This window comes from Dorea sp. 210702-DFI.3.125 (assembly GCF_020560945.1).
Classification (GTDB): Bacteria; Bacillota; Clostridia; order Lachnospirales; family Lachnospiraceae; genus Dorea; species Dorea formicigenerans.
Genome location: NZ_JAJCNF010000023.1, coordinates 1 through 56,358 on the forward strand (window position 1 = coordinate 1; position 56,358 = coordinate 56,358).

At 38.0% G+C, this 56,358-nt stretch carries 53 protein-coding genes; 1 reads left to right on the top strand and 52 read right to left on the bottom strand.

Going from position 1 to position 56,358, the window contains the following annotated elements:
• From LI164_RS11020 to LI164_RS11110, 19 genes are all read right to left on the bottom strand, one after another.
• Window positions 1–1,849 (bottom strand): AAA family ATPase (locus LI164_RS11020; protein ID WP_227087131.1); only part of this gene is annotated, 1,849 nt, incomplete at its 3' end.
• 11 nt (window positions 1,850–1,860) lie between these two features.
• Window positions 1,861–2,163 (bottom strand): hypothetical protein, encoded by a 303-nt coding sequence (locus tag LI164_RS11025; protein WP_024729653.1) that lies wholly within the window; start codon window positions 2,161–2,163, stop codon window positions 1,861–1,863.
• Entirely contained in the window at window positions 2,160–3,656 is a 1,497-nt protein-coding gene (gene mobQ / locus LI164_RS11030) for a MobQ family relaxase (RefSeq protein ID WP_060457860.1), read from the bottom strand. Before mobQ ends, LI164_RS11025 begins: the two co-directional genes overlap by 4 nt.
• Entirely contained in the window at window positions 3,622–3,981 is a 360-nt protein-coding gene (locus LI164_RS11035) for a DUF3847 domain-containing protein (RefSeq protein ID WP_055191773.1), read from the bottom strand. Before LI164_RS11035 ends, mobQ begins: the two co-directional genes overlap by 35 nt.
• A 127-nt stretch (window positions 3,982–4,108) precedes the next feature.
• Window positions 4,109–4,633: a hypothetical protein gene (locus LI164_RS11040; protein ID WP_015516227.1), complete on the bottom strand. Its 525-nt coding sequence runs from the start codon at window positions 4,631–4,633 to the stop codon at window positions 4,109–4,111.
• A gap of 300 nt (window positions 4,634–4,933) precedes the next feature.
• Window positions 4,934–5,764: a TraX family protein gene (locus tag LI164_RS11045; RefSeq protein ID WP_025483373.1), complete on the bottom strand. Its 831-nt coding sequence runs from the start codon at window positions 5,762–5,764 to the stop codon at window positions 4,934–4,936.
• A 135-nt stretch (window positions 5,765–5,899) separates the two neighbouring features.
• Entirely contained in the window at window positions 5,900–6,244 is a 345-nt protein-coding gene (locus tag LI164_RS11050; protein WP_227087132.1) for a TnpV protein, read from the bottom strand.
• Window positions 6,241–9,303 carry a DUF4368 domain-containing protein gene (locus tag LI164_RS11055; protein ID WP_227087133.1) on the bottom strand — a complete coding sequence of 1,021 codons (3,063 nt, stop codon included), beginning with the start codon at window positions 9,301–9,303 and terminating at the stop codon, window positions 6,241–6,243. Before LI164_RS11055 ends, LI164_RS11050 begins: the two co-directional genes overlap by 4 nt.
• The gene (locus LI164_RS11060; protein ID WP_227082701.1) at window positions 9,300–9,830 is read right to left on the bottom strand and encodes a PcfB family protein; all 531 of its coding nucleotides are present in this window, start codon (window positions 9,828–9,830) and stop codon (window positions 9,300–9,302) included. Before LI164_RS11060 ends, LI164_RS11055 begins: the two co-directional genes overlap by 4 nt.
• Window positions 9,820–10,209: a hypothetical protein gene (locus LI164_RS11065; protein WP_227082703.1), complete on the bottom strand. Its 390-nt coding sequence runs from the start codon at window positions 10,207–10,209 to the stop codon at window positions 9,820–9,822. The genes LI164_RS11060 and LI164_RS11065 overlap by 11 nt, the downstream gene beginning before the upstream one ends.
• A gap of 24 nt (window positions 10,210–10,233) precedes the next feature.
• On the bottom strand, window positions 10,234–11,154 hold the full coding sequence (locus LI164_RS16165) for a DUF6017 domain-containing protein (RefSeq protein ID WP_320054971.1): 921 nt from the start codon (window positions 11,152–11,154) through the stop codon (window positions 10,234–10,236).
• 95 nt (window positions 11,155–11,249) lie between these two features.
• Window positions 11,250–11,393: a hypothetical protein gene (locus LI164_RS11075; RefSeq protein WP_162840612.1), complete on the bottom strand. Its 144-nt coding sequence runs from the start codon at window positions 11,391–11,393 to the stop codon at window positions 11,250–11,252.
• A gap of 143 nt (window positions 11,394–11,536) precedes the next feature.
• Window positions 11,537–17,527 carry a SpaA isopeptide-forming pilin-related protein gene (locus LI164_RS11080; RefSeq protein ID WP_227082705.1) on the bottom strand — a complete coding sequence of 1,997 codons (5,991 nt, stop codon included), beginning with the start codon at window positions 17,525–17,527 and terminating at the stop codon, window positions 11,537–11,539.
• Between the two features lie 427 nt (window positions 17,528–17,954).
• Complete coding sequence (locus tag LI164_RS11085) at window positions 17,955–18,596, bottom strand: sigma-70 family RNA polymerase sigma factor (protein WP_227082706.1); 642 nt, start codon at window positions 18,594–18,596, stop codon at window positions 17,955–17,957.
• A 162-nt stretch (window positions 18,597–18,758) separates the two neighbouring features.
• Window positions 18,759–19,085 (bottom strand): hypothetical protein, encoded by a 327-nt coding sequence (locus LI164_RS11090; RefSeq protein ID WP_227087134.1) that lies wholly within the window; start codon window positions 19,083–19,085, stop codon window positions 18,759–18,761.
• A gap of 8 nt (window positions 19,086–19,093) precedes the next feature.
• Window positions 19,094–19,444 (bottom strand): helix-turn-helix domain-containing protein, encoded by a 351-nt coding sequence (locus LI164_RS11095; protein ID WP_069989234.1) that lies wholly within the window; start codon window positions 19,442–19,444, stop codon window positions 19,094–19,096.
• A 561-nt stretch (window positions 19,445–20,005) separates the two neighbouring features.
• Window positions 20,006–20,251 (bottom strand): hypothetical protein, encoded by a 246-nt coding sequence (locus tag LI164_RS11100; protein WP_069989235.1) that lies wholly within the window; start codon window positions 20,249–20,251, stop codon window positions 20,006–20,008.
• A 188-nt stretch (window positions 20,252–20,439) separates the two neighbouring features.
• Window positions 20,440–21,021 (bottom strand): transcriptional repressor LexA, encoded by a 582-nt coding sequence (gene lexA, locus LI164_RS11105; protein ID WP_330628978.1) that lies wholly within the window; start codon window positions 21,019–21,021, stop codon window positions 20,440–20,442.
• A gap of 135 nt (window positions 21,022–21,156) precedes the next feature.
• A complete protein-coding gene (locus LI164_RS11110) occupies window positions 21,157–21,399 on the bottom strand; it encodes a helix-turn-helix transcriptional regulator (RefSeq protein ID WP_022302714.1) in 243 nt (80 codons plus the stop codon).
• A 150-nt stretch (window positions 21,400–21,549) separates the two neighbouring features.
• On the opposite strand from LI164_RS11110, the gene LI164_RS11115 reads away from it, so the two are divergent.
• Complete coding sequence (locus LI164_RS11115) at window positions 21,550–21,906, top strand: hypothetical protein (protein WP_227082709.1); 357 nt, start codon at window positions 21,550–21,552, stop codon at window positions 21,904–21,906.
• 43 nt (window positions 21,907–21,949) lie between these two features.
• Here LI164_RS11115 and LI164_RS11120 read toward each other — a convergent pair whose 3' ends face one another.
• From LI164_RS11120 to LI164_RS11280, 33 genes are all read right to left on the bottom strand, one after another.
• Window positions 21,950–22,672: a hypothetical protein gene (locus LI164_RS11120; RefSeq protein ID WP_227087135.1), complete on the bottom strand. Its 723-nt coding sequence runs from the start codon at window positions 22,670–22,672 to the stop codon at window positions 21,950–21,952.
• Window positions 22,673–22,746: 74 nt separating this feature from the next.
• Window positions 22,747–23,394, bottom strand: coding sequence for a VanZ family protein (locus tag LI164_RS11125; RefSeq protein ID WP_227087136.1), 648 nt, complete (start codon window positions 23,392–23,394; stop codon window positions 22,747–22,749).
• A 54-nt stretch (window positions 23,395–23,448) separates the two neighbouring features.
• Complete coding sequence (galE, locus tag LI164_RS11130; RefSeq protein WP_227087137.1) at window positions 23,449–24,465, bottom strand: UDP-glucose 4-epimerase GalE; 1,017 nt, start codon at window positions 24,463–24,465, stop codon at window positions 23,449–23,451.
• A 25-nt stretch (window positions 24,466–24,490) separates the two neighbouring features.
• Window positions 24,491–26,329, bottom strand: a complete 1,839-nt coding sequence (glmS, locus tag LI164_RS11135) for a glutamine--fructose-6-phosphate transaminase (isomerizing) (protein ID WP_227087138.1) — start codon at window positions 26,327–26,329, stop codon at window positions 24,491–24,493.
• Window positions 26,330–26,351: 22 nt separating this feature from the next.
• Window positions 26,352–27,734 (bottom strand): phosphoglucosamine mutase, encoded by a 1,383-nt coding sequence (gene glmM, locus LI164_RS11140; RefSeq protein ID WP_227087139.1) that lies wholly within the window; start codon window positions 27,732–27,734, stop codon window positions 26,352–26,354.
• Window positions 27,735–27,758: 24 nt separating this feature from the next.
• The gene (gene murJ, locus LI164_RS11145) at window positions 27,759–29,273 is read right to left on the bottom strand and encodes a lipid II flippase MurJ (RefSeq protein ID WP_227087140.1); all 1,515 of its coding nucleotides are present in this window, start codon (window positions 29,271–29,273) and stop codon (window positions 27,759–27,761) included.
• Between the two features lie 10 nt (window positions 29,274–29,283).
• Window positions 29,284–30,411, bottom strand: a complete 1,128-nt coding sequence (locus LI164_RS11150) for a polysaccharide pyruvyl transferase family protein (protein ID WP_227087141.1) — start codon at window positions 30,409–30,411, stop codon at window positions 29,284–29,286.
• Between the two features lie 10 nt (window positions 30,412–30,421).
• Window positions 30,422–31,342 (bottom strand): beta-1,6-N-acetylglucosaminyltransferase, encoded by a 921-nt coding sequence (locus LI164_RS11155; protein ID WP_227087142.1) that lies wholly within the window; start codon window positions 31,340–31,342, stop codon window positions 30,422–30,424.
• A 4-nt stretch (window positions 31,343–31,346) separates the two neighbouring features.
• Window positions 31,347–31,769: a hypothetical protein gene (locus tag LI164_RS11160; RefSeq protein ID WP_227087143.1), complete on the bottom strand. Its 423-nt coding sequence runs from the start codon at window positions 31,767–31,769 to the stop codon at window positions 31,347–31,349.
• Window positions 31,770–31,843: 74 nt separating this feature from the next.
• The gene (locus tag LI164_RS11165) at window positions 31,844–32,326 is read right to left on the bottom strand and encodes an acyltransferase family protein (RefSeq protein ID WP_227087144.1); all 483 of its coding nucleotides are present in this window, start codon (window positions 32,324–32,326) and stop codon (window positions 31,844–31,846) included.
• Between the two features lie 37 nt (window positions 32,327–32,363).
• On the bottom strand, window positions 32,364–33,506 hold the full coding sequence (locus LI164_RS11170; RefSeq protein WP_227087145.1) for a hypothetical protein: 1,143 nt from the start codon (window positions 33,504–33,506) through the stop codon (window positions 32,364–32,366).
• A gap of 48 nt (window positions 33,507–33,554) precedes the next feature.
• Entirely contained in the window at window positions 33,555–34,712 is a 1,158-nt protein-coding gene (locus LI164_RS11175) for a hypothetical protein (RefSeq protein WP_227087146.1), read from the bottom strand.
• A gap of 3 nt (window positions 34,713–34,715) precedes the next feature.
• The gene (locus tag LI164_RS11180) at window positions 34,716–35,681 is read right to left on the bottom strand and encodes a glycosyltransferase family 2 protein (RefSeq protein ID WP_227087147.1); all 966 of its coding nucleotides are present in this window, start codon (window positions 35,679–35,681) and stop codon (window positions 34,716–34,718) included.
• A gap of 24 nt (window positions 35,682–35,705) precedes the next feature.
• Window positions 35,706–36,737, bottom strand: coding sequence for a glycosyltransferase family 2 protein (locus LI164_RS11185; RefSeq protein WP_227087148.1), 1,032 nt, complete (start codon window positions 36,735–36,737; stop codon window positions 35,706–35,708).
• A 24-nt stretch (window positions 36,738–36,761) separates the two neighbouring features.
• Complete coding sequence (locus LI164_RS11190) at window positions 36,762–37,796, bottom strand: glycosyltransferase (RefSeq protein ID WP_227087149.1); 1,035 nt, start codon at window positions 37,794–37,796, stop codon at window positions 36,762–36,764.
• 40 nt (window positions 37,797–37,836) lie between these two features.
• A complete protein-coding gene (locus LI164_RS11195; RefSeq protein ID WP_227087150.1) occupies window positions 37,837–38,937 on the bottom strand; it encodes a glycosyltransferase in 1,101 nt (366 codons plus the stop codon).
• A gap of 17 nt (window positions 38,938–38,954) precedes the next feature.
• Window positions 38,955–40,277, bottom strand: a complete 1,323-nt coding sequence (locus LI164_RS11200) for a hypothetical protein (RefSeq protein ID WP_227087151.1) — start codon at window positions 40,275–40,277, stop codon at window positions 38,955–38,957.
• 36 nt (window positions 40,278–40,313) lie between these two features.
• Complete coding sequence (locus LI164_RS11205; protein WP_227087152.1) at window positions 40,314–41,711, bottom strand: hypothetical protein; 1,398 nt, start codon at window positions 41,709–41,711, stop codon at window positions 40,314–40,316.
• 60 nt (window positions 41,712–41,771) lie between these two features.
• On the bottom strand, window positions 41,772–43,664 hold the full coding sequence (locus tag LI164_RS11210) for an alginate lyase family protein (RefSeq protein ID WP_227087153.1): 1,893 nt from the start codon (window positions 43,662–43,664) through the stop codon (window positions 41,772–41,774).
• Window positions 43,665–43,680: 16 nt separating this feature from the next.
• Window positions 43,681–44,778 carry a non-hydrolyzing UDP-N-acetylglucosamine 2-epimerase gene (gene wecB / locus LI164_RS11215; RefSeq protein WP_227087154.1) on the bottom strand — a complete coding sequence of 366 codons (1,098 nt, stop codon included), beginning with the start codon at window positions 44,776–44,778 and terminating at the stop codon, window positions 43,681–43,683.
• A 13-nt stretch (window positions 44,779–44,791) separates the two neighbouring features.
• Complete coding sequence (locus LI164_RS11220) at window positions 44,792–45,136, bottom strand: serine O-acetyltransferase (protein ID WP_227087155.1); 345 nt, start codon at window positions 45,134–45,136, stop codon at window positions 44,792–44,794.
• 88 nt (window positions 45,137–45,224) lie between these two features.
• Window positions 45,225–46,448, bottom strand: a complete 1,224-nt coding sequence (locus LI164_RS11225) for a nucleotide sugar dehydrogenase (RefSeq protein WP_227087156.1) — start codon at window positions 46,446–46,448, stop codon at window positions 45,225–45,227.
• Window positions 46,449–46,453: 5 nt separating this feature from the next.
• Window positions 46,454–47,224, bottom strand: a complete 771-nt coding sequence (locus LI164_RS11230) for a WecB/TagA/CpsF family glycosyltransferase (protein ID WP_227087157.1) — start codon at window positions 47,222–47,224, stop codon at window positions 46,454–46,456.
• A gap of 100 nt (window positions 47,225–47,324) precedes the next feature.
• Complete coding sequence (locus tag LI164_RS11235; protein WP_227087158.1) at window positions 47,325–48,776, bottom strand: sugar transferase; 1,452 nt, start codon at window positions 48,774–48,776, stop codon at window positions 47,325–47,327.
• 51 nt (window positions 48,777–48,827) lie between these two features.
• The gene (locus LI164_RS11240) at window positions 48,828–49,187 is read right to left on the bottom strand and encodes a hypothetical protein (RefSeq protein ID WP_069989256.1); all 360 of its coding nucleotides are present in this window, start codon (window positions 49,185–49,187) and stop codon (window positions 48,828–48,830) included.
• Between the two features lie 264 nt (window positions 49,188–49,451).
• Complete coding sequence (locus tag LI164_RS11245; protein ID WP_227087159.1) at window positions 49,452–50,573, bottom strand: sugar transferase; 1,122 nt, start codon at window positions 50,571–50,573, stop codon at window positions 49,452–49,454.
• Between the two features lie 177 nt (window positions 50,574–50,750).
• Window positions 50,751–51,416, bottom strand: coding sequence for an LPXTG cell wall anchor domain-containing protein (locus tag LI164_RS11250; RefSeq protein ID WP_005336067.1), 666 nt, complete (start codon window positions 51,414–51,416; stop codon window positions 50,751–50,753).
• A gap of 23 nt (window positions 51,417–51,439) precedes the next feature.
• A complete protein-coding gene (gene srtB, locus LI164_RS11255) occupies window positions 51,440–52,189 on the bottom strand; it encodes a class B sortase (protein ID WP_227087160.1) in 750 nt (249 codons plus the stop codon).
• A 48-nt stretch (window positions 52,190–52,237) separates the two neighbouring features.
• Complete coding sequence (locus LI164_RS11260; protein ID WP_227087164.1) at window positions 52,238–53,173, bottom strand: LCP family protein; 936 nt, start codon at window positions 53,171–53,173, stop codon at window positions 52,238–52,240.
• Between the two features lie 89 nt (window positions 53,174–53,262).
• Entirely contained in the window at window positions 53,263–53,562 is a 300-nt protein-coding gene (locus LI164_RS11265) for a hypothetical protein (RefSeq protein ID WP_227087161.1), read from the bottom strand.
• 21 nt (window positions 53,563–53,583) lie between these two features.
• Window positions 53,584–54,411 (bottom strand): CpsD/CapB family tyrosine-protein kinase, encoded by an 828-nt coding sequence (locus LI164_RS11270; protein ID WP_227087162.1) that lies wholly within the window; start codon window positions 54,409–54,411, stop codon window positions 53,584–53,586.
• A complete protein-coding gene (locus LI164_RS11275; RefSeq protein WP_227087163.1) occupies window positions 54,353–55,102 on the bottom strand; it encodes a YveK family protein in 750 nt (249 codons plus the stop codon). Before LI164_RS11275 ends, LI164_RS11270 begins: the two co-directional genes overlap by 59 nt.
• A 205-nt stretch (window positions 55,103–55,307) precedes the next feature.
• Window positions 55,308–56,048, bottom strand: a complete 741-nt coding sequence (locus tag LI164_RS11280; protein ID WP_005336076.1) for a CpsB/CapC family capsule biosynthesis tyrosine phosphatase — start codon at window positions 56,046–56,048, stop codon at window positions 55,308–55,310.
• Window positions 56,049–56,358 lie beyond the last annotated feature (310 nt).

Consider the following 56,358-nt stretch of genomic DNA (forward strand, 5'->3'; position numbering starts at 1 on the left):
ATGCTGTGCCGTCTTTCTCGGTCACAAGTCTGTCCCCGATACGGCTCTTTGCCGTCCTCATGGTGCGTGAGGAAATCCCACGCTCATTGACTGCCTTTTCCAGTTCTGCGCTCGGCATACGCTTTCCGTCCGCAAGCAGTTCCAGAATGAGCATTTGCGCCTGTGCGGTCTTGCTCTCGGTCTTGGCGGTGTCCGTCCCGGCAAGAAGCTCGTCAGCGGTAATGTCATAAGCTCCTATCCACGCAAACCCTTTCTCGTCTCCCAGAGAAAAGGCAATGGACTGTCCGGGCGGCGCAAGGGAGCTTTTCTCATGGATCAGCACCCTCGTTGTGGGGCTGTCCTTCAGCTTGCCGATAAAGAGCAGACTGCGGACTGCCGCCGTAATGTCGATAGACCCTAATCCCCGGTAGGTGCTTTGCGTTCCTGCGGCTTTGTTGAGGTGTCCGATCAGCACGATAGCGCACCCGGTAGCCTGTGCAATGTCTCCCAGACTGCGGAATATCGGGCGCACCTCGTTTGCTCTGTTCATGTCCACATCTGCACCCAGAAAAGCCTGTACCGGGTCAATGATAACCAGCCTTGCGCTGTTTTCCCGGATTGCCCTTGCTATGCGTTCATCGGCAAGGGTCAGCGGTGTGTCTCTATCGTCAATGACAAGCACTCGTTCAAGGTCTGCGTCTGCTTCTATCAGTCGGGGCTTGACGGTATCACCCAGACCGTCCTCGGCGGTCTGATAGATGATATTGAAAGGCTCAAGTGTCTCCATACCGGGCAAAGGCTTTCGATTGGTGCAAGCCGCCGCAAGGCGCATGGCAAAGTAGGTCTTGCCCTCGCCGGGATTGCCCTGGATAATTGTCAGCTTTCCAAAGGGGATATACGGAAACCATAGCCAATCCACGCTCGTCAGCTCCACATCTGCCATGCGGAGCATGGGGACAGGCTGGGCGGTGGGCAGCTCTCGCAGCGTGATTGTCTCGGCTATGAATTTGCGGCTGGGAATGTCCCCTTGCTGACGGAGAACATCGTTCCAGTCTTTCCTTACCGGGACAAGGCGAATGACGGCGATCTCGCCGGGAATGTCCTGTGCCAGCCGGGTGCAGGCTTCACTTCCTGCGGTGTCGCTGTCAAGGCAGAGGAACACTTTTCGGATGTCCTTGCGTTCAGAAAGAAAACGGTCAAGGGCTTTGCCTGAAACGCCGCCCAGGGCAAGGTAGCTCCTTGTCTGCCAGTCCTGCGGATAAAGGCAGATAAAGGACAAAAGGTCAATCGGTGCTTCAAAGACAAAGAGCTGGTTGCCGTTTCCCTCATAGTGGAACGGATAGGATTTGTCAGACCCGGCAATGTCCTGTCTGAATGGGTCTGCCGTTCCTCGCACATGGGCGTATCTCGGCGTACCGCTTCGGTCTCTGCCGACAAACACAACATTGTGCCGCTTTGCGTCCTCGTAAATATCCCCGGAAAGAAGAAAAGCCTCAACAAGCGTTTTGTTGAGACCTCGGCTTTCTGTGAGATATTGGATTGCTCTGTCGGCTGTCCTGTTGTGCAAGGGCAAGTGAAACGCTGTGGGCGGTGCTGTGCTGGCTTCGCTCTGTCCCTCGGCGCTTTCGCCGGTTAAGAGCTGGACTGCTTCGGGAAAGGACTTGCCGTAAAACTCCATGACAAAATCAATAGGATAGCCGCCCTTGCTCTGGCTGTGGCGAAACCATTTGTTTCCCCGGACGGTCAGGCTGTCATGTTCTTTCCAGCGGTATTCCCGTCCGCTTTTGATAAGTGTCTCTCCCTGTGTGCGGAGAAAATCTTCCAGACTGACGGCGTTTGCCCGGTCGATCTGTGCTTGGGTGTACTGCATGGGCGTCCTCCTTACTTCTTGAAAACAGCGCATCGTCTGCAAATGCCATGCTCACGCTCGTCCAGCGTGTAGGGGCAGTTCGCACATTCCTCGCCGTACTGTCTCATGATAACAGGCAGATAGCCCAGCTCCTGCAACATATCAATCTGGCGGTCGGTGAGGGTGGCTTCAAAGGCAAGGCATTTCCGGGTGTGTTCGTCCAGCTCGATCAGGTCGGAAAGCGGTCTGCCATCGGTCAAAGCTTCTCCGCTCAAAAGGCGTTTTGCCGTTCTGCGGATGGGGTTGTACTCGTTCTTCCAGTCGTATTTTTTCATCGTGTCATATCCTCCTTTTTCTGTCGTGTTTGGGGTCGATTTTGGAGCTTTTGTTCCTCTGTACGCTCGTTAAATCGGGCGGCAGTATCTACACATGACTTGACCTTCCAAAGGCGGTGTAAATCGTCTCTGACGGTCTTAAACTCGCCATAGGTGGTGTTGTGCGCCTGTTCCAGCTCGTCATACTCGTCGGACAGCTTTTTCATATCCACCTTGCCGTCTGGGAACTCCCCGGTCAGCTTTCGTCTGGCGGCGTAGAACTGTATCAGTTCCGCTTCATGCTCTGCCTTGTACTTGGCTCTGGGCTTCTCAAGCTTGATTTTCTGCAAGCCGTCATAGACAGGCTTCAAGTTCTGGAAAGCGGCGGAGCTGTCATAGAGCCGCTTAATCGCTTTCATTCGTGCCGTCTGCTCATCCAGCGTTTTCTTCAAGCTCTCTGTGGCAGCACTGTGTTCGCTGACACGGCTTTCCAAATCTTCAAGGGAGTAAATGCCATTCCTCCGAAGATAATTGAAAGTCTCGTTCATCTCCTTTAGATTGCTGATTTTACCTTTCTGGGAATACGCCCCGGCTCTGCGCTGGGTGTAATAGGCGTTCAGCAGAGAAACAAGGTCGGGTGCCTGCGGCTTGGCAAGCTCCACCTTTGCTTCGGCAATCCAATCAAACAGGAGAGCGATTTTCTTCTTAATGTCCCGGATAACGGCATTGGTGGCTTTGATCCAGCGGTTGAACTCGCCTTTCTCGGTGCGTATGCCCTTCTTCTCCATTGCCCGGACGGTTGCGCCCTCATGGACGGTGGGAAGAAGCTCCACGCCCTGACGCTCATAGCTTCGGTGGTCGATACTAACGTCAAGCCCCTTTTCAGCAAACTTGGCGTTGCATAGCTCCGCCCATGTCTGCCGCCAGTATTCCAGCGTTTCGGGACTGCCCCAGTCGGTAGTGGGAACGGCGTTAAACACAAAGTTTCCATCTGCGTCCCGGATACGGTTGCCGTCCTCGTCCAGCTCGTAAACTCGGTGCTGCTTACAGCCCCATTTGCCGTTCTGCTCGATGGGACGGATGGGGCAAAGCACATGAAAATGGGGATTGGGTATGCCGCCGTCCTCTCTGTCTGGCTGGTGTACAGCGAAGTCAACCACCATGCCACGGCTCACAAACTGCTCCAATAAAAATTGCCTTGCAAGAGCGATGTTTTCCTCAAGGGAAAATTCATTCTGCAAAGCAATGTCAAAGCTGTATGCAAGCTGTGCCGTCTTTCCACGCTCGGCTTTTTCCACGGCGTTCCATAGGGTCTGACGGTCTGCGTATTCTTTCGGTGCATGGGACGGCAGGAGAATGTCGGAGCATATCACGCCGCCCTTGCGGGTGTAGTCGCTGTATTCGCCATAATACTCGCTATACAATCGCTCCCCGGCACGGTAGGCGGCAGAAGCAATAGCGGACTGTCCTGCGCTTCGCTTAGTCTGCGTGACGCTCAGATGAAATAGTGCCATCGGCTTTCTGCTCCTTTCCTCTGCTCGCTTGGTTGATGTGGGTAATCGCCATGTGACGGACGGCTCGCTGGACTTCGGGCAGAGAAAAGATGTACTCCATCAGCTCCGTCATTTCGGTGCGTGTGAGATCTTTGAACTCCGGGGCAAGGCTCTCAATCGTGCCGCCCAGATTGCAAAGACGGTGGGTGCGCTTTTGTCTCTCGCCTTTCTCCAGATACTTCTTTCTGTTCTCCAGACGCTCCAGCTTGTGCTGTTCCTGTGCAAGCTGTGTCTCGACCTGTTCCTTTTCGGCTCGGAGCTGTTCAAGGTTTTTCGGTTTTGCCATTTTTCGTGACCTCCTTTTTTGAAAATGGGGATAAAAAAAGACCGTCAACTTTTCGCAGATTGCGACCAGTCAACGGTCAGTTTTTCGGTATTCAGTTGTTGTGTTCAGTTCGGTAAATTGAAGTTGGTCAAAGTTGTTGGCGAAGATATTCCACAACATTTCCATTCGTATCATAGAAACAGATGTTTCCTACATTGAGGGGCAGGACAATGGCGAAAGGCTTGCCACTATCAATATCAATCACCTGAATGCCGTTGCCATCATCTACTTCAAGTCGAACAATATTTTGGGTATTCATTGAGATAAATGCCCTTTCGTTATTTCCCTCAACAACAAACTCTGCAATGTAATCATCAACCTCAACTATATCTCCACCACCACGGAAGAAATATCCAAAAGACAAGCCAGGGCGATTTACATAGACAGAAAAAGTGTGGTCTGTCTTGTCCTGTGGGTAAGAAATAAATGCAGCCATTGTGTCGGAAATGCTTCCATCAACAATCCAATCATCCAAAATTTTTTGAGATTGGCGAATGTCTGCTTCTAAACTGTTTGCGGTTTTACCAATGTCATTGTTTGCATAAAGGAAACCGAAAACCAACACACAAGCCAAAATAACACCCAAGAGGATTATGGGTAATTTCTTTTTCATAGAATCACACTCCTTTATCAAATTAAGATTCTTGATTTTCAAACTTGCTGGCGGCGAACGGTTTGTCAAAACCGTTTGCGGACGGCAAGTCCACAGGGGATAGCCGCTTTAGCGGCGCAAGGGGGTGTAGCCACCTTGACGGAACGAAGTGACGCAACATTCTCGGTCATGCAGTTTTCTTCTGCTGACGGAGAATGAAGCTCCGCAGGGCGCACTACTCTCGACAGAGAGTATAGAAGTGCGCCCTTTAGTTCCTAAAGGGGTTTGCTCCGGCTTAATTTCTCGACAAACTGCAATTAGTCATTTCAGTAAGTATTTTCCGAGTCCTATCTGAATCAAATATAGGACAAGGATATGTGCTGGATAAAAAACATAGAAGAAGTATTTTAGCTTCAGTTTACCACGCTTTCCGTTGTATAGCAGAATAAGCAAGCAGGCAAGAAGCGTACATAAAGGCGGTTGATTCCCCGTTGTCCCCATGTAAGCCAAAAGGAACAGCAACACTTGATAGATTCGGTGATTACGGCAAATATAAAATGCTGATATGAATAAGATCCCCTGCATACCGTAGTCACAATGGATTCCTTCCGCAATGCCGGAAAAAAGCACTACACTGAGAACTTGCAGGACTGCTGATTTTATTCTATCCACCGGTAGGTCTGATTTACACGAAAATCTTTCAAGGCATACCAATGTCAATAAGCCTAAAAACAAGGTGAAAAATACATTTTGATACTTCAAGTAAAACGGAAATGTATCTTCCATTCGTGAATACGCACTAAAGAAACCTATGTCAAATGGAACTTCCGAAATAAGGGCAAATGCAAGCATCAACCCAATATAGCGTTTTTTACTTCTTGTGTGTTGGAATCCTTCTGCCAGCAAAAAACAGAATAGCGGAAAAGCAATCGTCCCAATGCTTTGCAAATCAAACCGTATGAAATAATCTATCTCTCGGAATCTCTCCCACGACATTTGCCCGTTATCTGCCATAGCCCCCCAGTAGTTTGATAGCAGCCATTGCAGCACAATTTTACATAGATGGTCAATAAGCATTGTCAGTACAGCAATAACCTTTAGCGAATTTCCTGAGAGAAATTGAATGCGATTTATTTTCCTATCAAGGCTCATAAAGCAACCTCCTACCAACTTCCAATTCTACGATTTTTCGCATTCAAATTATACCATAAAACTCGTGAACAATTCTATCGCAACTTTGGAATATATGAGAAAAGTCCGAACAGTTTTCTGCCCGGACTTCCTCACTCAATCATAAATCAATTCTGCTTTCACAATCTCCTCTGCCTGTGCCTTGCAAGCGTTCATCTGCCGCACCCATTCCATTTGGTTTTTGGCTTTTAGTTGCTCGGTCACGCCGTTTTGCTCTGCCAGTGACCGCACGATCAGCTCCATGCGGTTTCGTGCCGCTTCGTCAATCTCGGCACAATGTTCAAAGAGCTTGTCGGATAGCACCAGTTCATTGAACAGTATCGGGCGGTGCATTTCCAGATACGCCTTGCGAAGTCTGCCGTAGTGTCCGATGGGCTTGGTCTTGCGGATAACGATGTTCGGGATAAGATAATCGCCGTTCTGTGTGTAAGTGATATTCATGCTGATTGTACTCCTTTCATTGGCTCTCTCTGCGGTAAGCTGCTGACAGGGACGAACACGCCCTTTGCAATGTCCTCTGCACGAATGGCGGCTTTCTTGGCTTCGATTTCTGCCTTTTTCCGCTCCTTGATTTTATCCTCGTATCGCTTCTGCGCTCCGCTGGCTTTACGCTTCAAGTAGTTCTGATGAAGTCTGTCCTTGCGTTCCTCTCGCTTGCGGATTTCTTCTAATTCCTCCGGGGTCAGCTCCACTTCTCCAAACGCCGGGGGAACGAAACGCCCAACAAAATTGAAGTAAATCTCAACCTCCTGTGTGGTCTGTATACTTCCTTTGCGGTCACGCTCATGCACAAGAATTTTCTCGATAAACTCGTTGAGCATGGCAATGGTCAGCTTGTCGAAGTTCTCATACTTACCAATCAGAGCGATAAAACGGTCAGCGTCCTTTTCGTGCTTCTCATAGCTCTTGACAGCCTTTTCCAGAACAGAGATTTCAGCGGTAAGCTCGGACTGTTCCTTTTCGTATTGAGCGTCCAGAGTGGCGTATCTGCTGTCGGACAGCTTGCCTAAAATGTTGTCCTCATAGATTTTGCAGAGCAGGACTTCCAGCTCGGAAACTCTCTGCTTTGCTGTGGCAAGGCGTGTCCGCTGTTTCCTGACCTCTGCCGTCTGCTGGCTGGACTGTGCTTCCTGCACCACACGGACAAACTCGGCTCTGTCATGCTTGGCATATTCGGCAATAGCTTTGAGCATTTCGGAAACAAGGGACAGTACCACATCTTCATTGATACGGTGCTGTGTCGTGCAGAGCTTTCCAACTGGGACTTTGCTGTATTGGGAACAGGTATATTGAGAAATACGCTTGCCGTTGTTGGTACGGTGGACATACATCTTGCCGCCGCAATCGGCACAATAAAGCAAGCCTGTGAGGGGAGCTGCTTCGCCCCAGCCGTCCGGGTAGCGTCTGACATTCCCACGGATTTTCTGCACAAGGTCAAAGGTCTGCTGGTCAATAATGGCTTCGTGCGTATTCTCAAAAATCGTCCATTCGTCCTCCGGGACATAATGGCTTTTCTTGTCCTTGAAGTGCTTTCGGGTCTTGAAATTGATGGTGTGTCCCAGATATTCACGCTTTTCAAGAAGGTTGCAGATGGTGGAAGAACCCCAGCCGTACACATCTTTGAAAGTCTTATTCTTGTTCACGCCCTCGCCGTGCTGGGCAAGGTAAGCGGACGGAATGAGAATTTTTTCTTCTTTCAGCTTGCTGGCGATCTGATACGGACCGTAGCCCTCAATCGTCATGGCAAAGATGCGCTTGACCACCTCGGCGGCTTCGGGGTCAACCAACCATTGGTCTCTGGCTTCGTTCCAAAGATAGCCGTAAATGACCGTGCCTGTGAGGTGCTTGCCGGACTTGCCTTTGGACTGGAAAGTGGAACGGATTTTACGGCTGGTGTCTCTGGCGTAATACTCGTTCATAATGTTGCGGAAAGGGGTAAAATCATCGTCCCCTCTGGCACTGTCCACGCCGTCATTGATGGCGATAAGGCGAACGCCACGCTGACGCAGGATTTCCATAATCTGACCGACTTTCAGATAGTCACGACCCATGCGACTCATGTCCTTGATACACAGGTACTCCACATTCCCGGCTTCAACCTCTTTCATCATTGCCAAAAATCCGGGGCGGTCAAAGCAGGTGCCGCTAATGCCATCGTCTGTGAAATGGACAATGTTTGTAAAGCCCTGCCGTGCGGCGAACTCCTCCAACATAGCTTTTTGATTGGAAATGGAATTGCTCTCACGCTGTTGGTCATCATCTTTGCCAAAGTCATCACGGCTCAATCGCTCATAAAGAGCTGTGATTTTCTCGTTTTTTCTCATAACTTGCGCTCCTTTCTTCGGTTTTAGGTTGTGTGTTCTAAGAGACTTCCCAACCGCTTGATTAAGAAGTCTTTTAGAGCATACAACACCGGCGGCTAATTTATATTTTTTATACTGACGTACCGCAAAGTGTTCCGGCTCTGTTTTTTCCAGTTCTTCAAACAGCATATCCACTGCATTTTTAAAGGTTTCGTCATCTTCCCTTGTTTCACTGGCATTGATAAATTCAAGCAGTGTCGCAAAGTTCTGTTCTTCCTCCGGTGCTTCATACCAGATATAACCAATCAAAGCACAGTATAAAAGGCGTTCCGCTTTACTCCAGAAATCTTCACTGGACTTCTCGCCTTCCCCTTTCGTATTTACCATAATCGTATTCACCAATTTTAAAATATCCTTTTCTGACCGGATGTAATGGAAAGGATTGTAGTGCATACTCTTTGAAAAGTTGATGGTATTCAGCACTTTTATCTTATATCCATTCCTTACTAACATCATGCCGCACTCAATGATAATCGTTCCCTTGGGATCGGTCACGACATAACTGATGTATTTTCCCATCTGCATCAGATTCGGCTTTACATAGAATCTCGTCTTACCGGAACCGGAGCCACCGATTACAATCACGTTCTTGTTCCTTGCAAATTTCGGCAGCTTTGGTCTGCTGTTCATGGTCAGCCTTTCCGTCATAGTAAGAAGAATATTGTTTTCAAATATTGGGTCGATGAAGGGTGCAATGTCTTTTGCAGTTCCCCATCTTGCCGAACCATACTCTTCTCCCTGTCGGAACTTTTTGGCATTTTTCATCTTCATCATAACCAGAAATTTTACAGCCAATGCCCCGGTAAAACCTGCCAGTAGTGGCATCTTTTCTATGCTCGGCAGAACAGAAGTAAATGCCATTTGAAAATTCAAAAGCAGCACCATCAGCCGTTCCACCGATGAATCTCCCTGACAATACTGATACAGCCATGCTTCTTTATCTACCAGATAAAAGATTATGACATAAGGAGTATTCAATGCCAGTATCCGCAGGGAATTTCTTTTCAGATATTCCCCTAAATCTAAGATTTTTTCTCTCAGCCAGTCAGCTCCCCATTGAAAGCCTTGCATAAGCAGTGGCGGGATTCTCTCCAGATACCCCTTGCATACTTTACGCATCTTCTGAAATCGGTTCATAGTGTCGGCTCCTTTTCTTTCTGCTTCGTTTTCTCCCGTTCTCGGTTCTTATCCTTCGCCTGTGTGATCGCATCCTTCAGTTTTGTCCTTACAGACGGTTTCTTTGTCTTATTGAGAGATTTACCAGTGTATTCCTTAAATGCTGCGGTCATGACATCTGCATCCCTTGCTTTGAAGAAAACAAAATATCTCGGCGGTTTTGCTGTTGTATCTTTTTTCAGACTGAAATCAATACTATACTTTTTCGCCACCCGTTCAAAAGATTTGATATTCCCATCAGTAATTTCAATATTAGAAAGCTGTACATTCTGCCGCATCAGCTTCTCCATGGTTTGTTTTCCACGATAGGATTTATCTTTCGTCCTGTCATCCCGCTGTTTTTGTACTTTACTCTGCTGCTTCTGTTTAGCTTTCTCCTGTTCCATCTGAGCAAGAGCCTTCCGCATGGCAGCTTTTAACAACTGGGCAGTTATCTTTCCACCTCGGATGCACAGGGACACCGTTTTTTCATTTACTTCATCTTGCACCGTTGTCCTCCTCTTTCTTAATTTGTTCTTTCTTTGCCAGCTCTTTCAGATAAACCTGTACCTTCTCATAACAGTCATATCCCTGACTAATCAGGTTTTCACTGTATTCATACAATTCTTCAACCGTTTTGCCAATTCTATTTCTTGGAACATCGCTAACTTTTTTAATGATGTATCCATGGTCATTTGCCTCATCCATGCACCACAGATAAATCGTTGCTTTTTTGTGCTGTTTGGTTGTATGTACTCCACTGACTTCTACCTCAAAACGATTTCCAAAATTTCTGTAAATACAACGCTCCAGATCAATCATCATAATTTCATATTTTTCGCCCAGACCATCACATAACGCCTGAAGCACTTTATCCTTTTCTTTCATTTTCGTCTACTCCTTTACACAAAATTAATCTTCATTGCCATACAGATCATGCTGTACCAGTGCAGAATAATAATTGCTGATTGTAAGCGGTGCATTATACAGAACTGTGAGAAGATACTGCCGGATATTCACTACCTTACTGGTGTTTTCTCTCAGGCACTTCATCACAAACCGAATATGCTCCGCATTTAATTTTAAAAACTGGCTCTTTACCACATCAAATGGTTTCCTGTCCCTGCCAATCCAGATAAATTCCCGGTCTGAGCTGATAACATCCACCATCAATGCTACAATCTCATCCAGCATCTCCCTGTCACATTCTTCTGTCAGGTATTCATACCCGATGTTATGACAGATAATTTTGTAATACGCATCTCTTTCTATCTGTTTCCTGCGGCTTTCTTCACTCTCATCCGCAGAAAGAAAAGATAGATACTCAGTATCATTTATCTCAGTCTTATTCTTATCAGTATCATTACCCGGCACTTTGGACATATCTGTATCTGTCATTTTGATATATCCAGAAATGTCATTTTGACGTGTCTGGATATTCCCTTCTGATAAATCTACACAGATGCACCGTCGTACATAAATTCTGTCCGGTTTTCCCAAACCCTGCCGTATCCTCGTTATCAGTCCGATTCCCTTTCTGCTGTCAAGCTCCGCAAGCAGGCTTCCGACCTTTTTCAGCCCACAACCCATCATTTCCGCAATCTGTTCCTGGGAAAAATAGATATAAACCTTTCCATCTGCATCCAGCCATCGGTTCTTCACAGAAAGCTGCATCCGGTCAAGTAACAATCCATACAGCAGTTTTGCCTCACAGGACAACTTTCTGAACTTCGGACTGGTAAAAAGAACTTTAGGAATCCGGTAAAAAGTATATTGTTCTGCTTCCTCCCCATAATGGTAAGGAAATATGCAGTCTTTATCCGGTGTTCCGATGCTCCTTCACTTCTTTCAGTATTTTTGCAATACAATATCCAAGGCAGGGATGATATTTGCCATAAGGACAGCCCTTACATGGCTTCCAATGATTCTTAACCGCCATTTTCCTTTCCCTCACCTTTTGTCAGTCTGTCATAATCTTTCTCCGATTCTGCACCTACTTTGATACAGCAGTACATGACAAATCCATATACCAAAAACACTGCAACAGATGCAGCGATCAATACTGTTTTCATTTTATCTGTTCCTCCTGTTCTTCTTTTTCTGTGAATCTGCCACTACCAGCTTTTTCCACAGATATATCTGTTATGAAAAAGGGCATTTATGAACTGTTTTTGCCCATAAATGCCCCTATCCTGTTTCAAAACCTTACAGTTACTTATTTTTTCCTTTTTTTACGTAAATATACCGCAGATGTTCCAAATCCGATTATTCCTAATCCTGCAAGCAGAATCCAGAACATCACCTGGGTGTCATCCCCTGTTTTTGGTGCATCAGTGGATATTGTACTAGATGGAGTTTCCGTTGTTTCCGGTGTCTCAGAAGGAGTTTCTGTTGGTGTCTCCGTTGGCGTTTCCGTCGGTTTGGCTTCATCCTTCATCACAACTTTCTGAATTTCCCCGGTATCTTTTACAGTGAACTTCACATCCTCTGCCACCAGATAACCGTCCGGTGCTGTTTCTTCACGAAGTGTATATTCTCCGATCGGAAGCATCTCGATATAGTGTGCTTTCTCTTCAGAAGTCCAGCTTTCTACGACCTTTCCGTCTTTGTCAAGGATAGTCAGCTTCGCTCCCGGAAGTTCCTTCCCAGAAATATCCGTTTTGGAAATCTGCACTTTCGTCACATCATCCTTCATCTCGATTTTCTGTGCTTTAGAAGAATTTTCTACTGTAAAAGTAATACTCTCCGCAGTCACATAGCCATCTGCCGGTTTTGTCTCCGTCAGAGTGTACTTCTTTCCTGCAACAAGCTCTTTAATGATATGAGCCTCTTTCCCGGAAGTCCATGAATCTACCACCTTGCCATCTTCATCCGTCACTTCCAGTTTCGCCCCTTCCAGTTCCTTTCCATCAGTCAAAGAAGTTTTTGTAATCTCCACAACTGTTGGTTCATCTTCAAAGGTAAACTCATAAGACCGTGTTTCCTTATCTGCACCATCATATTCAAAAGTAAACTCCTGTACCTGATCCGTTGTTGCGAATCCCGGTGCCGGGGAAGTTTCTTTGACATAGTAAGTGTAACCAATCGGAAGATCTGCCGTAAATGTCAGTTTTCCCTCTTTGTCCGTAGCCTGCTCCTCAATAACGGTATCTGCTTTCAGAATGACATCACCATTTGCATTTACAATGTCCTCTTTATTGCAAAGAGCGAACACTGCACCTTCCAGTACCCTGTCAGAATCCTTTTCTTTTTTCAGCACCTTTACTTCCGCTTTCTGACGGTTATTCTGCCAGTCGGAAGAATAAGTTACCTCGGCAGTATCCTGATCCCGGTATGTCAGGTCAATCTCACGAGCTGTACCATCCAGTACATAGCCGTTTGCCGTTTCCTTTTCTTTGACATAATATTTGCCAAGTGGAAGATCTGTCAGTTTTGCTACTCCTGTTTCATCTGTCGTAATCGTTGCTATCAGATCATCTTTCTTGTAATAATCTTCACTCTCACCATCCGCAGCTTTAATATCTTCCAGTGCATAAACCTCAAAAGTAACTTCTTTCAGGGAACCGGAAATATATTCAAATAAATGGCTGAGCCATCCACCTACAGAATCAAGTGCAGATACTTTTTCCAGAAATTCACCCTTCTTATTGATAATCAGCGTTCCAGTCGGCACATCATCTTTCATTTCCACTTTCTGGATTTCAGCAGTATCCTCTACAGTAAAAGTAATCTCCTCCGCTTTCAGATAACCATAAGGAGCCATTTCTTCACGAAGAGTATATGTTTCACCCACAGTCAGACGCTCAATCAGATGTTCCTCACCCTTTACAGATTTCCATGTATCTATTACATTTTTATCCTTATCGAGAACTGTCAGTGTTGCTCCGGAAAGTTCAACTCCTGTTGTGATGTCAGATTTTTTCACTGTGATTTTGGTCGGCTGATTTTTAAATTCAGATGCAAGTTTTATTACTTTCACATCCTGTCCCTGATAAGCCGCAGTGACATCCAGTGTTTCATCCGAAGATACATAACCTGCCGGTGCTGCAAGTTCTCTGATATAATATTTGCCAAATGGCAGGTCAAGGTCAAAGACTGCATTGCCATCTTCATCGGTTACTGCTTTTCCAAGAAGTGTATCTGCTTTCACAAGCACATTTTCATGTACCAGAATATCCTCTTTCGCATACAGACCAAACTCTGCACCAGCAACAACCGCATCCGTTTCTGCATCTTTTTTTACAACAGATACTTCTACCTTCTGACGGTCATTGTCAAAGGCTGCTGTCTGCTCGATCACTGCTGTATTCTGATCTTTATAAGAGAAAGTAACTGTCTGTGCTTCCTCATTTAACACAAAACCATCTGGTGCTGTCTTTTCGACAACTTTATAAGTTCCAAGAGGAAGATCCGCAATCTGTGCCTTTCCATCTTTATCAGTTGTAACCGTTCCTACCAGTGTTGCGGCAGCATACTCTAAGATACGGTTTCCATTGTCATCTTTCTGGAAATCCGCAGTATAAATATCTTCTGCCGCATAAACCTCAAAGACTGCACCTTCCAGATTCTCACTCTGATAAGTAAAATCGTCTTTAAAACCATCAAGAACTTCACCTTTTTTCACAATATTCAATTCACCCTTTACCGGATGATTCTCATAGGAAACCTCGATGATCACATCCCCGGAAGTACCGTCCATCTGATATGCTGTATTGGAATCCACATCAACCTCATAGTAATTCTCATTGAGCGTATATCCATAAGGTGCATTTACTTCCTCAATGCGGTAATGCCCGATTTTCAGATTTTGTGGAAGGATCAAATATCCATCCTCATCTGTAAAATAAGACTTATGCTTCACAGTAGTCGGATAAGTCGTTACCTGCTCCACATATTTTCCAGTGTCCATGTTATAGATTTTGAACTCTGTATTTTTCTGGAGTACCGCTTTCTTTGTTTCATCATCCTTTTTGATAATTTTCAGTTTGGCTTCAAATTCATCATCTAAAAGCACACGCCATGTCTGCGGTGTGTTTGGATTATTTTCTGTAATGCTGACTGTAAAATCATCTACCGGAGTATAATTATGCGGTGTTGTTGTTTCACGCACTACATATGTTCCATATGGGATTGCAATACTGCAGGCATATCCTTTTTCATCTGTAAAGATTTCCGTTGCACCATTATCTCCGATCACTACTGGTTTTGCAGAATCAAAATCATAACTGCCATCTTCTTTCACCTTCAGAGAAGATACCAGATAAGCACTAAATCCTGCCCCTTTCAGTAAATCCGCATCGGTCTTTCCATTATTGGCTGCTTTGATGATCTGAAATGGCTGTTTCATTACCTGTTCCAGCGAAGTACACTCACGCTTCACCTCAGCAGTCATATCCCCCTCATAATCACAGGAAAGGTCATATTCATTCTCATCTGCCAGATAACCGGTTGGTGGTGTAATCTCTTTCACATAATAACTTCCAAGATACAGCCCGCTGACGGAAGCCTGTCCATTTTCATCCGTAGTAAGTGTTGCCACCTGATCTCCTGCTTTATACATCACACCGGTTGCACCATCCGGATGGACAATGTTCTCTCTGGCATACAGTCCATAAACTGCTTTTTCCAGAGTCGCATCTCCCTGCGGAACTGCTTTCTTTGTTTCTGCATCCAGCTTCTGTAAAGAGATCTTTGCTGTCACACGTTCATTTTTAAAAGTATGGTTAAATGTCACCTTTGCTTCCTTATCGTTTGTATATGAAAAAGCAAACTGGTAAACATCTTCCGTATTTCTCACATATCCTGTTGGAGCCTGTTCTTCCTTAACTTCATAGGAAAATCCAAGCGGAAGATCTGCATTGAATTTTGCCTTTCCATCTGTTCCAGTGGTTGCCTTTTCAATCAGTGTGCCTTTCTTTGCAACTACAGTACCGTCCACATTTGTAATGTCACTGGCAGCATAAATTCCAAAAATACCTCCGTTCAGAGGATTTTCTGTATCCTTATCCTGCTTTGTCACAATAACTTCTGCTTTCTGTCTGTCATTCGTAAAAGTTGTTTCAGAAAATACCACTTCTACATTCTGTCCTGCATAAGCAAGTTTTACTGTCTTTTCTTCCCCTGCATTATAAAAACCGGACGGAGCCTGTACTTCCTTTACAACATATGTACCAAGATGCAGATTTTTAAGAATCACAGCACCATTGGAATCTGTTGTCAGATTCTCCTTTACCAGATCACCTTTACTGTAAACTTTTGTACCATAAGCAGTTGTAATATCTGCTCCGGCATAAACATTATAAACAGCACCTTTCTGTCGGCGTTTTTCATATCGGAATGTTGTTCCGTTTTCTGTCACATCTGCACCTGTGAGAACTTCACCCTCTTTATATACAGTAAGCTGTCCAAGCTGTTCTTCATCCGGAACAGTTACCGTAGTCGTCTTGCTGACTTCCAGCTTCACATTGTAGGCTGTAGCATTAATACGATAACCGCTTGGTGCAGTAATCTCTTTCAAATAAACGGTATCCTGTGTCTTAACGATCTGTGCAGATGCTTCTCCATTCGCATCCGTTGCAGGCAGTTTTGTAATCAGATTCTTACAATCTGCATCACTGTATAATCCAAATACAGCTCCGGACAGTTTTGCATTTGCTTTGGAATCCTTTTTAATGACTTTCACACTGGCATACTGTACCCATGTCACTTTAAAATCCACATACTTTTCATCATCGACACCCTCACCAAACACCAATGCCAGATCCTGTGAACCAGAACCGGTACTGATCTTATAAGCAGAATAATCTTTTGTGATACTTCCTTTCATTGTGATAGACCAGCTTCCTGCTACATCACTTACCTGAGTAAGCGGTGCAGACAGATAGAACTTTGTTCCGCCACTGATCACTACGGATTCTCCTGCCTTGCTTGTCTTTCCTGTTGTCACATTATGAAGCTTTACTCCACTTGGAAGTTTCATTGTGATACTTTGCAGTTCATCTGCCTTAAAAGTAATCTCCTTTGTCCTCTGGCTGCTGCCATCCACATAGGCAGTCACATTCGCATCTGAAAAGCTCATCTCAACATCCGGAATATTTGGTTGCGAAATACAGTAATTGTACAGTTTCATAGCAAGTGTTTTTGCTTTACTGCTTGCACCGGAAAACGCAGAATCTCCGCTGTTAGCATAAGATGCTGCCAGATGCACCAGGATAAATCTTGCTCCTGTACTCAGATTTCCATAGCCATTCTCTTCTGTAAAAAATCCATCATCACCGGATGCCTTTGTTCCGTAATAGCAGACTTTCGCAAGTTTCTTACCATCACTCAGCTTGGTAATATCATAAGTTCCACTTCCTGGACTGGATTTTTCCGGCTGAATACAGTAAGCAGTAGCAGAAACACTTCCAAACTTTACAGTGTACTGATAAGTCAGATAACTTCCGTAACCATAATCAGAATACTGATAGCAGGCTCCTCTTGTCACTGTTACTTTCTTGGTGCTTGTCGTAGATGCTACCCTTGCCATAAAAGTAACTGATTCCCCTTCATCTAAGGAATAAAGGTCAATCCCTTCTTCGTCAGCCTGTTCCATCACATCAGAAACTGTCAGTCCAGTTTCTTCGTCTGTTGTTGTTTCTGATTCTTCTGTGAGATCAGTCACTACTTCTGTTTCTGTCTGCCTGTCCGTCTCTTCATCATCTGCAGTTCCAATATCCTCCGTTTCTCCGGCATTACCTTCACCCGTAGTATTCTCAGAAGTATTTGACATTGTTACGGCTTCCGTTTCCGCTTCCCTTACTGTCACATTTCTGCTGACACGATAAGACGGATTTCCACTAACTGGCTCTACTTTATAAACTGCTTTATAAGTATCTGCCCTGCCTGTATCAAAATCTTCACCTGCTTCATTCTTCGCTTCATAAAGTTCTATCTTTACCTTAGCATCATTAATTCCCTCTATACCGGAAAAATCAACTTTGATGTCAAAATCAGAACCATATTCCACCGTATAATCATTGGCTGTCACAATCTCATCCTCTGCCAGTTTATCCTTCACCGTTTCCAGTTCCGGATACTGAGATTCAAAAGAAGAAGCCGTATTATCCGGTTCCGCTGCATAAGTTGTAATCGGCTGAAATACTGTGGTTGCAATCGTAAGAACAGACAGCACACCAGACATTACTCTTTTCCAAGATCCTTTCATTTCTCAATACCTCACTTTGTTTTATTTTTCTGTTACTGATTTACAGGTTTTCACCTGTCTGATACAATCATAAGCATCACTCCGTTTTAAATTATTTGTGCGAACATCACTTCTGATAACAGCACAGTCATACGCCGGAGCCTGCATCATGCACAAGTTCCGGCGCATAGTCTACTGTCATCGCCCGGCGAACCGGGCATAACAAAAATAAGGATTGAGCATTTTCCGATCAGAAGAAAACTTTTGCTGGTCGCAGAATGCGTAACTGAGCATCCGCTCCCTTCTGACCTTTTATTCAATTATCAAGGTTCGCCGGATTGGGATTATCTTAAAGATTTTCTTTCAGATGTTTACCTCTCCACTAATTGCAAGTTTCAGAGGGTGTTTGGACGGCAAAAATTGAAATTTTTTTATTTTTTTCTCAAAATCATCTCGGTTCTCCATTTTCATCAAAACTCCTGGATATTTTCATTAATGCTTTATGCACTGCATCAGACACGCTGCTTCTGCTCATTCCATACATACTCGCAATCTGCTTATGCGTTTTCTGTTCCCAGTAAACCTTTTTCAATATCTCCTTTTGTTTTTCCGTCAATACACTCATCAGCAGTTCAACCATCTGCTCCTGACTGACCTGTTCCTCTATTTTTGTAAGTTTGTCTTCCAGCTCCCCATAATCTTCTGCAATCGCATGATAAGAAAAACATTTATGGTTACGGTCACGACTTAAACTATTGCTGACAATACGGTCCTCCCCGATCATTAACAGACTCAGATACCATTCCTTTTCATCAAAGAAACTTTCTTCCATCCGGACTGTTTTTCCGTTCATTACCGATTCATACTCATATCGACAGCTACTCACCGGAAAAACCGTTACTCTTCCTGCTGTCTGATACATCGCATACCCATTTTGGAACACAGTTACCAGTGCCATGCCCTCTCCATTTCCAATCTTCTTAGAAACAACTACAGGAATCTTTTTCTCCTTCAGTAGCCTATCCGTAGGTATCTTTTCGTTCTTCTCCGGTGTCTGGATCATTTTCTTTAAATCTCTTAATGTCAGCATAATTTGCCACCTTTCCTGCTGAATCGGTGGCAAAAAGAAAGGCAGCTAAGCTAAATAGACCCCGATTCCGCTAATTTTTTTTATTAGCGGAACCGAAGTTCCAGCCTGCTGCCTTCTCTATGGAAACCTATGACATAAGTGTTACACCATATTTATCCAGTCTTATTTATTTCTATTTGTTACTGATACGGTATCCGTCTTTTTCTCCTTCTCTTTCTGACGAATTTCCTTCAATACATCCGAGTAATCTCCAAAAGCATCATAGGGACACATCCGGCGAAATCTCAGTTCTTCTTCCAGTGTCATCTTCTGTCCTCCTGTTCTTATCAGCCTGTCTGCTGTTGATGAAATGATTATAAAATAAACATTTTTGCTATACCTCATCAGATGTGGGGAATCTTTATGCTTTCCACCACACATCTGTGGAACCTGTAAAAAACAAAAAAATACCGCTGCAAACTCTTCATAAAAAAGAATCTGCAACGGCATAAAATTTTCTATTCCATTGAGGACAGACTGTTTATCATCGCTTTCATTGTTTCCAGTACCACTTTCTGTTTCTTATGTTCCAGCCTCCCCAGTTCAAAGATCAGAGATACGACTTCTGGATTTCTCTCCGGTTCTTCCAATTCTAATAACAACTCATACGGGCTTATTTTCAAGGCATTCACTGTCTTTGCAAAAGTATGTACATCCATAGTGTTCTCTGCATTCTCATATCGGGATATTGCATTAGAACTTTTGCCAATGATCTGTCCCAGTTCTTCCTGAGAAAGACCACTTTCTCTACGCTTCTCGCTCAGCGAATTTCCAAAGGCAATCCGTTCTTCTGATCGTATCTCTTTCAAATCGTGCAATACCCCCTTTCTGACATAATCTTCTGAGAACAAAAAAACCGGAATAAACAGCAAAGATTTTACATTCCATGCATCATAGGCTTGATTAGGCACAACTTCTGTCATCCTCTGCCTATGATGTCTGTGTAAAATACATTTACCGTTTATTCCGGCAGGACACTACACCTGTATCAAACGAAATAAACCAAAAGTATCGAACCTCTAAATGTCTGTGAAGTCAAATAATTGTTACGATTAATGCAAATGAATTTTAACACATTTGAAATCTTTTTGTCCACAAATACACAGTTTTTTCACATAAATTTCCATTTTTAAACATAAAAAAACGGCAAAACATCATGCTTCTTCTGTATAAAGACAATATTCCTGTCTTTTTACAGATAGCTGCATATGTTTTGCCGGGTTCCTGATGATTCTGTGCCATCTCCAACACGTTCAGCAAACTCTTGAATATCTACGCTGCATCTGAGGATTCTGCTGTCCAATCTTACAGTTCATAAATATTCTCATTCTTTGCATCCAATATTCTCTTCTGACCATCCATGCTGTCATTCAATCAGAACTCTTACAGTTCCGAATCACACCTACCAGATGTGTCATATAACGCTCCAGACGGTCTACATCTTCCTTAGAACGCTTCTTATTCATATCAATGCCAACTACAACACCAAGGTCTGCAAATGCCGTCAGATCTCTGTGGCATCGCTGACATCTCACTTCTGAATAGGTAAAAATACTTTTCTGAGTTACTTTGCCACATACCGGGCAGGTTACAACTAATACATCTTCTTCGCTCATCAATCAATCCTCCAAGTAATATCTACACATACTATCACTCAAACGGATAAGGGAAATTGAAAACCGTTGATGAGTAAATAACAGGTGATTCCGCAGCATCGAGCCATGCCACCTGTTATATCCTGTTTTCACTGGGATCTGCTCTGACAATCTCATCGCAACTTACACCTGCTGCTGTCACTCTGTCATCACTTTTGCAATGACTTAATCACATGAACAGCAACACCTTGAATACTGCAATTCTGCGTGTAAATTTCCGGATACTTCGGATTCTCCGGATGTAAATGTACACACCTTCTTTCCGTATCAAGAAAAAACCGCTTCAATGTCGATTCATTCTCCACCAGGGCAACAACGATATCACCATCTGAAGCTGTATTCTGCTTCCGGATAACAACCATGTCTCCACTATGGATACCTGCTCCAGTCATAGAATCTCCATTCGCCCGCAAGATAAAGAACTCTCCATCTCCAAATAGTGAAACCGGCAGAGAAACATATTCTTCTACATATTCCTCCTCAAGCTGCGGCATACCACAGGACACTGATCCAAGCACCGCCGCCGGTTTTGTATCCGGAGATAACTTCTCCGTCCTCTCAGTAACAATCTCCCCGTTATGGTAGCTCAACATTCCTCTTTCGTTCATCTCAACGAGGTATCTGTATACTGTACTCTTGACTATACCGAGCGCATCTGCAATTTCGCTGGTATAAGGTGAACGATGATTCAGCAATAAAAACTTCTCAGCGTAATTCAATATCTGCTGCATTAACTTTTCGCTCTTATGCCGCATCTTTTCACCTTACCTTTCTATCGGAAACGATACGTTTCTGATAGCTGTATTATACCGAACATATATACGTAAGTCAATACATTTTCCAAATTTTATCGAACATATTTTCTTTCATTCATCTTCGAACTCCATTTCATTCATTTCTGGAAAATCCAGCAATTCAGAAACAGTCATATTTAAGCCCATGGCAATCTTACGCAAAGTTTTCAGTTTAGGATTCTTTGTTTCTCCATTCATCATGCTGTTGATTGTTGATTGTGTAATCCCCGATAATGTTGCAAGTCTGTTTATTGTTATCCCTCTGTCAGCACACAAGTCACTTAATCTCTTTATTATGGCATCTGAATACGTCATGTAAATTCTCCTTAAATCACAATATATATTCAGTATAAAGGATTTCCCTTTCGTTTATTAACGGTGTGCCGTTGACATTTCCGCAAACTGATGATAAATTAACGTTATACCGTTATTTACTTGCACAACCTTAAGGGAGGAATTTATCTAATGAGCAAAAAAGAACAGAAACTAAAAAAGAATCTCTATAAAGCACTCACAGAATATTTCATTCATAATGCTAAAAACACTCTGTCATCATCAGAAAGTATTCTCGATCAGCTTGCCTCTTTTCGCATGGAAACAGGATTACCTGACGCACTCAGACAAGATAAAAAATATCAAAAAGCTCAGAAAAACTGTAATAAAGCCAATGAAAAAATGCAAGATCTAAATCTAACTCCCCAACAATGGGATGCGGTTGATGCCGCTATCACAGCAGAAAACATTGCATCTATAGAATATATACGGATTGCCTACAAACAAGGAATCATTGATGCATTTTCTATTTTGCAAGAAGCCCTGTAATATCCATGTTAATCTAATCACTCGCAGGAAATAAAGCAGGGATTCATCTCTGCTTTCCCATTTTCTTCTCTATTGCTTCCGGCACTCTGATCAAGCCAAATCGCCATAGTATCGAATAAATATATGAAACTCCTCTAATATCTCCAAGTGCTTTCGGTTTCTTCACTTCTTCTGAAATCCTCTTACTATTTTCAAATGCCAGCACCACACTACTCCAGGAAAGACTCTTACTTTTCTCTCTACGATCTATCATCAGCTCTCTGTTATACTCTCCGTTTTTACCAACCTTTAATTTATACCGAAACGGTAATCCTGTTGCCGTTTTAAATGGATAATCCTGAAATGCAATCACAGCCTGCCACAGATTTTCCTCTGATGGTATTTCCTGTAGAAGCCGAACCTGCTCTTGTCTATTCTTATATGTCCGGCATCGCTCCGCATTTAGACTTATCTCTGCTGCATTATAAAGTCCCTTAGTGTAGGGCAGATAGGAATGAACCGATGCTCTGGAAAGACCTGTGAGTTTCATAATCTCCGGAATCTTTTTTCCTGACTGATGTAGAGCATTGATTTCTGTACATATATCTGATGTGAACACATCGGCAGTAATAAGTAGCTTACGGAGTTTAAGCAGACTAATATTTAGCTCATCTGCCAGCGATCTTAAAGAATCTGCTTCTTCATAGGCAGCTCTTAACTCTTGAAGAAAATGATTAAATTGAAGTTCTGGATTATATTCTGGTTTCTTTTTTGGTCTTCCTGCCATTTTCAACTCCTATTTCCATGTGAATCCAATCATCTTGTACCTAAAACAGAGGATTCCCTGCTATCCCTCTAATGCTACGATAGCCTTTCTCTGTTTTTTGTTTTATTTTTTTGCTTTCGATAATATCCCAAATAATAGATGACACCGCCTACTGCTCCACCAAGTGTATTATAGGTTAGATCTGATATTTGAAATGTTCCAAGATGGAATAATAGCTGAGTAAATTCTATCAGAAAAGAAAATACTGCTACAACTTTTGTGGCTTCCCAAACGGTCTTTCCAAATCTAATATTCTCAGATTCATCAAGTAATTCTTTTTGAAATGCCCACAATAGTAAAATAGAAAATGGAACAAATAACATGAAATTTTCTATAGATTCTGTTGTAAACTGTCCATCTTCGTATAGTCCCCATCCACCAAAAAGCTTTCCAAGTGGATCAAACCATATCTCACGATTTAAAACTGTTCGGAGTAATATCATTGCTGTATAAAAAGCTAATAAAAATGTCCGGCGAAAATTTGAAGAACTTCTAAATGCTCTCCACCATGTTGCAAACATATTTCTAACAAAATCGTTCTTCTTCCATTCATGTTCTTTTGCATACAAATACAGGAACATTGCTAGAAACGCAAGAAGAATCGCTGCCCAGAAAGGCTGGTACAATGCAGATAGTACATTTTTTATAATGCTGTTCAATATCTCAATCGCTTTGGTTACCATTGTACCATTTCCTTCCTATAATATACAGCGAAAAATCATTTTTCAAGTTAATTTTTAATTCTCATATCCATTTGGATTATTCTTTTGCCATCTCCAAGAATCTTCACACATTTCCTTGATACCATTTTCTGCTTTCCAGCCCAATTCTTTTGCCGCTTTTCCTGGATTACAATAACAAGTAGCAATATCGCCCGGACGACGCTTTTTAATTGCATATGGAACTTTCATTCCAGTTGCTTCTTCAAAATTCTTTACGATATCTAATACACTGTAACCTTTTCCAGTTCCAAGATTGTAAATTTTAAGTCCACAGTTTTCATCAATTTTCTGAAGTGCCTTTACATGTCCCTTAGCCAAGTCAACTACATGAATATAGTCACGAACCCCGGTTCCATCAGGTGTATCGTAATCATTTCCAAACACGCCGAGTTCTTTCAATTTTCCCACTGCAACCTGCGTTACATACGGCATTAAATTATTAGGGATTCCATTTGGATTTTCTCCCATAAGTCCACTTTTATGTGCCCCTATCGGGTTAAAATACCGAAGTAAAATAACATTCCATGTTGAATCTGCTTTATGTAAATCCATAAGAATTTGCTCTAACATAGATTTTGACCAACCATAAGGATTCGTACATTGCCCTTTAGGACAATCCTCTGTAATTGGAACAAATGCAGGATCACCATATACTGTTGCAGACGAGGAAAATATAATATTCTTTACATCATATTGTCTCATCTTCTGTAAAAGGGTTAATGTTCCAGCAATATTATTCTGATAATATTCTAATGGCTTTGCAACCGATTCTCCTACAGACTTTAAACCTGCAAAGTGAATGCAGGACTTAATATTTTCATTCTGAAATATTGTATCTAAAATAGAAGTATCTGAGATATCGCCTTTGTAAAATTTTACTTCTTTACCAGTAATCTTTTTTACTCTGTTCAATGATTCTTCACTGGAATTGCTTAAATTATCAAGCACTACAACTTCTTTCCCATTTTCCAACAACTCTACACATGTATGGCTTCCTATATATCCTGCACCACCTGTTACTAATATTGCCATGATGCCTCTCCTCTCCGAGTAATGCTTACTCTACTGTCACGCTCTTAGCCAGATTTCTTGGTTTATCTACATCTAATCCTTTAGCCACACTGATGTAGTATCCCAGTAACTGTAATGGAATTACTGCAAGTGATGTTGCAAAAAGTGGATCTGTTTTTGGAATGTAAACTGTAAAATCTGCTGTATCTTCAATATTATATTTTCCAAAAGTAGTCAATCCCATCAAATATGCTCCTCGGCTCTTACATTCTAACATATTGGAAATAGTTTTTTCATACAGTTCTGGCTGAGTCAATACCCCGACTACTAAAATATCATCTTCAATTAAAGAAATCGTTCCATGTTTTAATTCTCCGGCAGCATACGCTTCCGAATGAATATAGCTGATTTCTTTCATCTTTAAGCTACCTTCCATACAAATTGCATAGTCAATGCCTCTTCCGACAAAGAATACATCATGAGCATTTACCTGTTTTGATGCAAACCATTGAATACGTTCTTTATCTTCTAAAATCTTTGCAATTTTTTCTGGCAAAGTCTTTACTTCTTCAATAAGTTCAACATATCTTTCTTCTGAAATTTCTCCACGAACTTTTGCAAATTGGATTGCCAAAGCGTAAGTTGCAACAAGCTGTGTACTATAAGCCTTTGTTGTAGCGACAGCAATTTCAGGTCCTGCCAAAGTATAAAATACTGAATCAGCTTCTCTGGCAATAGATGATCCAACTACATTTACAATTCCTAATGTTCGTACTCCTTTTTCCTTTGCTTCCCGAAGTGCTGCTAAACTATCTGCTGTTTCTCCAGATTGACTTATAACTACTACCAGACCATTCTTATCAAGCAATGGATTTCTATAACGGAACTCAGAACCAAGTTCTACACGAACTGGAATTTTTGCTAAGTCTTCAATTACATACTGTGCTGCAATACCAACATGATAAGCTGATCCACACGCAACAATATAAATCTGACTGATTTCTTTTATATCTTCTTCAGAAAGCCCCACATTTGATAAATCAATAAAATCCTCTTTCACAACAGAATTAATTGTATCACCTACAACCTTTGGCTGTTCATGGATTTCTTTCATCATAAAATGCTCATATCCAGCTTTTTCTGCTGCTTCTGCATTCCAATCAATAGTTTTTAATTCTTTCTCAATTTCATCTCCATCAAGATTATAGAAAGTAATTTCGCCTTTTCTTACACGAGCCATCTCCATGTTACCAATATAATACACATTTCTTGTATATTTTAAGATAGCAGGTACATCAGACGCAATATAAGATTTCCCATCTTCTACTCCGAGAATCATCGGACTATCTTTTCTTGCAACATATATTTCTTCTGGATATTCATTAAACATTACTGCCAAAGCATAAGAACCACGAATACGAACCATAGCATGATTAATTGCATCTACTGGAGTTCCTTCATATTTTGTATAATAATAATCAATAAGTTTGACTGCAACTTCTGTATCTGTATCGGAATAAAATGTATACCCTTTTCTCACAAGCTTTTCTTTTAATTCCTGATAATTTTCAATAATGCCATTATGTACTGCTACAATATTTCCATTATCACTTCTATGAGGATGAGCATTATTTTCCGATGGTTCTCCATGAGTTGCCCATCTGGTGTGACCAATTCCACATGAACCAATTACTGCCTTACCATCATTTGTTTTCTCAGCAAGGATCTTAAGTCTCCCCTTTGCTTTCACAATATCAACTGGATTCTCACCATCACGAACAGCAATTCCTGCCGAATCATATCCTCGATACTCTAACTTGGACAGTCCATCTAATAAAATAGGTGCTGCCTGTTCTCTTCCTGTAAATCCAACAATTCCACACATAATTATTTACTCCCTTTTTCGCTTAGCGTGTCTCTTTTTCTTTAATTACAGATACAACATTATCAACATGTTTTCTACATATCTCCTCAGTTTCAGCTTCTACCATTACACGAATTAAAGGCTCTGTACCTGATTCTCTAACAAGAATACGTCCAGTATCTCCTAATGCATCAACAACTTTCTTTACAGCATCCTGAACGTCTTTATCAGCCTGTGTAACTGCTTTATCTTTTACTTTAACGTTTACAAGAACCTGTGGATAGATATGTAAATCCTCTGTGAGCTGACTCATTTTCATTTTCTTTGCCATCATAACTTCCATCATTTTAAGGCTGGTAAGAATACCATCCCCTGTTGAAGCATATTTTGAGAAAATAATATGCCCCGACTGCTCCCCTCCAAGTCGGCAACCATTTTTCTGCATATACTCGTAAACATATTTATCGCCAACAGCCGTTTTGGCATAACCAATTCCCAACTCGTCAAAAGCTTTATAAAGTCCAAAATTGGACATCACTGTTGTAACAACAGTATTTGTAATCAATTTCTCACGTTCCTTCATGTATCTTCCATAGACATAAAGAATTGCGTCTCCATCGACTACATTTCCCTTTTCATCTACGCAAAGACAACGATCTGCATCTCCATCATAGGCAAAACCAACATCCAGTCCTTTCTCGACTACAAACTTCTGCAATCCCTCAATATGAGTGGAACCGGCATCTGTATTAATATTGGTGCCATTTGGATCTGCATTAATTACATATGTTTTTGCTCCCAATGCATCGAATACTGCTTTGGCAATATTCCATGAACTACCATTGGCACAATCAAGTCCCACTTTCATACCCTTAAATGAATAAACACCAAGAGAAATCAGATAACCCACATATCTGTTTCTTCCAGAAACATAATCTACTGTACATCCAATTCTGTCCCGATGAGCGTATGGAATCTCTACATAATCTTTGCCAAATACATTCAAATTGCCATCAAGGTATGCTTCTACCAAAGAAATTGTATCTTCATCCATCTTTTCACCATTGCCATTAATTAACTTGATTCCATTATCATAGTATGGATTATGGCTTGCTGAAATCATAATACCGCAATCAAATTCATCTACTCGTGCAACATAGGCAACAGATGGTGTTGTTGTCACATGGAGGAGATAGGCATCTGCCCCAGATGCCACCAGACCTCCGACTAAAGAATATTCAAACATATAGCTTGAACGGCGAGTATCTTTTCCAATTACAATACGAGCCGGTGTATCATCACCTGATTGCTTCTTTAATTCACCATAATACCAACCTAAAAAACGCCCGATTTTATACGCATGATCTGCTGTTAAATTCTTATTGGCTTCTCCTCGAAAGCCATCTGTTCCAAAATATTTTCCCATTTTTCTTTCCTTTTTATAAAATATTTATTCTTCCCTCAGTCTTCCTAAAATTTCTTTTTTATGAAATATTAAAATGCCTCCACTATATACTAAAACACTCATTATTCCATATATCAAAAAACTAACAATATATGAAAAATCAGGCATTATATGTTTAACACTAATAACTATAATAATTGTTAATATCACCACACATTCTGTTTTTCCAAATTTCATTAATACAGTTCGTATATCTACTTCAAAACCATATCTTTTTTTCATTCTAAATATAATAGAAATCAGTGAAACCACACCCGCTACATATGTTCCTAATATAATTCCATATACTCCCCAAAAATATGACAGTATAAAACTAAATATTATATTTGTAACACTTGTTACAATTCCATTCTTTACAGTTATTTTGGTGTCTCCATATGCGAAAAAATACCTGTATATCAAATCTCTTACAATATTATTCTGCTGATCAAACATATAAATACTCATACATAAATAAACCGCTGTCGCTGCTGATGCAGAAAATTCTCCATGCTCATATAAAAGTCCAATAAATTCTCTGCCAACAGAAATAAATCCTACCAAGACCAGACACACTACTATATGAAATACAATAGTGTAGTTCCATAGTGTTCTTTGTCCTTTTTCTTTTTTATTTGAAACTGCTTCTACAATTTTAGGGTAAACATATGTAATCAAGTTTCCTATAATTAATACATTAACCATTCCTACAATTGTATTTGAATAAGACAATATTGTTAATTGTCCCGTTCCAACATTTGATGATATTAATGAGTCAATCATTGTGTTTATTTTGTATATTCCTGTACTAAAAAGTGTCGGTAAAAATATATGCATCATAGATTTATATGTACTATTTTTGAATTGAAATTCTAATTTAAATCTAAAGCCTAAATGTATTGCACATATTAAATCTACCACAAATTGAAAAACAGCTCCACCTAAAAGAATATATAAATATTGATACAAATCAAATTCTTTTAAAAATATAAGTAACGCAGTTGTTCCTACATTAGAAATCAACAAAATAATTTTGGGCAAATTAAACCTTCCTATACACTGATAAAAAGCTGCAGTCACTCCTAATATAGCAGGTAAAGCCTGTATCCAAATAGTTAATAACATGGTTGAGCATACATACGTTCTGAATGTTGAATCCCTAGATGTTAACCAATCAACTAAGTTCCCCCTCAATAAATAAGTAATCACCAGAAGAAGTCCTGTTACACCAAATACCACTGTTAAAAATGTGTCTACTGCTTTTTTATCTAACTTTTTAACATATGCTGGAAGGACGACAGTTGTAATTCCTGTACTCACAAACGTAAGAAAAAAAGTAGACAAATTATTGGCAAAATTATATGCATCCAGTTCTACACATGCTCCAAAATTAGCAGCTATAATTGCAGATTTATATACTGAAATGAACTGTGTAATAATTGTTATAATCATCATCCATGATAATTCTTTTGCTGCTGTTGCTGATTTCATACTTTTTATTCTATATTGTAATTTTTTCACTAGCTCTCTCCTAGCATCCCATAAAAGAATCAATATATTCAAAGGAAATTTTTCTAAACTCTTCAATCCTCTTATTTACCGGTTCATAATCAATTTTTTCCATAATATCCAGTTTTAACAAATCATCTACCATTTGATAGCGTTCTTTTAATCCTAATTGATCTAATATCGCAATAGCTCGATCATCTTCTGGATTGTGCTGTCCTTCACAGTCATAAGACCAAAAATTCCTATTGAATAATGCTGAGAATAATGTTCCATGAAATGACTGAGTCATTACTAATGAAGCATTTTTCATCAATCCTAAAAAAGCCAATGGACCAGACATTTCGTATTTTTTTATTCCATATTTTGATAATTTATAATAATCGTATGATTTATAATCCATTACATAAATAGGCATATTGGTTTTTTCTGATATTTTTTGCAATATTTCATTTGTTTCTGATCTATTGTGATAAAAAGCGTAATTAAAAATATATTTTTCTTTTATTTCCGGAACCGGAAGCCATGTTATCCATTCTTTTTCTGTCAATAACATTGTTGGATCGCAAATAATCGGCACTTCTCTATTTGTTAATTTCTCCAGCCATTTCTTTCCATTTGGTTCCCTGACCGAAATCTTTTCAAAATCTAATAAATAATTTTTATATGCCTCCAAATCATCAGCATACTTTAAAATATTGGAACCACCTAAACTAGGAGAATATGCAACTTTCCTAATGTTTTTTGCAAAATTTAAATAGAATTCTTTTCCTGCATCTTGGCATCGTACATTCCATACTTGATCTCCACCTGCTATTAATAAATCATATTGTTTCGCTATTTTTTTCAAATCTTCTGGCGTTTTACAATATTTATCACTTTTAACTAAATATTTATTTGAAAAATCATTATACCACTTTCTGCTTTCGCCAACAGCTTTCAAATGTGTAAATGTTTCAATATTTCTTTGAATAGAACTTTTTTTTAGCCTTGTATCAATATATCCATACATACATCTTGATACATAATTAGAATAATTAATTAATTCTACATCGGCTTTATATTTTCTTGCAAGAACTTCTCGCAATGCATATGCTTGTAACATTGAACCACAATTATGTGATGCTTGAAATGTCAGAATTCCTATTTTCATTTTTATACCTCTACTTTCTTAATTTACGTAAACATTTAATTGCATCTAGTCCTGTTTCTCCAACAAATTTAAACCCAAACAACATATTGCTCTTTAAACATTTTTCTATATCATCTGAACAAATTCCTGTTTCAAATTGATTAGCTTGTTTAATTGAAGATCCACTAAATTGCGGACTCCATGATTGAGCTGGTTTCGCATATCTCATGCAACTTCTGTACTCATCTTTATAATCATATATTTTTTCTTTAAATTCAGAATTATAAATAATAGTTTGCATAAATAGCTCATCACCACAAAAAGAATGCTTAAATACTTTTCTTACCCATTTATATTTCTCTAATGCATATTTAATAGCATCTTCTGTTAATGACCAGTATACAAATCCTTTTTTAAATTCTATGCCTCTTGCTGGTCTATACACAAAACCAACTTTTCCCTGAAAGCCTCTAAATTTATTACGACAAAAAGCTTTTAATTGATCTATTTTTGTCGTTGCTTTTCCTATTTCATTGAAAATATTATATTTTTTTACTCTACCACTATAGTCATCAGAATTATCATAACCAATGAATTCATAGCCTGCATGTTCATCAAAGAATTCTAATATTTCTTTTTGACTTTTAAGTGGAAATATCGCTCCCGTTGTCATATGATAATAAGCATAATTTCCTTTATTGGCTGCATATTGCATCAATCTATATTCACATTCAATTTGAGAATACCCACCCCAAAAGACGCTCATTCGAGGAACTAAAAAAAGTCTTCCCTTTTTTACAGCATTCTTTATTTTTTGTTCTGGAAATTCTAATGTTTTTTTGTCAATATGTAAAAATATATCATTTCTTTCATGATCTAATTCTTTTAATATTTCAATCAAAATTTGAAAATCATTATGTGCCATTATTAAATATGCGTGTTTTTTATTCATTAAATCAACTCCTTCCACCTATCATTATTTTCCATATTTCAGGTATAAATTTTCGTACAATCATTGCTATAACTGCCAACAATGTGATACAAATAGCTGGCACTATAATATGAGCTAGAAATAATGCAATTATATTTTGACCCAAAAATAATTTATAAGTCTTAGCTACCGGCGAAATAACCAAAATATGCATTCCATAATAAAAGACTGTACATTTTATCCACCATCTCGGACTTGGAAATTTTTTAAAGAAATCAAAAATATACCACATTAATATGGGGGATACAAGTCTATAAAAATAGAAAATCACATCTGATTCTTTGGCTAAAAAAATCAATATAAAAAAAACAATTACAGAAATTAATGTTTTTATTTTTTTCGATATACAGAATTGGTTTTCATAGTTTTTTCCAAATGTAGCTCCCATAAGGTATAGAGGCATCCAATATTGTACTGTACTATACCCAACATTTACACCAATTAACAAATGCAATATAACTGTTAATATAATGCCCCCCCCGCTAAAATTTCATTATTTAATATCATTCTTATAATCGGATAAATTATAACAAATTCTATCAACACTCTCATAAACCAAAGCGGAGGATTAGCTGTCGAAAGTAATATCTTATAGAATAATTCCTTAACATCATATTGTGATAACGAATGGTACAAAACTAATTCTCTTAAAACATCTTTATATAAAAAAGCAATAATATTAAATATTAAATAAGGTATCAGTAATGAATATATTTTTCTTTTCAATAATTCCGTATATTTATGCTCTTTTCTAAATAGTAAAAAAGCTGAAAAAAAGAAAAAAGAACCTGTAGCTGCATCATAAAAAACTCTCACATAACTATTAAAATCTTTGGAAATTCCAAAGAATCCCAATGAATTAACACTAACGCTATGCAAACCAATAACCATTGCTGTCATTAAAAAATATAAATATGATAATTTTTTTGATACTTCTCTACTCATTTCTTCTCTCCATCTTGTACAAATTAAGACTTAATTTTTAACTTTTAAGAGTACTTTTTATCTTCTGACCCCATCTGCTATGAACAGCTACAATCAATGGAAAAATACAGGTAAAACTTAATATATTAGATTCCGCCAATCCATATCCTAAATATACTAATATAATCACTATTTCTTTTATTTCCAGTGTTTGTGCCGTTAAAAATAAAATCACTCCTAAAAATACCAAATATATAATTCCTGCATTTATTAACATATAAACATATGCATTATCCGCATATACATATATATCTTCACCTCTGATTTGAAGATGTCCAAATTCAGTATTCGCACCTAAGAAAGTTAATGGATACCTATTCATTGCCTCAATACTCAATCCAAATCGTCCGCTAGATACATTATTCATCCATTCAGCTACATTACTTAGCCCTGGAATATAAGAACTCCACATCAAAATTAAACTAACTGCTAAAATAATTGGAATTCCATATTTCACAATTTTTCTTAAAACAGTCATTACAGTTTTATTGTCTTTAAAATTCCATATAATTGGTAAAAGAAATATCACAAACAATGCCTCAGAGCCGATTATTATGTACATAATTATTGTCATTAATATAAGTCCGATAAAGTATCTCTTTTTCAATTCCTCAATATGTAAATAAAAGAAAATACATGTTATAAACACAAATAAACATGCAGCATGATTAGGATGCCCACCACATGATAAATCAAGTTGTGGACGGGGTTCTAAAATTGATGTACGTATATATAATTTTGATCTATCAAAAATCCAAAAATATACCGTACAAATTATGTTAAAGCTAAATATTCCTGATAAAATACGCAACATTATTCTTCCTGTTTTTTCAATATCCTTATCAGCACAGAAAAACAAAATATTAATTAAATATAAGAAAAACATTCTTCCTAGTTTCAAATAAATTAAAACTCCAAACATTTCCATAATCATCAATAGTACAAACTGTACTTTTTTCATTCTAGCTGTACATATAACTCCAAGCATCAGTACTACAATAAGAATTATTACTGCTTGTTCAAACATCTGATATATAGGGTATAGTACTTGCGAATTACGTATTGCACTATCTATTGTTAAAAGTGCTAATAATGTATAATATGCTATATTATGGTTTCTTAATTTTAATGTATCCATCATTATACATACCTCCCTAATATGCCAATGATGGACTACCACCAATATATGTCAGGAGTGTATTATAAGACTTCTGCCCCCCCCCCCGATGATTTCTTTTGTCCTACACAAACATGAATTTGCTGCAACTATTAATGCAAAATATGCTTCAATACCTAATACTCTGTTTTCAAATAATGAAAAAACAATAAACATACATAAATACTCCTTTCCAGCTAAATCCATTTTTTTTGCCCCGAAATAAAAAAGTATACATACAATCACAATATAGCAAATCCCCATGCATGTCATACAATAAACGGTAAAATTATCTGCATAAATACCATTATAACCGCCAACTATTTGATAACTTCCAAAAAGTGCTTTCTGTCCAAACAAAGTAAGCCCGTACTTTTGTACTGCATAAAATAAATTTGAAAATCGCCCTGATCCCATGCCATCTAATAACAAAAGTAATTTTGAAATTACAGGAATTGTAATTAGCATTGCACAACTTGCACTTATAATTGCATTAATTGCCATGCCATACCTTGCAACAAATTCTATAATATTTTTCCCATATAAAGTATTCTTTCCATAACTCATTACAAACAAAATAATCGTCACAAATACCGCTTCTGAATGAGTAAAATAATATATAATTCCCATTGATATCATTAAGCAAAACCATTGTTTTAATTTAATTTTATCTGCATATGCATACTCTATTAAAACACATATAAAAACGAAGTATTTTGCCGCATTATTTGGATGATCAAAATACATATTATATCTTTGTAAACCATTCCACTCTAAATAACTTAAACTACTTCTTGAAAAAGAATAGTTCACTAAAAACATCAGCATATGTAATACAAATATTCCACCAATTATCCATAATACTGCTCTTGCTACTTTTTTCAAATTTTTTCCATCTGATAAAAAACACAATATTGCAATATATAATACTACATTAGTAGAAAGAATTTTCGCTGTGTTAAGTCCAAGTACAAATAATATTATAAAACATCCCCATGCTGCGGCTTTATATTTCACTTTAAAAGCCAAATATAGCATTGTGGCTATAATCATACCTAATAATGGATATTTAATAATATCAAATATTGGTTTTAATAATTCTGATGCATTCATTGCATCTTGTAAAGCGATCATTCCGATTAAACCAACATATATCTCTTCTGTCCCTAGAAATATGCTTTTATTATTCATTCATCATCCCTCCCTTCGAATTACTCTACGGGCACACCGTTTACATAATAAATATATATACAAAAATTTCCATTTTCTTTTTATCAACATACTGCGCAACAATTTATTTTTACTCTTTTTAGGGCAAAATTCAGACAATAACATTTTATAGTCGGAATCATCCAACAAATAATGCATTGCTCCATAGAAGTCTTTATAATTGTGTACGCTTCCAAGAACACCTTCTGTTCTTTGGTAAAATTTATCGGACACAATTTCCCTATCAAATCCAATTGAACTCACAAAATCTAAAAGTACTTTCATATCTTCTGTAATAGAATCCAAAACCATATCTAGGTGTTTTGTAAGTGAGCCAGTTGAATCTATATTATAGATATACAATTCATCTGAAATAGCTTTACATGTTTTAATTGTTTTCAAATATTGGCAACAAAATTCCAGATCTTCTCCCATACTTTTTCGTTCATTAAAAGTATGATGAATTAGATTTCTTTTAAATAGTTTGTTCCATGGAGAATTTAGATTTCCACCGTAAACCAACATATCTTTATACATTTCTTTTACATTTTCAGTAATAATCGGGTTAGATGCTAATACTTGTTCTCCATTAATAACACCTGAATATCCAAATGTAATAACATCAAATTTTTTTTCCATTAGAGGAAATAATACTTGCATATATTTTTCAGACACTCCATCATCTGCATCTACAAACCCAACATACTCTCCATTTGCGATATTTAAGCCATAATTTCTCGCACTTGATACTCCTCCATTTTCTTTTCTATAAGTCTTAACCCTAGCGTCTTTTGCTGCATATTCATTACAGATATTAAAAGTGTTGTCCTTAGAACCATCATCAATAATAATTAATTCAAAATCACTTTTATCCGATATAATACTTTCAATTGCCTTCATACATGTTTTTTCTGCATTATATGCTGGCATAATTAAACTCAACTTTGGCATAAATTTGTTCCTTTATTTTGTCTATTATCGCTTTACCATTTTATACAGTATACACATTAACCAAGCTTGTTTTGTACGCATTAGCCAATATATCACTTTTCCCTTAATTTTCATATTTTGTACGTTACATCTTTTAAGCGCAAACTGGCATTCCGGAATTTTTAAAATATCTTTGACTCTATCTTTATCACTTTTTTCACTATTAGCATTCCATTGCCCACATTCATTTGTTATGCAGGCATAATAGCCATCTACACATTGTGAATAATAAGCATCTTCATATTTTTCAAATAAACCACATTTTTGTAACTCCTTTTTATAAACCTGTAATAGATTTTGCTTTCTTTCAATCATATTAACAATATATCTTTTCGTTAATGATCCTTCACGAAAATCATACATATACAAAACTTTATGACTAATTTCTACTTTTCCTGCCCTTAATAAAACTTTATAATTAAAAAGGTGATCTTCACTTAATATTTCTCTTTCAGACTGAAATCTTATATTATTACCATTTAAAAATGCAACTGAATATGCACATACACATGCTGACATCAATGCACTTTGAGAATAATCAAATAAACATATAGGTCCAATTGTTCCCGGTAATATATCTGTTTCAATTCTCACTCTATCATATATTCCTTCTTTAAAATATGGTATCGTCATAGACTTCAACTTATTATTTTGTACCCGCTGATAACCAAACTTTAAAATGTCGCTTTCGTTTTTTTTCAAATGTTCATCAATAAATGTCAGATAGTCATTAGTTACCCAATCATCAGAATCCACAAAAGTTACATATTTTCCCTGCACATACTCTAGCCCATAATTTCTTGCACTTGCCAAACCACCATTTTTTTTATGTACAGCCATAACATTTAGGTTTTTCTTTGCAATTAAATCACACAATTCACCTGATCCATCTGTAGATCCATCATCTACTAAAATAATTTCATAATCATTATATTTTTGATTTAGTAATGAATCTACACATCGTTTTATATAATCTCTTACATTATAAACGGGAACAACTACTGAAATAAATGGCATAATAAATCTCCTTCTGCCTAATTCTTATAATTTTTCAATCATATCTTCGTATTCTTCCAGAGTATATCTTTTTCGTGACTGATATGATCCTATTTTCATTCGATTTAATAAATCTCTGTCTTTATAACATCGCTCTATAATGTTTAACATTTCCTGTGGATACTCTTTTTCAAGAATAAATCCTTCATTCATATTTTCACAGACAATTTCTTTATTAAAATTCATAGGACTTGCTATCACTGCAACTCCAGCCATTTTTGCTTCAACTAAGATTCCTGGTACTCCTTCACCTTTCCATCTAGTAGGAAATAATAATATATCGTATTCATTCAATTTTTTATAGACACTTGATTTTGTTGAATCAAATATTCCACAATAACTGACATTCAAAGAATTATTGATAAATTCATCAAATTTATCTTTGACTTCCGGAACAATATGTCCATAAAAATCCAATTTATATGATATTTCTGTCTTATTGCTTAACAATCCAACCAATTTTATGATTTCTTCCACACCTTTTTCTCTACTAATCTGTGAAAAATATACCAGCTTTAATTCTTTATTTTTTTTTGCATTTTGCGGATAGCAATTGCCTATTTGGGATTTTGGATTCGGAAATACTTCAACATTATCAAATCCTCTTTTCAACAGATTTTCTTTCATTCCTTCCGTTTCTACCCAAATTCCGTTCACTCTTTTCATGCACTTTTCAAAAGCCGGATGTTCCGCTACCGTTTCATGAAAAATTCCACCAATAACTAATACCGTTGTATTAGTAAATGACTTTTTAAACATTTTTTGTAAAAATATCATGATTCTTAAGCGTTTAGAATCTAAGCAATACACTACTGGATTGTTTGATTTGTATGCTTTAATACACGTTTTTAAAATACCAATGATCTTCGTTTTATTTCTATTGGCTTCATAAATGTCAATTTTATTTGCTATAATACCTACATTTTTAAGCATTTTACAGAATAATTCACATTTTACCGTTGCACCACCATATGGTGGTGGATAGACACCTATTACATAAACTTCTTTATTAATCTTCATTATACATTCTCCCTCTTCCCCAACTATAATTATTCGTGATTCACATGGAAAAAGCGGGAGATCTATTCGATAAAATATTGTTATATTTTATTTCATACTTGTGCCCCCCCCCAAATAATTTTTGAATCATATCCTTATATTCCTCCAATGCATATCTTTTTCGTGATTGTGATGATCCTTCTTTTATCTTTTGCAAATATTCTCTGTCAAAATACATCTGTTTTATATATTTGTACATTTCCGAGAAATAAGGTTGATGTATTACAACCCCTTCATTCTTATCTACCTGTATTAGTTCACTGTTGTAACTTCTATCACTTGCAATAACAGCAACTCCAGCCATTTTAGCTTCTACTAAGATTCCAGGAACTCCTTCTGTATTCCAATGAGTAGGAAATAATAATATATCATATTCATTTATTTTTTGATATACATTTGATTTTGTAGAATCAAAAACACCACAATAACGAACTTTTTTTGATTTTTCAATAAACTCATCAAACGTTTCTTCAAAATCGGTTACTATATGACCATAAAAATCTAACTGATATGGAATATTTCCATCTCTATCTAATAATTCGACCAATTTTATAATGTCCTCCACGCCTTTTTCCTCACTAATCTGAGAAAAATATAAAAGCCGCAATGGTTCATTTGTATTAGATGTTGTAGGGATGCACCAACCTTTTTCTAATTTTGGATTTGGAAAAACTTTTATATTTTTAAACCCACGTTCTAAAAGTTTCAATTTCATCCCCTCGGTTTCAACCCATATTCCATCAGCTTTTTTTAAATGTTTCTTTAAAAAAGGAGACTCATCTATAGTTTCGTGAAACACTCCTCCTATTGCCAAAATCGTAGTTTTCTTATATGATTTTGGAAATAAACTTTGCAACATAATTGAAATTTTTAAGCGTTTAGAATCTAAACAATAAACTATTGTATCATCTGATTTAAATGCTGAAATATATTTTTGTAATGTCTTAAAAATTTTATTTTTATGTCTTTTAGGTTCATATGCATCTATTTTTTCAACACTAATCTGAGTATCTTCTAATGTATCACAAAACAACTCACATTTTACTGTTGCCCCACCATATGGTGGAGGATAAACTCCTATGACATAGCATTTTTTCTCCATTATAAATCTCCTCGTAATTATTGCTCAATATTACATATAGCCCATATATATTTTCCACGAGGCGTATATTGTACCTCACGAACAATTTTTATCTCTACATCAAGCAACCCTTCGCAGCGTTGACTAATATAGTTCTCAATATTTTTTAACTCCTTATTTGTAAGTTCTTCTTCCTGTACAATATGCAGTTCCGCTTTTCCTATTACATTCTGTACATACTGATATGTACGAACTTTTTGAGTCTCCGACATATGTAAAGTCATAGCTCCCTTAAAAATTGGAACTCCATTTTTTCCAATAAGTTTTACCTCTGATTTTCTGTGCCCTATTAATTTAAAACTTCCATCTTCCTGTATTTGAACAACATCATCTGTCACATAACGAATTAATGGCATTTTGTGAGATATAAATCCTGTACATACAATCTGGTATTCGTCCTTAACGTCTGTTGGAAGTAATTCTGTATATCCGTACAGTTTATCAAAAGTACATTTTCCATTTACTATATATCCAAAAACGGCTCTTTCTGTATGTCCATAGGTAGATACTACTTTACATTTGAATGTACTCTGCACAATCTCTATATCTTCCTGCGTCCAGTTTTCTGATGTAAAAACAACACCTTTTAATTGAAGACTTTTATTGTATTTTCTACACAATTTTGCAAAGTATGAAATCGCAGATGCGTAGCAAGTTATGAAATCTGGTTTAAAATTTATAATTAATTTATATATATCTTCAAAATTTTCTTCATTAAAAAGTCTGAACGGTGAGATTACAATATCCGCTTTTATCGGAGAAAAATAGTACTCCTTACCTTTATTATGTCCGTAAAATGATACTGTCCTTGATTTTTTAGGATCATATCCCAAAGGTGCCAGAAAATGCGAAAAAAATGCTCTTTCTTTATAATAAGAGTCTTTATCTAAAAGACATTTCAATGCTTTTCCACTACTTCCTCCGGTATAAGACGTATAATATGGTATATCTTCCGTCGAATAAATTTTTTCACCAATATCGAATATATCTTTCTTAGTCAATACAGGAATTTTTTTTATATCATCAAAAGAATCCATTTTTTCTGGATTAAAATTTATTTTTGTGAATAGCTCTTGATAATATGGAACATTATTCTTAGCATAAATTAAAGTTTTCTTCAGTATCTCTAATTGCTCTTTCCTCTGTTCCATTTCATCCAGTTTTTCATACTCATTCAATTTAAAATATGTTTTTTTAAAAACCGGATTATCTGCGATTACACGCACGAACATTGGTAACAACAAAAATTTTATTTTCATTGGTGTTTTTTCGTATATTTTTTTTACAATATCAAATTTCATTTTTTTCCCTCACTAACTAATCTATTCTTACATTAACTACGCAGCTATTTGTAAATCAATTTCGTCCTTTGTGAGAGATTGATGTAATTTGAAATCTATTCTATATTTCGCTCTGCCCCCCCCAATTGTTTTTTTATAATTCTGTATTATCATTTTATATTTACCTCTCTTTGTTTTTTCTAACTCATCAACTACAACCAGATTCAACTCAAAATATGGAAGCTTTTCCTTTACACGATTATATATTTTTTTCATTTCAATATCAGATAATTTCACATCTGTTTTTAATCTCATTTCCACCTTACCAATCTCATTCTGCTCAAATTGATAAGAGTCTATTTTTTCAAAACAGTCCTCATGGGTAAATTCTATTGTCGTTGCTGATATTGTATAATCATTTTTTCCGTATAAAACCTCATTTTCTCTATGTCCTACAATTTTATATCCGTCTTTATAAGGAATGGCTTTATCGTCTACTTTATAACGAATTAATGGCATTTTCCTATTTATAAATCCGGTGCAAACAATGTTATCTTCTGCATCATTTAATATCTCTGTATATCCATAAAATGGATTAAAAATATATTTATCTCCATATTTTTCTGCAAAAACGGCTTTTTCTGTATGACCATAAAACATTGCTATCGGACAATTAAATACTTCTTGAATTCTATTTTTCTGATCTGGATACAAATTTTCCGAAATAAGAAAAATCGCTTTTACAGAAGTTTTTAATTTAATTTTATTTTTTGAAAGCAACCTACAAAATGCAGCAATTAACGATGGATATCCATATATAAAATTGCCTTTAAATTTCTCTATTTTGTCAACAATTTTTTTAATATTATCTGAATCTAACATAAACGGATTAATTAAAAGCTCATTGTACATTGTATTCTTTTTTGTCAATTTACCATTAAACTCAAGTTCCCGAAAAGTTATTAATTTACTTTTTTTATAGTTATATCCAAATGCACTCCAATAATGGTATACAAAAGCTCTTTCTTTATATAATGATGGATAATCAAATGCTATTTTTATTGGCTTCCCGGATGTTCCACCAGAGGTAGCATAATAAAAATTCTTAATACTATTATCTTTAAATTTTTCCTCATTTTCTCTAATAATTTGTTTCGTTAGATAAGGAATTTTTTTTAATTCTTCCAAATTATCAAATTCATCTACATTAAAATGAATTTCATCAAACAATTCCTGATAATATTGAATATGTTGATATGCATATTTAAGCGTTTCTTTTAACAAGATTATCTGGTACTTATCTATCATCTCTGAATTAGCTATATAATTATGGTTTTCTAACAAATTATATTGTTTTCTAAAGCTGGAACTGTAAATAATCTTGTATCTACCAACTTGACCTACTATTTCTTTTATCCATTCTGGCATAGATCCATATATTTTTTTTATATTCATAAATTATTTCTCCATAACTTTATCGCAAGCGAACATTTCTATCTTTGTATATGTAGCACATCAAAGCTCTTTTATCAATAATGTCGTATTAACAATACTTTTTTGTTTTGTAGAATTTAAAGGAGAATACACAATCTTATTCACTGTTTCCACCTTATTATAATCAGATGCGTAAGCTGCTGTTTCTAAATTAGCCTGCGATTTTGACTGCAATTCAATCCTATGATTTCCTGCCTTTATTTCACATCCATTCAATGTACAATCTGATCCTATGACAAAAACCTGCTTTATGTTTTCCAAATTCGCAGCTTGTATTTCATCATTAATCTGTATCTTTATTTCATTTAATCCACTAATTACTATATTTCTTGTATGAATAATATCACTATACTTAATGGACATCTTTAAATATATGATATTTTCTACATTATCTAGCTTCGCTACGTTGCATTGATATTTCTTTCCCCATAAAAATGGTCCTAATATTTCTGCCTGATTTTGGTCATTTACACACACTGTATTATGATTCTTAGTTGCTCTAAATTCATCTCTTGTCTTTTTAGGCACATGATAATTATATGTTCCAGGATCAACAAATACCGGCACTCCTTCTATGAACAACTGGAAACTTAGTGCATCAGCATGTCCATGAGCTGCTAAAGAACCAAATCCTAAATCTGCATGATCAATCCCTATCAAAACTTTGTTATTTTTGCTTCTCCAAAGTGTATAGCCGCCCTCTTTATAGCATTTTACTTCTGGACTATAATAACAATGCTTTTGTAAAACACTATCCTGAGAATCTTCCTCTAAAATCCAACACAAATTTTCATGGATATTTTCCATTTTTGAATATCTTTTTGGTAACACACTTCCCATCAAATCTAATACATAACGATAATGATCAAAATGTTCTCCAGATAAATCTAATATCTTTCCTTCATCGTTATCACCAAAAACTACAGTTTCTCCATACTCTCCGCAACAATCACACATAAATTCACTCATATTCAAAAGATATTCTTCCCATATTTGAGGGATTTTGATATGATTATGCTTCATTTCTAGCATCAATAATCCATAGGCTTCCATTACAAAACTCTGGTAATGCAATGACATTTCCTTATTTACGCCGTCTGCATAGTTCTGTCTTGGCAATTCTTCCGTTAATATATTAAACGCAAGTTTTTCCCAAGGTTTATAATCAAAAAACATTCCCGACATTCCCACCGCATACATTTCTATAATCAAATGATTATTTGCAGATGAATACTTTGCTCTATGTTTTACAATATAGTCTGCCATTACAATTATGCCACGAGATATATCTTTTAATATTTTATTGTTTTCCAAATTATATTTTTCAAATGCTTTATTCAAAAAGCAATATGTATATATCCATGAATTGACTCTAATTGCAATTTCCATTGCACTCGTCCATTCAACACCACACAAAAAATGATTTTTATTATTCCAATCATAAAAAAGTTCTTGTAACTCTTCTAAAATGCTGAAATCACCAGTTACATAGAACGATTTTGCCATTCCTGCAAACTGATAGTGTCTATTTAGTTCCCAGTTTGTCCTTATATCTCCAATATCCTCTCTCTGAGAAATCGAAATATCATACGAGCATTGGTCTGTCGGCCAAACATTTTCTGTTTGAAAACCGGCATCCCATGCTCTTTTATACTTATTATAAGAATATACTCCGAAAAGATTCTGCTCTTTAAACACAGTGAATTTTTCATTATTCCAATTGATGCTTATTCGATCCACTTGAGCATTTAAATTTTTCAATTCATCCGGCAATTCAAATTCATATACAGGCAGGTTTTCTTTATAATATTTCCTTCTTTCCTGCTTCTGCAAATTTTTCTGCTGAAAACGCCAGCAGATTTCGCCCATATTCATAGCTTTCAATCTATTTAAATACCAAGTTATCTTTTTCATCAATCATCACCATATTTTATAATTTTTCTTCAAGAATATCTGCAATTCGCTTACAAGCAAAACCATCTCCATAAGGGTTGCTTGCTTTGCTCATCTTCTCATATTCATCTTTGTTTTCAAGCAAACTCTTGAAGTTCTGATAAATAGTTTCTTCTTCTGTTCCAACCAATTTCAACGTTCCTGCTGCAATTCCCTCTGGACGCTCTGTAGTATCTCTCATAACCAGCACTGGCTTTCCAAGAGAAGGAGCTTCTTCCTGGATTCCACCAGAATCCGTTAAAATCATGTAACTTCTATTCAGGAAATTATGAAAATCAAGTACTTCTAGTGGTTCAATAATACGGATTCTTTCATCATCTCCCAGAATACTATCCGCAATTTCTCTTACTACCGGATTCATATGAATTGGGTAAATAGCCTTTACATCTGGATGTTCATCCATTACTCGGCGGATCGCTCTAAACATATGTTTCATAGGCTCTCCAAGATTTTCTCTTCGATGAGCGGTTATCATAATCAAACGGCTATCAGATGCCCATTCCAAATCTGGATGCGTATAATCTTCTCGCACAGTAGTTTTCAATGCATCAATCGCAGTATTACCAGTCACGAAAATTGTTTCTTCTTTTTTTCCTTCTTTAAGAAGATTATTCTTAGAAAGTTCAGTTGGTGCAAAATTAAACTGACTAATAATGCTTACTGCCTGACGGTTAAACTCTTCTGGATATGGGCTGTAGATATTATATGTACGCAATCCTGCTTCTACGTGCCCCACTGGAATCTGTAAATAGAAACATGCCAGTGCAGTTACAAATGTTGTACTCGTATCTCCATGTACTAAAACTACATTTGGTTTTTCTTTTTCCAATACTTCTTTTATATTATTTAAAATATTTGTAGTTACATCAAATAAAGTCTGTCTTTCTTTCATAATAGACAAATCATAATCTGGCTCTACCTGAAATGCTTCTAACACCTGATCCAGCATTTGTCTATGCTGTCCAGTTACGCATACTACTGTTTCTAACTGTTTTCTTGTTTTCAGCTCATTGACCAGCGGACACATTTTTATGGCTTCTGGGCGTGTACCAAAAACTAACATTACTTTTTTCATCTATTTACTCCATTTAATCTATTATCTTTACCACTTTTGCGGGTACTCCTACCGCAACTGCATTATCTGGAATATCCGACACAACAACTGCTCCAGCACCTATAACTGCATTATTTCCCACATGAACCGGACCTATGATATTAGCTCCAGCTCCTACGGTCACGTTGTCACCAAGGACTGGAACTTCATATATTTCAGAAGTTCCACCCATGGTAACATTTTGAGATATGTGACAGTTTTTCCCTATTACACATCTTTTATGTATGACTATTCCCAATGCCTGATAACCTAATATTGTTCCTTCACCAATTTCAGCCTGATATGGTATTACCCCCCCCCCACAATACTCTGATAGCACCTTTTATCAGCATTGGGAGTAAAGGTATATGGTGAAGATATAATTTGCGTTCAACCTTATACCATTTATATACGTTCATAACATTCCTCTACAGTCTGTAAGTTCCTTCTAAATCACAGATTTTTCTAGTATCTAAAATAACCTTACCTTTTAATTTATCCATATTCTGCTTGATTTCATCATGACCAACTAAAAGAACCACAAGTTCCACATCACTGATAAACTTGTCAAGATCATGATACTGATTTGGCACAATATCTTTAGTGATGAATGGATCATATACTTTAACAAGGTCACCACATAAATGTCTTTCCATAGATTCTAACATCTGTAATGTTGGAGATTCACGCATATCATCTACATTTTCTTTGTAGGTAAGACCATATAACCCAACTTTGCTGATATCTGTTATCTTATTTTCTTTCATAATTTCATAAATACGATTCAGTACAAAGTCTGGCATTCCATCATTTGTCTTCATGGACTCATCAATTACTTTTGCAAGACTTGGATAATCACCAACAAGGAACCATGGATCTACAGAAATACAATGTCCTCCAACTCCCGGACCTGGCTGAAGAATATTAACACGAGGATGCATATTACATATTTTAATAATTTCATAAACATCCATATTATCATGACGGCAAATCTTAGCTAATTCATTTGCAAAGGCAATGTTTACTGCTCTGAATGTATTTTCTACTACCTTTGTCATTTCTGCAGTTCTAATATCTGTTACTACAATTTCTCCCTGACAGAATGAAGAATATAATTCCTTAACTTTTTCTCCCACTGCCTTATCATCTGCACCAATAGTTCTGTTATTGTGAAGAAGTTCATATACCATGTTGCCTGGAATGATTCTTTCCGGAGCATGAACAAGATTAATGTCTTGTCCAATAGTAAAACCTTTTTCTTCGATAACAGGTCTTACAAATTTATCAATAGTTCCCGGTGAAACTGTTGATTCTATAACCACAGTTGCCCCCTTATGGCATACTTTCATTACATCCTTCACTGCTTCAACAACATAGCAGGCATCTACTTTCTTAGAGAATTTATCATACGGTGTCGGTACAGAAACAATATATACATCTGTATTCTGATATTCTGTTGTAAATTTGATACCAGCTTTTACTGCATTTTGAAACAGTTCATCCAAACCATCTTCTTTGAACGTTGTTTTTCCTGCATTTAATGTATCTACAAGTTCCTTGTTATAGTCAGTACCTATAACTTCTACACCATGAGAAGCCATCATAAGTGCTGTCGGTAATCCAATATAACCTAATCCAATAACGTTAACCATTTTCTTTATCTCCTTTTACTTTTTAATTTTTTCTTTGTTTTATAAGTCAATGCAACAAATTTTGCATTTCCAACTATATAACGCTTCCACATTCTACGAGGTTCCTGTATAAAACGATAAAACCATTCCAGACCATGCTTCTGCATCCACAACGGTGCACGATCTGTTACACCTGCAACAACATCAAAACTACCGCCTACTCCCATAACAAATGGAATGTTTAACTGCTTCAAATATTTATTTACCCAATACTCCTTCTTAGGTGAAGAAAAAGCAACAAACATCATATCCGCACCTGACTCTGCCATATTCTTGACTATTTCAGGCTCATCCTTTTCTGTAAAATATCCATTTCTATATCCTACGATCTGAATGTTGGGATATTTATCCTCAAATATTTTTTTAACTTTAGTGACAACCTCTTCTTTAGCACCAAAAAGATAGATTTTATAGCCTTTTTTATCTGACAATTCTACCAATCTCTGGAATAAGTCTATTCCTGTAACTCGTTCTTTTAACGGTACACCCAATTTCTTTGCTGCCCATACAATAGATGCACCATCCGCATTAATTAACGGACACGCATTTACTATCTTTCTTAATTTCAAATCCTTTTCCATCAGATTTACTTTTGATGCATTAATAACAACATGTTGTGTAGGAATACCTCTTTTTATGATTTCTTCAACACGTCGAATTGTTTCATCCATTGAAATCGCATTTACATATGTATTTAAAATTTCATAGCGATTATCAGTGTTTTTATTCAATGGCACTTTGTTTGCTCCTTCCTCATTTATATTTATAACTTACCTATATATATCCTCTGCAGCTTAACTTCTATTTTTGAAATCAAGCTGCAAATTGATATTTTCATCACATAGAACCATCTTTTCTTAGAACTACCATTACTGTTTTAAACAATATTTTTATATCTAGCCCAATGTTCCAGTTTGTGATATACTCTTTGTCAAGACGAACCACCTCTTCAAAATCAGTAATGTCGCTACGTCCGCTGACCTGCCACATACCGGTTATTCCCGGCTTAATTGCCAGTCTTGCACGATGGTGCAGCTCATAAAAATTCGTTTCCGAAATCAAAGGTGGCCTGGTTCCAATTATTGACATATCACCTTTCAACACGTTAAAAAACTGCGGAAATTCATCAATGCTTGTTCTTCTGATAAAATCCCCAATACCAGTCTTATGTGTTCCATCTGGAAGAATCTTATTTCCAATAACTCGTGGATCAAAATCCAATTTGAACATCTTTTCATCACCCAGTTTGTTATCTTTCATCAGTTCAGCCTTACGTTCTTCTGCATCCATATACATGCTTCGGAACTTATACATTTTGAATCTCTTTCCATTCTTTCCTACACGTTCCTGTGCAAAGAAAATCGGTCCCGGTGATGCTATGTAAATTGCTGGAGCAACAAATATAAATAAGATTCCGGTAATCAAGCATCCTACCAAACCTCCGGCAATATCCATCAGTCGTTTCAACATCAGATCTCTTGTAGATGCATAGTTAATACTGGTCGTCAGTACTGTATAATCCCCAACTTTTTCTACAAACTGTTTTTTCCCCGGCACGCTTTGTACCTTTGCAAGATTTAGATGTACTGTTACTCCGGTTTCCGTAAACTGCTCGATCAGTTCTTTTGGATATGGAACTACACCGGATGTCACAATCAGAACTTCATCAATCCATTCTTTGCAGACATATTCGGCAGCATTTTCCATATTTGCTACTACTTTCACACCATCAATATACTTTCCTGTCATTTCCTTATCTATAACAGCAATTCCAGCAATCTTATACCGGGCATAATTATGCTCTTTCATGCTCTCTACTACTGCACTCACTACATCTGCTGAAACAACAAGAAGTAATGAACGATTTTCACCATCTTCCATTTTCTTTCTAAGTAAATGTTTCCACAGCTCTCTTACCAGATAAGTAAGTAGAATATAGATAACGATATTCAGTATCAATGCCAGTCTGGAATATTGCTGTCCTTCCTGAAGCATAAATAAATAAAGCAATAAACATGCTCCAAGAATTACTCCATGCTGTGCTGTTACAACAAAATCTTTATAGTACCCTCTTTTCAAAACGTTTTTCAATGTTCCCATTGCAAACAGCACTACCAAATCTGCTACTTCCATAAAGACAGCCATATTTCTGTAAAGAATTAGCTGGTATGGATTAGCTCCATATCCGCTTAACACATACGCCAGAACGAACGCCACCTGCAAGCAGATCAAGTCCAAGATGATAAAATCCACATGTTTTATCCATCCTGTAGAATCTTTTCTATACATACTTTCTTTCCCCTTTACTCATTTTTCAGATTCCATTACGTTCGTTTTCAACTAACTGCTACAATCCTCTGACTTACCAACGAACAAAGACTTTTTATAAGAAAATACGAAGTCCTTCACAGAACTTTGTATATTACATTCAATACTACTAAGAAACAATCTATGCCCGGCACATAACCCAATTATCAGGGCAGGCAAAGCACAATAAAAAAATGGATTTGTATTAATTAAGAAATGCGATTCAATTTGATAATAGATAGCAGCCATAAGCAAACAGCCTATAGAAACTGCCAGATAGATTTTCCGATGTTTCATCAGATTCTTGCCATATTCAATTTTTCCGTTTGCTTCTTTCCCACTATAAGGGGCTAGGGAATTGCATTTGCACTCAGCGATCCGCATCTGCTTCATTTTTCATACCTCGCTTTACCCCCCCCACACACATACGCACTCTGGGGGATTTTAATTTTTTAGTTTTTCATTATTCATATCGGCAACCTAACGTCCCTTAGCCCGTCATTCTTTTTCAGATTAACAGGCTCAAGTTTTCTCCTTTTCGATTTTTATTGCTCTATGATTGGGTCAAATTGAGCATCCAAAGAGCCATCCAATATCTATGAACCGCTATAATGTGACCCTGCTGCAGCAATGAAAAATCGAATTATCATAAAACGTTTAAGCCACACATGCCGCATAAATACTGGAGTTTTCTCTGGTTGTCCCTATTATATCCCACTCCCCCACCAGACTCATATCACCTTTTAAGATATTTAGGAGCTGTGGAAGTTCATCTAATCTGCATGCACGAATAATGCGTCCAACCTTTGTAATTCTTGGATCATTTTCTCCTGCTGACAGAACTGCTCCACTGTACTTTTCAGCATCTACTCGCATACTGCGGAATTTTAAAATTTCAAATACTTTTCCATCTTTTGTAAGTCTCTTTTGCTTATAAAATGCCGGACCTCCATCTGACTTCACAGCAATTGCCGTAATTAGGAATAATGGAGATAATACAATTGTTGCTATTCCCGATACTACAATATCCATCGTTCTTTTAATGATTTGATATTCTATCGATGGCTTATATCTCTGAGTTTTCAAAATTGGTAAGTATAACATATGTATCTGTTCCGATCCACGCATCATAACATCTGCAATTCTCGGAATCATAAAAAGTTTGATTTTATGACTAATACAATGTTTTAATATGATATTTCTTTCGCGAGAATGTATCCCACACAAAAATGCGGCATCAAATTCTTCCATTACTTCCAGCTTATCCATAATACTTTCCACTGGATAAACCGTCTTGATATTAAATCTCTTTTCAAGTCCATATGTATGAATAAGATTTTCCATTCCCATTCGTTCGTCATATATCACGGTTGTACGAAGCGGAGGATGTGTAGAAAAATAACTTTGATGCATAACATATGCCCATATTACTCCTATAACGCACTGCCCACCCCAGGTAATAAGTCCCGGAATCAGATTCGGTAAATGGATAGATAACATCCAAATCAGGATATACATAATAATATCCGTAATCATGGTTGCCAGTACTTCACCAAATATAACATCTCGAATCTGTAAGATGGATACGCGAAAGCAATCCAATCTTTGTCCAAAATAATAACAAATTAAAAAGAATATTATCATAACAAGTACGCTAACCTGCTTTGATCCGACTGTTGTGGTTCTCGGTTCGTAATATAATGTCCAACATATTAAGAACGGAATCATCAGCAACACGATATTTACCATTTTTACAACTGCAAATGGAATTTTTTTCATTTCTCAAATCCTCACTATAACTAAATCTCTGCTCTTATGACCATTTTATATAATACAAACAATTTGTTTGTGTGTATTCATTTTCATTGTCTCGTTTATGTCATTCATTTCTCAAGTCCAAGAGAAGCTGACGTATAATTTTCATACTTCAGCTCCCCTAAGCCCTAACATTTTCAATTAAGCATTCTTTTTTCTGAATGCTACAACTGCTGCCGCTCCTAAAAGAACGACTGCTGCGCCAGCGAATGGCACTGTGTTTGTGGAATCAACACCTGTTTTTGGTGATGTTCCTGTTGTATTTGTCACTGCCTGTGAAGCATCAACTTTCGCAATAATTGCGATTGGTGACAGATCCTGTAATTCAAAAGTAATCTCTTTATTGTCCAGGTCTACGTTAGATGGTGTGATAACCTCCCATACTTTACGCTCTGTACTGAAGTGAAGTACTTTTACGTCTGTCATTCCTTTTGTAAGTGCAGGTACAGATAATGTTACCTGGTATTTTCCATCTGCAGTTTTGCTTACATCTCCGATCTTTCTAAGATCCATAAATGCTGTTACCAGAGATTTTCCTTCAATCTCTGATGCAATACTGGATTCTGCCTTTGCAAGATCTTCCAGTGTCTTAGTTCCAGCATTGATGTCTTTGATCAGATCTGCTGTTGTCTTGTCAGCTGCTGCGACTGTGTCCAGTTCTTCCTGATCCATAGCATCTACTTCATAATATCCTTTGGAATTTCCGACTACAGCCATTGTTGCTGTCTTACTTGCTGCGGATACACCTACAACCTGCATTGCAAATACTGTTACCAGCATAGCCAGGCTGATCAGTTTCTTCTTCATTGGTCCTTACCTCCTTTTCCTAATTATTGTTCTATAGATACTAGTACGGCTTGTACCAGATATCTACGGTTGTCCATACCTGCATAGCAGGTAGATAGTGTGATGATCTTGTCATCTGCTGTCACACTCGCTGCTGTATCAATATTCGACTTCATATCCCGGATATCGAATACCATATCCAGGTAAGCCTGGTAAATGTCTTTGTTATCAAAGTTAAAGCTTTGTAGCAGATGCCGGTTGTCATACAGGTATGCTGCAAAGATCTGGTAGTGCAAAATCTTGTCCGGCATGTAGATGATGACTTCTTTGTTCTGATCAAAGAAATCCCGGTCCATATATTGATGCAGACCGTCGAACATGGAGCCATTTGCCATGCCATGTCCGTAGATCACGGTGTTCGGATCTTCGAATGTCTTCGTATTGTAATCCTCGGTAAAGATTGCTCCGGCTTTGTTCTCATCATGTTCCACACTGTGGTTCAGATAATAGCTGTTATCTGTCCCGCTCTGTACGATTGGATAGTCGATGACGGTTCCCGGTACTTTGATCCATGCATAAATGTCTGGATTCATGTTCTGTAATGTCTGGAAGTCGATTGGTATCTCGACGGTACTTTTTTGTGTCTCTTCCGGTTCTTCTGTCACGACTTTTTCTTTTATTTTTTCATATTCCTGCCCTGCATGGGCATCCTGATAATATTGGTAATATGCAATTCCTCCGCAGATCAGTCCGGCTGCTGCCAGTATCCCTGCTACGACGTATCGTTTCTTCATAATTCTATAGCCCCTTACGTCTTATTGCTCTTTTATCTGTTTTTTCATCTATTTTACTTCTTGATAGAATGTCTCCATAATCTTTGCATACAGAGCATCGTCGTCTACGTGGTATTCATCGTAGGAAAGACCTTGTGTTCCTTCCCCCGGAACGGTCCATTCTGTGTAGCCGTCTCCTTCGTCTGCTGTCTGGAACAACTTCATCAGACGGTCTTCGCTAATATTTGTGACGGTATATGGTTTGATCGCCACGAACAAATCTGCTGCAAATTTTGCATTTTGCTCATAGCATTCTTTTGCCTTTTTTGAAAACGCATCTAAGAATGCTTTCTGACGTTCCATCCGGTAGATGGCGCTCTGGCTTTCATCTACATCTCTGCTTCTTAAGAAAACTTCTGTATTTTCTTCGGTCAGTGTTACTTCTGCACCTTCGGCAAATTCCGGATATTCATACTCCAGACTGTTATTTGGCACAGTCACTGTCAGACCGCCTACACTTTTTGTAAGCTCTGGAATCCCGTCTAAGTTCATGGCAAGATAACCCTGAATCGGAAGTCCATAGAAGAGATTGGACACCGCTTCCTGTGTAAGTTTGCAGCTCTCGGCGCCTCCGTCTCCATATCCATAAGAGAGGCTAATATGGTCTTTAGATTTTCCAAGGCTTTTTCCTTCCAGGTCAAAGCTTTCCACATCTGTCATCGTATCTCTTGGAATCGAAATCAGCGTCATTTCCTTTGTCTTGCGGTTCAGTGACAACAGGAATATGGCATCTGCCTGTCCTGCATCGGCTTTTCCAACTCTTGTCTCTGCCGGTGTACGCTTGTCTACTCCAAGTAATAAGTAGTTACTGAGATTTTGATTGTATTTGTAAGTCTTTCCCTGCCAGGTGACAGTGTTGGAATCATCTGCTTCCGCGGTTGCTTTCGCACTTGCCGCTTCTGCTGCTTTCTTTTTTTGGATACCTGCATATCCCAGACCTGCCACTGCAAGTACCGCTGCGCCTGCGATAATAACTGCTGTGAATCTTCCCCGGCGTTTTCCTGATGATTCTCGCCGTTCTGGTTCTCGACTGTCTAGTTCTCGTCTGCCTGATTCTCGTCTGTCTGTTTCTCGTCTGTCTGATCTTCGCTGTTCTGATTCTCGTCTGTCTGACTGGTGTTGTTCTGATCTTCGCTGTTCTGGTCCTCTGTCCATGTCTGATCTGATTTCTCCTTCTGAATCTCTTCCTGCGCCGCCTTCTTTAACTCACTGCTATTTGCAGCTTCTTTCTTATGATTGAAAAATAAAAGCGAACCTAATATCAGGAATAATACGATACATGCAATCAACAGCAGAGTGTTCTGAACCTTCGGGTTCGTCTTTCTTTTCTTCATACTGTTCTTTACATTCCTTTCCTACGCATTTTCATGATTCTGGTCATAGCCATAACCATACTTACTTCCATAACTGTAATAGGAATAATATTTTTCTTTTCTTGCATCAACCTTATTCAGCACAGCTCCAAGCATATGTGTTCCACTCTTTTCCAACTGCTTGATTGCTTTCTGCGCTGCACGGTATCCTACAAATCCACTCTCAATCAGCAGAATTGCTCCATCACACACCTTGCCAACAATAGCAGCATCCACCACATTTGCCATAGGAGGTGTATCAATCAGGACGTAATCATATCTCTGTTTCAATTCGATCATCAACTTCGCAAATACTTTGCCATTCAGAAGTTCTGATGGATTCGGAGCCATCGGTCCTGCAAAGATCACGTCCATATTTTCATAATTTGTTCCATATAAAATATCGCGCACCGGTGCCTGTCCGCTTAAGTACTGGGACAGTCCCTTCACGTCACTATCCACGAGATATCTCTGCACAAGGACAGATTTTCGGATGTCCGCATCCAGAAGCACCGTCTTCTTACCGGCCATACCCATTTCCTTTGCGAGCTGGAAGACAACATCACTCTTTCCCTCATTCGGGAAACAGCTTGTCACAAGAATCGTCTTAATATCCGCTCCTGCAAACTGGATATTTGTTCTCAGCGTCTTTAACGCCTCCTCGTAAAAGTAATTTGATTTACGAGGATCCGTCAGCTCCACCCGAAGCTTAGATGCCTTATTATCACGGCGGGACACTGCCGCTTTTGCCTGCGCATTTGTATATGTAGTTCTAGCTTGCTTTTCGTTTTCCTGCATCATTTCTCTTTGACTTCTTCTTTCCTGATCCATTAATATAATCCTTTCTGTCTGGAATTACACTCAGTGTAGATAATCCCAGATATTTTTCTATATCTTCTTCAGACTTAATCGTATCGTCCATAATCGTGCGGATAACAATCACACCTGCGCACAGGATCATACCTGCCAGTACACCCATCACTGCCATCTTCGCCACGCCTGTATTCGATCTGGAAGTCGGAACCTCACCTTTTTCAATGATCTTAGGCGGTGTAACCTCCATCTTGTCTCCGATATACTCAGAAGCAACCTCTGACAGCTTGTCTACAATCTCCTTCGCCTGCTTGGCATCAGAATACTCCACAGACAACTGCAGAATACGCGTATCGTCCTGGTTCGCAACTGTAATCATATTCTTCAGTTGCTTATAGTCCATGTCCAGATCTAACTGATCGATAACATCCGTAAGCACCGGACGGCTTGTGATCAAGATGGAATAGTCCTTGGTAAGCTGTGAGCCCACCTGCAGATCCGCCAGAGAACTAAGCGTCGTCTCCTTGGTCAGTACAAGCATCATGGACGAAGATGTGTACAGCGGCTTCACTAAGAATCCGGCATACGCACACGCAATACAGCCGAACAGCAGTCCCACTCCCAGGATTGCCAGTATCTTCGACTTGAGCACATAAAAGAGCTCCAGTAAGTCAATTTCCATCTCATCATTGTCGTAATTCTTTCCCATTAATCTGATTTCCTTTCTTGGGGGACGGTTGGGGACGGGGGTTTTTTGGGGTTTTGGGGACGGGGGTTTTTCAAAAAAACCCCGTCCCCAATTGGACTTCTACCTGTCCCTCTTTGAATTGTGTGTATTTTTACCCTCCCATTTTCTAGGGTTTCTTTTATTTCTAACCTGTCCCTTTTTGAATTGTAAAAAATTTTGAAACAATTTATGTTTTAGGCTTGTGTGATCCGCGGTCATCTAATATTCTTCTTGCATTGCCTTGTATCAATGCCCATACATAATCTTCAGACAGATTCTTGTTCAGCCACTTCTCAACGTGTTCTGTCTGTGGACTGCGTTCTCCGCTATTGTGCATATCTGTTCCCAGGTAATGGACCAGACCATCTTTCAGTTGTCGCTTACACCACTGTGCTGTATTATTATTCCATCCTCCATCTATAGAGCTGTAATTCATCTGGATTCTTGCTCCTGTATCAGCCAGCTCTTCCAGTCTGCCTTCTTCTCTTAACACATGATACCTTTCTACATGTGCCAAAATTGGGACATAACCTGCCATCTGCATCTGGCGCACTGCGCTGAATATCTTAGAGTAAGCTGTCCCCGGGAGGAATTCCAATAACACATATCTGCTGTCTGCCAGCGTCAGAAGCTTTCCTTCTTTTAGTAACTGTCTTGTATCTACCGAATACATAATTTCCTGTCCCGGAAATACCGGAAGCCTGACTCCAAGTCGTTGATATGCCTGAATTCTGAACTTCTTACACAATGTTCGAATCTCCTGCACTCGTTCTACGGATGCATTACGGACTGAGCCATGTGGCGTTACGATCATACCTACAAAGTCCTGATTCAATGCCATGCGTAGCATCGCTAATGTCTCTTTCGGATTTGCAGATCCATCATCTATACCAGGTAGTATGTGACAGTGCATATCTATCTTTTTCATCTCTACTCCTGTATATGTATTGTATATAAATTTCACTTATTTTTTACAGCACAAATACCACCTGATACTTTTGACTTGTACACAAGGTGGAAAAATTATCAATCTGCGTTATTACTATTTCATGTACTGCAAAAATAGTATTTAATTAGTCTTATTTCTTGACTACCTTTTATTACTGATTAAGACTACCATGTTTTGACAATATTTGCAATAGACAAAAGCTGTCAATTTCTGTTTGGGGACGGGGTTTTTTTGAAAACAATGTCATTAAGTTAAGGATAAAATTGTAATTATTGAGGCTTTGACACTT

What these genes read in the sequence shown, in the direction of transcription:
- LI164_RS11025 (WP_024729653.1), bottom strand. Translation starts at nt 2,163, where the DNA reads ATGAAAAAATACGACTGGAAGAACGAGTACAACCCCATCCGCAGAACG.
- mobQ (WP_060457860.1), bottom strand. Translation starts at nt 3,656, where the DNA reads ATGGCACTATTTCATCTGAGCGTCACGCAGACTAAGCGAAGCGCAGGA.
- LI164_RS11035 (WP_055191773.1), bottom strand. Translation starts at nt 3,981, where the DNA reads ATGGCAAAACCGAAAAACCTTGAACAGCTCCGAGCCGAAAAGGAACAG.
- LI164_RS11040 (WP_015516227.1), bottom strand. Translation starts at nt 4,633, where the DNA reads ATGAAAAAGAAATTACCCATAATCCTCTTGGGTGTTATTTTGGCTTGT.
- LI164_RS11045 (WP_025483373.1), bottom strand. Translation starts at nt 5,764, where the DNA reads ATGAGCCTTGATAGGAAAATAAATCGCATTCAATTTCTCTCAGGAAAT.
- LI164_RS11050 (WP_227087132.1), bottom strand. Translation starts at nt 6,244, where the DNA reads ATGAATATCACTTACACACAGAACGGCGATTATCTTATCCCGAACATC.
- LI164_RS11055 (WP_227087133.1), bottom strand. Translation starts at nt 9,303, where the DNA reads ATGAACCGATTTCAGAAGATGCGTAAAGTATGCAAGGGGTATCTGGAG.
- LI164_RS11065 (WP_227082703.1), bottom strand. Translation starts at nt 10,209, where the DNA reads ATGAAAGAAAAGGATAAAGTGCTTCAGGCGTTATGTGATGGTCTGGGC.
- LI164_RS11075 (WP_162840612.1), bottom strand. Translation starts at nt 11,393, where the DNA reads ATGAAAACAGTATTGATCGCTGCATCTGTTGCAGTGTTTTTGGTATAT.
- LI164_RS11080 (WP_227082705.1), bottom strand. Translation starts at nt 17,527, where the DNA reads ATGAAAGGATCTTGGAAAAGAGTAATGTCTGGTGTGCTGTCTGTTCTT.
- LI164_RS11085 (WP_227082706.1), bottom strand. Translation starts at nt 18,596, where the DNA reads ATGCTGACATTAAGAGATTTAAAGAAAATGATCCAGACACCGGAGAAG.
- LI164_RS11090 (WP_227087134.1), bottom strand. Translation starts at nt 19,085, where the DNA reads ATGCCGTTGCAGATTCTTTTTTATGAAGAGTTTGCAGCGGTATTTTTT.
- LI164_RS11100 (WP_069989235.1), bottom strand. Translation starts at nt 20,251, where the DNA reads ATGAGCGAAGAAGATGTATTAGTTGTAACCTGCCCGGTATGTGGCAAA.
- lexA (WP_330628978.1), bottom strand. Translation starts at nt 21,021, where the DNA reads ATGCAGCAGATATTGAATTACGCTGAGAAGTTTTTATTGCTGAATCAT.
- LI164_RS11110 (WP_022302714.1), bottom strand. Translation starts at nt 21,399, where the DNA reads ATGACGTATTCAGATGCCATAATAAAGAGATTAAGTGACTTGTGTGCT.
- LI164_RS11115 (WP_227082709.1), top strand. Translation starts at nt 21,550, where the DNA reads ATGAGCAAAAAAGAACAGAAACTAAAAAAGAATCTCTATAAAGCACTC.
- LI164_RS11120 (WP_227087135.1), bottom strand. Translation starts at nt 22,672, where the DNA reads ATGGCAGGAAGACCAAAAAAGAAACCAGAATATAATCCAGAACTTCAA.
- LI164_RS11125 (WP_227087136.1), bottom strand. Translation starts at nt 23,394, where the DNA reads ATGGTAACCAAAGCGATTGAGATATTGAACAGCATTATAAAAAATGTA.
- galE (WP_227087137.1), bottom strand. Translation starts at nt 24,465, where the DNA reads ATGGCAATATTAGTAACAGGTGGTGCAGGATATATAGGAAGCCATACA.
- glmS (WP_227087138.1), bottom strand. Translation starts at nt 26,329, where the DNA reads ATGTGTGGAATTGTTGGATTTACAGGAAGAGAACAGGCAGCACCTATT.
- glmM (WP_227087139.1), bottom strand. Translation starts at nt 27,734, where the DNA reads ATGGGAAAATATTTTGGAACAGATGGCTTTCGAGGAGAAGCCAATAAG.
- LI164_RS11150 (WP_227087141.1), bottom strand. Translation starts at nt 30,411, where the DNA reads ATGAAAATAGGAATTCTGACATTTCAAGCATCACATAATTGTGGTTCA.
- LI164_RS11155 (WP_227087142.1), bottom strand. Translation starts at nt 31,342, where the DNA reads ATGAATAAAAAACACGCATATTTAATAATGGCACATAATGATTTTCAA.
- LI164_RS11160 (WP_227087143.1), bottom strand. Translation starts at nt 31,769, where the DNA reads ATGGGAGCTACATTTGGAAAAAACTATGAAAACCAATTCTGTATATCG.
- LI164_RS11165 (WP_227087144.1), bottom strand. Translation starts at nt 32,326, where the DNA reads ATGAGTAGAGAAGTATCAAAAAAATTATCATATTTATATTTTTTAATG.
- LI164_RS11170 (WP_227087145.1), bottom strand. Translation starts at nt 33,506, where the DNA reads ATGATGGATACATTAAAATTAAGAAACCATAATATAGCATATTATACA.
- LI164_RS11175 (WP_227087146.1), bottom strand. Translation starts at nt 34,712, where the DNA reads ATGAATAATAAAAGCATATTTCTAGGGACAGAAGAGATATATGTTGGT.
- LI164_RS11180 (WP_227087147.1), bottom strand. Translation starts at nt 35,681, where the DNA reads ATGCCAAAGTTGAGTTTAATTATGCCAGCATATAATGCAGAAAAAACA.
- LI164_RS11185 (WP_227087148.1), bottom strand. Translation starts at nt 36,737, where the DNA reads ATGCCATTTATTTCAGTAGTTGTTCCCGTTTATAATGTAAGAGATTAT.
- LI164_RS11190 (WP_227087149.1), bottom strand. Translation starts at nt 37,796, where the DNA reads ATGAAGATTAATAAAGAAGTTTATGTAATAGGTGTCTATCCACCACCA.
- LI164_RS11195 (WP_227087150.1), bottom strand. Translation starts at nt 38,937, where the DNA reads ATGGAGAAAAAATGCTATGTCATAGGAGTTTATCCTCCACCATATGGT.
- LI164_RS11200 (WP_227087151.1), bottom strand. Translation starts at nt 40,277, where the DNA reads ATGAAATTTGATATTGTAAAAAAAATATACGAAAAAACACCAATGAAA.
- LI164_RS11205 (WP_227087152.1), bottom strand. Translation starts at nt 41,711, where the DNA reads ATGAATATAAAAAAAATATATGGATCTATGCCAGAATGGATAAAAGAA.
- LI164_RS11210 (WP_227087153.1), bottom strand. Translation starts at nt 43,664, where the DNA reads ATGAAAAAGATAACTTGGTATTTAAATAGATTGAAAGCTATGAATATG.
- wecB (WP_227087154.1), bottom strand. Translation starts at nt 44,778, where the DNA reads ATGAAAAAAGTAATGTTAGTTTTTGGTACACGCCCAGAAGCCATAAAA.
- LI164_RS11225 (WP_227087156.1), bottom strand. Translation starts at nt 46,448, where the DNA reads ATGGTTAACGTTATTGGATTAGGTTATATTGGATTACCGACAGCACTT.
- LI164_RS11235 (WP_227087158.1), bottom strand. Translation starts at nt 48,776, where the DNA reads ATGTATAGAAAAGATTCTACAGGATGGATAAAACATGTGGATTTTATC.
- LI164_RS11240 (WP_069989256.1), bottom strand. Translation starts at nt 49,187, where the DNA reads ATGAAGCAGATGCGGATCGCTGAGTGCAAATGCAATTCCCTAGCCCCT.
- LI164_RS11245 (WP_227087159.1), bottom strand. Translation starts at nt 50,573, where the DNA reads ATGAAAAAAATTCCATTTGCAGTTGTAAAAATGGTAAATATCGTGTTG.
- LI164_RS11250 (WP_005336067.1), bottom strand. Translation starts at nt 51,416, where the DNA reads ATGAAGAAGAAACTGATCAGCCTGGCTATGCTGGTAACAGTATTTGCA.
- srtB (WP_227087160.1), bottom strand. Translation starts at nt 52,189, where the DNA reads ATGAAGAAACGATACGTCGTAGCAGGGATACTGGCAGCAGCCGGACTG.
- LI164_RS11265 (WP_227087161.1), bottom strand. Translation starts at nt 53,562, where the DNA reads ATGAAGAAAAGAAAGACGAACCCGAAGGTTCAGAACACTCTGCTGTTG.
- LI164_RS11270 (WP_227087162.1), bottom strand. Translation starts at nt 54,411, where the DNA reads ATGGATCAGGAAAGAAGAAGTCAAAGAGAAATGATGCAGGAAAACGAA.
- LI164_RS11275 (WP_227087163.1), bottom strand. Translation starts at nt 55,102, where the DNA reads ATGGGAAAGAATTACGACAATGATGAGATGGAAATTGACTTACTGGAG.
- LI164_RS11280 (WP_005336076.1), bottom strand. Translation starts at nt 56,048, where the DNA reads ATGAAAAAGATAGATATGCACTGTCACATACTACCTGGTATAGATGAT.